The organism is Methylobacterium sp. J-068, from assembly GCF_022829445.1.
In the GTDB taxonomy this organism is placed as follows: Bacteria; Pseudomonadota; Alphaproteobacteria; order Rhizobiales; family Beijerinckiaceae; genus Methylobacterium.
Map to the genome: position 1 here is coordinate 108,090 of NZ_JAKSXY010000109.1, position 56,174 is coordinate 164,263.

Annotated in this window: 52 protein-coding genes and 1 tRNA gene (2 of these 53 cut by a window edge); 28 read left to right on the forward strand and 25 right to left on the reverse strand. The window is 70.0% G+C overall.

What is annotated here, in order from left to right; all coding sequences use genetic code 11:
- The 6 genes in view from MKK54_RS19130 to MKK54_RS19155 are tightly spaced (at most 37 nt apart) and all read left to right on the forward strand, a layout consistent with a single transcriptional unit that may run on beyond the window.
- A protein-coding gene (locus MKK54_RS19130; RefSeq protein WP_244013132.1) for a succinate dehydrogenase crosses the window boundary here: on the forward strand, positions 1-366 show its 3' portion. Its footprint begins 9 nt before the window's first position; 366 of the gene's 375 nt are visible here — the last part of the coding sequence; its start codon lies beyond the left edge, outside the window; it ends in the stop codon at positions 364-366.
- A 26-nt stretch (positions 367-392) separates the two neighbouring features.
- Positions 393-1,265 (forward strand): fumarate hydratase, encoded by an 873-nt coding sequence (locus tag MKK54_RS19135; RefSeq protein WP_244013134.1) that lies wholly within the window; start codon positions 393-395, stop codon positions 1,263-1,265.
- A 20-nt stretch (positions 1,266-1,285) separates the two neighbouring features.
- Positions 1,286-1,891 (forward strand): fumarate hydratase C-terminal domain-containing protein, encoded by a 606-nt coding sequence (locus MKK54_RS19140; RefSeq protein WP_244013136.1) that lies wholly within the window; start codon positions 1,286-1,288, stop codon positions 1,889-1,891.
- On the forward strand, positions 1,891-3,621 hold the full coding sequence (locus MKK54_RS19145) for an L-aspartate oxidase (protein WP_244013139.1): 1,731 nt from the start codon (positions 1,891-1,893) through the stop codon (positions 3,619-3,621). Before MKK54_RS19140 ends, MKK54_RS19145 begins: the two co-directional genes overlap by 1 nt.
- Before the next feature lie 36 nt (positions 3,622-3,657).
- On the forward strand, positions 3,658-5,286 hold the full coding sequence (locus MKK54_RS19150) for a thiamine pyrophosphate-binding protein (protein ID WP_244013141.1): 1,629 nt from the start codon (positions 3,658-3,660) through the stop codon (positions 5,284-5,286).
- A gap of 37 nt (positions 5,287-5,323) precedes the next feature.
- Entirely contained in the window at positions 5,324-6,340 is a 1,017-nt protein-coding gene (locus MKK54_RS19155; RefSeq protein WP_244013144.1) for an ABC transporter substrate-binding protein, read from the forward strand.
- A gap of 19 nt (positions 6,341-6,359) precedes the next feature.
- Here MKK54_RS19155 and MKK54_RS19160 read toward each other — a convergent pair whose 3' ends face one another.
- On the reverse strand, positions 6,360-7,103 hold the full coding sequence (locus tag MKK54_RS19160; protein ID WP_244013146.1) for a sulfite exporter TauE/SafE family protein: 744 nt from the start codon (positions 7,101-7,103) through the stop codon (positions 6,360-6,362).
- Positions 7,104-7,444: 341 nt separating this feature from the next.
- On the opposite strand from MKK54_RS19160, the gene MKK54_RS19165 reads away from it, so the two are divergent.
- From MKK54_RS19165 to MKK54_RS19200, 8 genes are all read left to right on the forward strand, one after another.
- Positions 7,445-7,762: a UxaA family hydrolase gene (locus tag MKK54_RS19165; RefSeq protein ID WP_244013148.1), complete on the forward strand. Its 318-nt coding sequence runs from the start codon at positions 7,445-7,447 to the stop codon at positions 7,760-7,762.
- 25 nt (positions 7,763-7,787) lie between these two features.
- Positions 7,788-9,050, forward strand: a complete 1,263-nt coding sequence (locus MKK54_RS19170; protein WP_409564210.1) for a UxaA family hydrolase — start codon at positions 7,788-7,790, stop codon at positions 9,048-9,050.
- 147 nt (positions 9,051-9,197) lie between these two features.
- Positions 9,198-10,562: a C4-dicarboxylate transporter DctA gene (dctA, locus tag MKK54_RS19175; protein ID WP_244013150.1), complete on the forward strand. Its 1,365-nt coding sequence runs from the start codon at positions 9,198-9,200 to the stop codon at positions 10,560-10,562.
- A gap of 69 nt (positions 10,563-10,631) precedes the next feature.
- Entirely contained in the window at positions 10,632-11,576 is a 945-nt protein-coding gene (locus tag MKK54_RS19180; protein WP_244013152.1) for a hydroxyacid dehydrogenase, read from the forward strand.
- Between the two features lie 5 nt (positions 11,577-11,581).
- Complete coding sequence (locus tag MKK54_RS19185) at positions 11,582-12,577, forward strand: Ldh family oxidoreductase (RefSeq protein WP_244013154.1); 996 nt, start codon at positions 11,582-11,584, stop codon at positions 12,575-12,577.
- Between the two features lie 155 nt (positions 12,578-12,732).
- Entirely contained in the window at positions 12,733-13,479 is a 747-nt protein-coding gene (locus MKK54_RS19190) for a GntR family transcriptional regulator (protein WP_244013156.1), read from the forward strand.
- A gap of 50 nt (positions 13,480-13,529) precedes the next feature.
- Complete coding sequence (locus tag MKK54_RS19195) at positions 13,530-14,762, forward strand: molybdopterin-dependent oxidoreductase (RefSeq protein WP_244013158.1); 1,233 nt, start codon at positions 13,530-13,532, stop codon at positions 14,760-14,762.
- Positions 14,763-14,773: 11 nt separating this feature from the next.
- Positions 14,774-15,103 carry a cytochrome c gene (locus MKK54_RS19200; RefSeq protein WP_244013160.1) on the forward strand — a complete coding sequence of 110 codons (330 nt, stop codon included), beginning with the start codon at positions 14,774-14,776 and terminating at the stop codon, positions 15,101-15,103.
- A 40-nt stretch (positions 15,104-15,143) separates the two neighbouring features.
- Here the strand turns inward: MKK54_RS19200 and MKK54_RS19205 are convergent, their stop codons facing one another.
- Entirely contained in the window at positions 15,144-15,386 is a 243-nt protein-coding gene (locus tag MKK54_RS19205) for a hypothetical protein (protein ID WP_244013163.1), read from the reverse strand.
- A gap of 134 nt (positions 15,387-15,520) precedes the next feature.
- On the opposite strand from MKK54_RS19205, the gene MKK54_RS19210 reads away from it, so the two are divergent.
- Positions 15,521-16,651 (forward strand): YeiH family protein, encoded by a 1,131-nt coding sequence (locus MKK54_RS19210; protein WP_244013165.1) that lies wholly within the window; start codon positions 15,521-15,523, stop codon positions 16,649-16,651.
- Between the two features lie 198 nt (positions 16,652-16,849).
- Here MKK54_RS19210 and MKK54_RS19215 read toward each other — a convergent pair.
- The 5 genes from MKK54_RS19215 to MKK54_RS19235 form a co-directional block, all read right to left on the reverse strand.
- Positions 16,850-16,925: transfer RNA gene (locus MKK54_RS19215), tRNA-Phe, on the reverse strand.
- Positions 16,926-17,042: 117 nt separating this feature from the next.
- On the reverse strand, positions 17,043-17,249 hold the full coding sequence (locus MKK54_RS19220) for a DNA gyrase inhibitor YacG (RefSeq protein WP_244013255.1): 207 nt from the start codon (positions 17,247-17,249) through the stop codon (positions 17,043-17,045).
- A 14-nt stretch (positions 17,250-17,263) separates the two neighbouring features.
- Positions 17,264-17,914 carry a Maf-like protein gene (locus tag MKK54_RS19225; RefSeq protein ID WP_244013167.1) on the reverse strand — a complete coding sequence of 217 codons (651 nt, stop codon included), beginning with the start codon at positions 17,912-17,914 and terminating at the stop codon, positions 17,264-17,266.
- Between the two features lie 265 nt (positions 17,915-18,179).
- Positions 18,180-18,371 (reverse strand): hypothetical protein, encoded by a 192-nt coding sequence (locus MKK54_RS19230; protein ID WP_244013169.1) that lies wholly within the window; start codon positions 18,369-18,371, stop codon positions 18,180-18,182.
- On the reverse strand, positions 18,368-19,261 hold the full coding sequence (locus MKK54_RS19235; RefSeq protein ID WP_244013171.1) for a hypothetical protein: 894 nt from the start codon (positions 19,259-19,261) through the stop codon (positions 18,368-18,370). Before MKK54_RS19235 ends, MKK54_RS19230 begins: the two co-directional genes overlap by 4 nt.
- 189 nt (positions 19,262-19,450) lie before the next feature.
- On the opposite strand from MKK54_RS19235, the gene MKK54_RS19240 reads away from it, so the two are divergent.
- Complete coding sequence (locus MKK54_RS19240) at positions 19,451-21,106, forward strand: acyl-CoA synthetase (protein ID WP_244013173.1); 1,656 nt, start codon at positions 19,451-19,453, stop codon at positions 21,104-21,106.
- An 87-nt stretch (positions 21,107-21,193) separates the two neighbouring features.
- On the opposite strand, the gene MKK54_RS19245 is transcribed toward MKK54_RS19240, so the two are convergent.
- The 6 genes from MKK54_RS19245 to MKK54_RS19270 form a co-directional block, all read right to left on the reverse strand.
- Positions 21,194-21,988, reverse strand: coding sequence for a DUF1828 domain-containing protein (locus tag MKK54_RS19245; RefSeq protein WP_244013175.1), 795 nt, complete (start codon positions 21,986-21,988; stop codon positions 21,194-21,196).
- Entirely contained in the window at positions 21,985-22,473 is a 489-nt protein-coding gene (locus MKK54_RS19250) for a hypothetical protein (protein WP_244013177.1), read from the reverse strand. Before MKK54_RS19250 ends, MKK54_RS19245 begins: the two co-directional genes overlap by 4 nt.
- Positions 22,474-22,600: 127 nt before the next feature.
- Positions 22,601-24,421 (reverse strand): translational GTPase TypA, encoded by a 1,821-nt coding sequence (gene typA / locus MKK54_RS19255; RefSeq protein ID WP_244013179.1) that lies wholly within the window; start codon positions 24,419-24,421, stop codon positions 22,601-22,603.
- Between the two features lie 158 nt (positions 24,422-24,579).
- A complete protein-coding gene (locus tag MKK54_RS19260) occupies positions 24,580-25,782 on the reverse strand; it encodes a tetratricopeptide repeat protein (RefSeq protein WP_244013181.1) in 1,203 nt (400 codons plus the stop codon).
- A 421-nt stretch (positions 25,783-26,203) separates the two neighbouring features.
- Positions 26,204-27,769 (reverse strand): galactarate dehydratase, encoded by a 1,566-nt coding sequence (gene garD / locus MKK54_RS19265; protein ID WP_244013183.1) that lies wholly within the window; start codon positions 27,767-27,769, stop codon positions 26,204-26,206.
- A gap of 12 nt (positions 27,770-27,781) precedes the next feature.
- The gene (locus MKK54_RS19270; RefSeq protein ID WP_244013185.1) at positions 27,782-29,110 is read right to left on the reverse strand and encodes an MFS transporter; all 1,329 of its coding nucleotides are present in this window, start codon (positions 29,108-29,110) and stop codon (positions 27,782-27,784) included.
- A 500-nt stretch (positions 29,111-29,610) separates the two neighbouring features.
- On the opposite strand from MKK54_RS19270, the gene MKK54_RS19275 reads away from it, so the two are divergent.
- The 3 genes from MKK54_RS19275 (at position 29,611) to MKK54_RS19285 (ending at position 33,708) form a co-directional block, all read left to right on the forward strand.
- A complete protein-coding gene (locus MKK54_RS19275; RefSeq protein WP_244013187.1) occupies positions 29,611-30,510 on the forward strand; it encodes a LysR family transcriptional regulator in 900 nt (299 codons plus the stop codon).
- A 279-nt stretch (positions 30,511-30,789) separates the two neighbouring features.
- Positions 30,790-32,220 carry an aspartate ammonia-lyase gene (aspA, locus tag MKK54_RS19280; protein ID WP_244013189.1) on the forward strand — a complete coding sequence of 477 codons (1,431 nt, stop codon included), beginning with the start codon at positions 30,790-30,792 and terminating at the stop codon, positions 32,218-32,220.
- Between the two features lie 147 nt (positions 32,221-32,367).
- A complete protein-coding gene (locus tag MKK54_RS19285) occupies positions 32,368-33,708 on the forward strand; it encodes a dicarboxylate/amino acid:cation symporter (protein ID WP_244013191.1) in 1,341 nt (446 codons plus the stop codon).
- A gap of 10 nt (positions 33,709-33,718) precedes the next feature.
- Here MKK54_RS19285 and MKK54_RS19290 read toward each other — a convergent pair whose 3' ends face one another.
- The 3 genes from MKK54_RS19290 to MKK54_RS24560 all read right to left on the reverse strand — a co-directional run bounded on the left by MKK54_RS19290 (position 33,719) and on the right by MKK54_RS24560 (position 36,572).
- On the reverse strand, positions 33,719-34,861 hold the full coding sequence (locus tag MKK54_RS19290; protein ID WP_244013193.1) for a 2-methylaconitate cis-trans isomerase PrpF family protein: 1,143 nt from the start codon (positions 34,859-34,861) through the stop codon (positions 33,719-33,721).
- 122 nt (positions 34,862-34,983) lie between these two features.
- Complete coding sequence (locus MKK54_RS19295) at positions 34,984-35,439, reverse strand: response regulator (protein WP_244013195.1); 456 nt, start codon at positions 35,437-35,439, stop codon at positions 34,984-34,986.
- Positions 35,436-36,572, reverse strand: coding sequence for a histidine kinase dimerization/phosphoacceptor domain -containing protein (locus tag MKK54_RS24560; RefSeq protein ID WP_279597448.1), 1,137 nt, complete (start codon positions 36,570-36,572; stop codon positions 35,436-35,438). The genes MKK54_RS19295 and MKK54_RS24560 overlap by 4 nt, the downstream gene beginning before the upstream one ends.
- 421 nt (positions 36,573-36,993) lie before the next feature.
- Between MKK54_RS24560 and MKK54_RS19310 the strand changes: the two genes are divergently transcribed.
- Positions 36,994-38,187: a patatin-like phospholipase family protein gene (locus MKK54_RS19310; protein ID WP_244013197.1), complete on the forward strand. Its 1,194-nt coding sequence runs from the start codon at positions 36,994-36,996 to the stop codon at positions 38,185-38,187.
- A 145-nt stretch (positions 38,188-38,332) separates the two neighbouring features.
- Positions 38,333-39,958 (forward strand): ABC-F family ATP-binding cassette domain-containing protein, encoded by a 1,626-nt coding sequence (locus MKK54_RS19315; RefSeq protein WP_244013200.1) that lies wholly within the window; start codon positions 38,333-38,335, stop codon positions 39,956-39,958.
- A gap of 36 nt (positions 39,959-39,994) precedes the next feature.
- Here the strand turns inward: MKK54_RS19315 and MKK54_RS19320 are convergent, their stop codons facing one another.
- Positions 39,995-40,123 carry a TFIIS helical bundle-like domain containing protein gene (locus tag MKK54_RS19320; RefSeq protein ID WP_244013202.1) on the reverse strand — a complete coding sequence of 43 codons (129 nt, stop codon included), beginning with the start codon at positions 40,121-40,123 and terminating at the stop codon, positions 39,995-39,997.
- Positions 40,124-40,283: 160 nt separating this feature from the next.
- On the opposite strand from MKK54_RS19320, the gene ppk2 reads away from it, so the two are divergent.
- A complete protein-coding gene (gene ppk2, locus MKK54_RS19325; protein ID WP_244013204.1) occupies positions 40,284-41,201 on the forward strand; it encodes a polyphosphate kinase 2 in 918 nt (305 codons plus the stop codon).
- A gap of 108 nt (positions 41,202-41,309) precedes the next feature.
- Entirely contained in the window at positions 41,310-42,119 is an 810-nt protein-coding gene (locus MKK54_RS19330; protein WP_244013206.1) for an enoyl-CoA hydratase/isomerase family protein, read from the forward strand.
- Positions 42,120-42,368: 249 nt separating this feature from the next.
- Here MKK54_RS19330 and MKK54_RS19335 read toward each other — a convergent pair whose 3' ends face one another.
- The 3 genes from MKK54_RS19335 to argH all read right to left on the reverse strand — a co-directional run bounded on the left by MKK54_RS19335 (position 42,369) and on the right by argH (position 44,999).
- The gene (locus MKK54_RS19335) at positions 42,369-43,088 is read right to left on the reverse strand and encodes an invasion associated locus b family protein (RefSeq protein ID WP_244013208.1); all 720 of its coding nucleotides are present in this window, start codon (positions 43,086-43,088) and stop codon (positions 42,369-42,371) included.
- 102 nt (positions 43,089-43,190) lie between these two features.
- On the reverse strand, positions 43,191-43,523 hold the full coding sequence (locus MKK54_RS19340; RefSeq protein ID WP_244013210.1) for a hypothetical protein: 333 nt from the start codon (positions 43,521-43,523) through the stop codon (positions 43,191-43,193).
- Positions 43,524-43,613: 90 nt separating this feature from the next.
- Positions 43,614-44,999 (reverse strand): argininosuccinate lyase, encoded by a 1,386-nt coding sequence (gene argH, locus MKK54_RS19345; RefSeq protein WP_244013212.1) that lies wholly within the window; start codon positions 44,997-44,999, stop codon positions 43,614-43,616.
- Between the two features lie 48 nt (positions 45,000-45,047).
- On the opposite strand from argH, the gene tlpA reads away from it, so the two are divergent.
- Both tlpA and MKK54_RS19355 read left to right on the forward strand, forming a co-directional pair.
- Entirely contained in the window at positions 45,048-45,674 is a 627-nt protein-coding gene (tlpA, locus tag MKK54_RS19350) for a thiol:disulfide interchange protein TlpA (RefSeq protein ID WP_244013214.1), read from the forward strand.
- A gap of 292 nt (positions 45,675-45,966) precedes the next feature.
- The gene (locus MKK54_RS19355; RefSeq protein WP_244013216.1) at positions 45,967-47,655 is read left to right on the forward strand and encodes a methyl-accepting chemotaxis protein; all 1,689 of its coding nucleotides are present in this window, start codon (positions 45,967-45,969) and stop codon (positions 47,653-47,655) included.
- A gap of 176 nt (positions 47,656-47,831) precedes the next feature.
- Here MKK54_RS19355 and MKK54_RS19360 read toward each other — a convergent pair whose 3' ends face one another.
- Positions 47,832-49,985: a S9 family peptidase gene (locus MKK54_RS19360; RefSeq protein WP_244013218.1), complete on the reverse strand. Its 2,154-nt coding sequence runs from the start codon at positions 49,983-49,985 to the stop codon at positions 47,832-47,834.
- Positions 49,986-50,558: 573 nt separating this feature from the next.
- On the opposite strand from MKK54_RS19360, the gene MKK54_RS19365 reads away from it, so the two are divergent.
- Together MKK54_RS19365 and MKK54_RS19370 are read left to right on the forward strand one after the other, a co-directional pair.
- Positions 50,559-50,993: a MucR family transcriptional regulator gene (locus tag MKK54_RS19365; RefSeq protein ID WP_244013220.1), complete on the forward strand. Its 435-nt coding sequence runs from the start codon at positions 50,559-50,561 to the stop codon at positions 50,991-50,993.
- 156 nt (positions 50,994-51,149) lie between these two features.
- On the forward strand, positions 51,150-52,055 hold the full coding sequence (locus MKK54_RS19370) for a DUF6456 domain-containing protein (protein WP_244013223.1): 906 nt from the start codon (positions 51,150-51,152) through the stop codon (positions 52,053-52,055).
- Positions 52,056-52,098: 43 nt separating this feature from the next.
- Here MKK54_RS19370 and MKK54_RS19375 read toward each other — a convergent pair whose 3' ends face one another.
- Together MKK54_RS19375 and MKK54_RS19380 are read right to left on the reverse strand one after the other, a co-directional pair.
- Positions 52,099-52,521 carry a SufE family protein gene (locus tag MKK54_RS19375; protein WP_244013225.1) on the reverse strand — a complete coding sequence of 141 codons (423 nt, stop codon included), beginning with the start codon at positions 52,519-52,521 and terminating at the stop codon, positions 52,099-52,101.
- 143 nt (positions 52,522-52,664) lie between these two features.
- Positions 52,665-53,015, reverse strand: a complete 351-nt coding sequence (locus MKK54_RS19380) for an ArsR/SmtB family transcription factor (RefSeq protein WP_244013227.1) — start codon at positions 53,013-53,015, stop codon at positions 52,665-52,667.
- A gap of 82 nt (positions 53,016-53,097) precedes the next feature.
- Here MKK54_RS19380 and MKK54_RS19385 point away from each other — a divergent pair, with 82 nt between their 5' ends.
- The gene (locus MKK54_RS19385; protein ID WP_244013229.1) at positions 53,098-54,078 is read left to right on the forward strand and encodes a quinone oxidoreductase family protein; all 981 of its coding nucleotides are present in this window, start codon (positions 53,098-53,100) and stop codon (positions 54,076-54,078) included.
- Between the two features lie 44 nt (positions 54,079-54,122).
- Here the strand turns inward: MKK54_RS19385 and MKK54_RS19390 are convergent, their stop codons facing one another.
- The gene (locus tag MKK54_RS19390; RefSeq protein WP_244013231.1) at positions 54,123-55,166 is read right to left on the reverse strand and encodes a sensor histidine kinase; all 1,044 of its coding nucleotides are present in this window, start codon (positions 55,164-55,166) and stop codon (positions 54,123-54,125) included.
- Between the two features lie 144 nt (positions 55,167-55,310).
- Positions 55,311-56,174, reverse strand: partial view of a 2-hydroxyacid dehydrogenase gene (locus tag MKK54_RS19395; RefSeq protein WP_244013233.1) — the 3' portion only. It continues 141 nt past the right edge of the window; 864 of the gene's 1,005 nt are visible here — the last part of the coding sequence; the start codon falls outside the window, past its right edge; the stop codon is at positions 55,311-55,313.

The following is a 56,174-nucleotide window of genomic DNA, read 5'->3' on the forward strand; positions in this document are numbered from 1 at the left end:
GGGACGCAGTCCGCCCCCCTGCCCCGGCGCGGCGCGGCGCGTCCCCGCGCGGGCTTCGCGGCGGCCCTCCTGCACCGCCTGTCGGGCATCGCCCTCGCGCTGTTCCTGCCGATGCACTTCATCGCGCTGGGAACCGCGCTCCAGGGGGCCGACCGGCTCGAGAGCTTCCTCGGGCTGACCCATAACGGCTTCGTGCGCGCGGCCGAATGGGGCCTCGTCAGCGCGCTCGCCCTGCACATGGTCCTCGGACTGCGCGTGCTGGCCATCGAATGGTTCGCCACCCGTGAGCGGACGGCGCTGATCGTCTCGGCCTGCGTGGCGGCCGGCCTGGCGGTCGGGCTGCTGTTCCTCCTCGGCGGCGCCTGAACGCCAACCCCTCAAAGGAGACCGGCATGGACCTCGACCTCACCGAAGTCGAAGCGTTGTGCAGGGACCTCTACGTCCGTGCCCTGAAGCTGCTGCCCCCCGACATCAAGGCGGGCTTCGCCGACCTCGCGCGCGACGAGACGAGCGCCACCGGCCGGGCGATCCTCGGCACCATGGTGGAGAACATCGCGGTGGCCGAGCGCACCCGCAACATCCTGTGCCAGGATACCGGCATCCCGATCTACAACGTGGTGATCGGGCGCGACGTGCGCTTCGACGGCGCCGACCTCAAGGCCGCCATCCGGCGCGGCTGCGCGCGCGCCACCACCGAGCATTCCCTGCGCTCCTCCGTGGTCCACCCGATCACCCGCGTGAACGAGCAGACCTCCTGCGGCATCCGCGTGCCGATCATCCATGTCGATTTCGACGAGCGGCCCGAGACGGTCTCCATCGAGATGATCCCGAAGGGGTCGGGCTCCGAGAACGGCTCGTTCCTGCAGATGCTGCTGCCCTCCGACGGCATCAACGCGGTCAAGCGCTTCGTGATCGACCGGGTGATCGAGCTCGGCGGCCGGGTCTGCCCGCCGACCATCGTGGGCGTCGGCATCGGCGGCACCTCGGACCTCTGCATGCACCTCGCCAAGGTGGCGGCGACCCGCAAGCTGCGCACCGCCTGCTCCGACCCGGAGGGTGCGCGGATCGAGGTGGAACTGTCGCGCGCAGTCAACGAACTCGGCATCGGGCCGCAGGGGCTCGGCGGCCGCTCCACCAGCTTTGCCGTCCACGTCGAGGTCGCCGCGACCCACATCACCCAGAACCCGGTGGCGGTGAACATCCAGTGCCATTCGGCCCGCCGCGCCAAGGCGACCTTCACGCCGGGCGGCATCGCCTTCGACTGAGTCACGAGGAGGGCCGCGTCATGCACCACGTACTCGACATGCCGATCGACGCCGCCCAGGCCCGCGCCCTGCGGATCGGCGACACCGTCACCCTGCGCAAAACCCTGTTCGGCATCCGGGACGCGACCCTGATCCACATGTTCGACCGGGAGCGCCGGACGCATCTCGATCTCACCGGCCACGCCGTGATCCATACGGCGCCCAACGTCCACCGCGTGCCGGTCTCGCCCGAGGCGCCCGTCGGCTACGCGCCGTTCTGCATCGGCACCACCACCTCCATGCGGATGGAGCGCTTCACCGACGCCCTGATGCGGCGCGAGGGCGTGCGCCTCATCGTGGGCAAGGGCGGCATGGGCCCGAAGACCCTCGAGGCCTTCGCCGAGCAGGGCGGCGCCTACCTCGCCATCGTCGGCGGGGCGGCCGCCCTGGAGACCACCTGGATCGAGCGGATCGAGGACATCGACCTCGACGACCTGCATCCCGAGAGCCTGTGGAAGTTCGCGATCCGCGATTTCGGTCCTCTCCTCGTCGGGATGGATTCCCATGGCGGCTCGCTCTTCGCCGACGTCCAGCGCGACGTCGCCGGCCGGCGCGACGCCGTCATCGCGAGCCTGGGAGCCGCCTGATGCGCGCCGTACCGACGACGATCGAGACCGACATCCTGATCCTCGGCTCCGGGGGCGCCGGCCTGTTCGCGGCGCTGCACGCCAAGAAGGCGGCGCCCGACCTCGACGTCACGGTCGCGGTGAAGGGTCTGCTGGGCAAGTGCGGCTGCACCCGCATGGTCCAGGGCGGCTACAACGTCGCCCTGGCGCCCGGCGATTCCGTCGAGCGCCACTTCATGGACACGATCGAGGGCGGCAAGTGGCTCAACAACCAGGAGCTGGCCTGGACCCTGGTGACCGAGGCGCAGGTCCGCATCCGCGAACTCGAGAGCGAGCTCGGCTGCTTCTTCGACCGCAATCCCGACGGCAGCGTCCACCAGAAGGCCTTCGCGGGCCAGACCTTCGACCGGACCGTGCACAAGGGCGACCTCACCGGCATCGAAATCATCAACCGCCTCTCCGAGCAGGTCTGGCGCCGCGACGTCCGGCGCCTGGAGGACCACCGCGCCCTCGAACTGATCCCGGCCGCCGACGGCTCCGGCCTCGCCGGGGTGTTGATGCTCGACATGCGCACCGGCGTGCCCGTTCTGGTGCGGGCCAAGGCGACCCTGCTCGCCACGGGCGGCGGCCCGACCATGTACAAGTTCCACACGCCGTCGGGCGACAAGACCTGCGACGGCCTCGCCATGGCCCTGCGCGCCGGGCTCCCGTTACGCGACATGGAGATGGTGCAGTTCCATCCCACCGGCCTGCTCGCGGGCGCGGGCACGCGGATGACCGGCACGGTGCTGGAGGAGGGCCTGCGGGGCGCGGGCGGCTACCTGCTCGATGCCTCGCTCGAGCGCTTCATGCACCATTACGATCCGCGCGCCGAGCGGGCGACCCGCGACGTCGTCAGCCGCTCGATCATGCGGCGCATCCGCGAGGGTCACGCCAGCCCCAACGGGGGCGTCTACATCCAGATGAGCCATCTCGGCCCCGAGGACGTGCGGCGCAAGTTCAAGGGCATGGTGGAGCGCTGCGCCGATTGCGGCTTCGACCTCGCCGGCGGCCATGTCGAGGTCATCCCCACCGCCCATTACATGATGGGCGGGGTCGAGTTCCGCCCCGGCTGCGGCACCGAGCTGCCGCGCCTCTACGCGGCGGGTGAGGATACCGGCGGGGTCCACGGCGCCAACCGCCTCGGCGGCAACGGTGTCGCCAACTCGACGGTGTTCGGCGGCCTCGCCGGGGCCGCCATGGCGCGCGACATCCGGGACGTGCGGCATCCGGCCGAGCCCGATCCCCACGCGATCGAGGCCGGGCTGGCGCGTGTCTACGGCCCCCTCGGGCGTCCGTCCGGGGATCTCGAGGCGATCCGCGAAGCCCTCTACGCGACGATGTGGGACGATGTCGGCATCCTGCGCGACGCGGCCGGGCTGGCGCGCGCCGGCACCCGCCTCGCCGACCTCGCCGAGGCCGTCGCCCGGGCCGGAATCGCCGACGGCGACCGCCGCTACAACCTGACCTGGATGGACCGGCTGAATCTCGAGAATCTCGTCCTCGTCAGCCAGTCGATCTGCGCCGCCGCCCTCGCGCGCACCGACAGCCGGGGCGCGCATTTCCGCGAGGACTTCCCCGAGGCCTCCGACCTCGCGACCTCGCGCTACACCGTGGTCCGCCAGGACGAGGCCGGGCTCGGCGTCACCATGGAACCCGTCGCCTTCACGCATGTGCGCCCGGGCGATTCCCTGCTCGACGCGGCGGCCTGAGCCGCCGCGGCACGACCGATCCCGGAAAGGAATGCCATGGCCCACCCGCGCGGAGCCGACATCGTCGTCGAGACGCTGGAGCGCCTCGGCGTCACCCGCGTCTTCACGCTGTCGGGCAACCACATCATGCCGATCTTCGACGCGCTGCTGTCGACGGGCATCGGGGTGGTTCACGTCCGCCAGGAAGCGGCCTGCGTCCACATGGCCGATGCCTGGGGGCGCCTGACCGGCGAGGTCGGCATCGCCCTCGTCACGGGCGGCCAGGGGCACACCAACGCCGCCGCCGCCCTGTTCACCGCCCTGGCGGCGGAGAGCCCCGTCCTCCTGCTCTCGGGCCATGCCGGGGTGTCGGAGGCTGGGCGCGGCGCGTTCCAGGAACTCGCCCAGGCCGACATCGCCCGCCCGATGACGAAGGCTTCCTGGACGGCGACCTCCGTCGAGACGCTCGCCGACGACATCGCCCGTGCCATGCGCATCGCCCGCGAGGGCCGGCCCGGCCCCGTCCATCTCAGCCTGCCGGTCGATCTCCTCGAGGCCACCTTCGCCCCGGCCGAGGCAGGGTCGTCGGGCGACTCGGAGGCGGAGATCCGGGTCACGGAGCCGGGGGACGACCTCGTCGAAGCCGTGGCGGCGGAACTCGCTCGCGCCGAACGGCCCCTGATCCTGTGCGGCCCGGCGGCCTGCGGCGCGCGGGGACGGGCGCTGATGTCGGCCCTCGAGGAGGCGTCGGGCATCCCCGTGATCGGCATGGAGAGCCCGCGCGGCCTCAACGATCCGAGCCTCGGCGCCTTCGCGGAGATCCTGCCGCGGGCCGATTGCCTCGTGCTCGTCGGCAAGCCCCTCGACTTCACCCTGAAGTTCGGCGACGCCCCGGCGGTGGCGCCCGGCTGCGGCTTCGTCGTCGTCGATCCCGACCCCGCGCTCGTGGCCCGCGTCGACCCCGCCAGACTGGCGGTCTCCGGCACGGCGGATTCCCTCCCGATGCTGGCCGCGCTGACGCGCCGCCTGGCCGACCGGCCGCGATCGGCGTGGCGCGCGGAGGCGCGGGCGGCCGTCGATTACCGGCCGGCCGGCTGGGCGGATCTGCGCGGGGCGGAGGGACGGCTTCACCCGGTGGAACTGTGCCGGGGCGTGGCGGCCTTCCTCGACCGGCATCCCGACGGCACCCTGATCTGCGACGGCGGCGAGATCGGGCAATGGCCCCAGGCCCTGGTGCGGGCGCGCCACCGCCTCGTCAACGGCGTCTCGGGCACCATCGGCGCCTCGCTGCCTTTCGCCATCGCGAGCCGGATCCTGAACCCGGCCGGGCCCGTGGTCGCCGTCCTGGGGGACGGCACCTTCGGCTTCCACATGGCCGAGTTCGACACGGCCGTGCGCTACGGCCTGCCCTTCATCGCGGTCGTGGGCAACGATGCCCGCTGGAACGCCGAGTACCAGATCCAGTTGCGCCAGTACGGACCGGAGCGGGCGCGGCACTGCGACCTCCTGGGTTCGCGCTACGATCGCGTCGCGACGGCGCTCGGCGGCCACGGCGCCCTCGTCACCAGCGCCGACGCCCTGCCGCAGGCCCTGGAGGCCGCGCATGCGAGCGGCCTGCCGGCCTGCCTCAACGTCATGATCGAGAGCGTTCCCGCGCCCATGATCCGCCGGCCGCAGGCCGGCTAGTTCTCGTCGCGGCCGGCATCGGCCAAGGGAGGTTCACATGCGCAGGCGCGACGTTCTCGCCCGGGGGCTGCTGACCGGGGGCCTCGGCCTCCTCGCGGGGCTCCGGCCCGCACGGGCGGAGGTGTCGGAGGTCAGCATCGCGCGCCAGCCCAGCCTCGGGCACCTGCCGCTGATGATCATGGAGGAGCGGGGCCTGCTCCAGAAGCACGCCGCCGCGCGGGGCCTGCCGGGCCTCGGCGCCCGCTACGTCACCCTGGCGGGCGGGGCGGCGATGAACGACGCTCTCCTGTCCGGCTCCGTCCAGTTCGTGGCCGGCGGCGTGCCGCCCCTCGTCCTGCTCTGGTCGAAGACCGAAGGGACCGGCATGGCGGTGAAGGGGGTTGCGGCGATGAACGCCATGCCGCTCCTCATGAACACCAACGCGGCGCGCATCCGGTCGCTCGGCGACTTCACCGACCGGGACAAGATCGCGCTGCCCGCCGTCAAGGTCTCGGTCCAGGCCATGTTCCTGCAGATGGCCGCCGAGAAGGAACTCGGCGAGGCGCGCCGCAACGACCTCGACCGCCTCACCGTGACCCTCTCGCACCCGGACGGCATGGCCGCGCTCCTCGCGGGCCAGGAGGTGAGCGCGCATTTCACGGCCGCCCCGATCCAGGAGCTGGAACTGCGCCGGCCCGGCATCCGCACGATCCTGAACACCTTCGACGTGCTCGGCGGCCCCTCGACCTTCAACGTGGTCTGGGCCTCGTCGGCCTTCGTCGCGGCCAACCCGACCGTCCACGCGGCCTTCATGGCCGCCCTCGAGGAGGCCGTCGCGGCCATTGCGGGCGATCCCAGGGCCGCCGCGCAGGCCTATGCACGCCTGGCCCGCGACGGCTCCGATGTCGGGCTCATCGAAGCGATCCTCGCCTCGCCGCAGGTCGCCTTCACCACGACGCCGCAGGCGATCCTGCGCTACGTCGACTTCATGGCACGGACGAAGGCGATCCGCCGCGGCGCCAGGGATTGGCGGGAGCTGTTCTTCGCCAACGTCCACGCCAAGCCCGGCAGTTGAGGCGAAGGCCCACGGGGCCTCAATGCAGCAGGCCCGGGAGCGCCAGGGCGGTCGTGGTGAGGCCGATGGCGGCGAGCAGCGCCAGCACGATGGCCCGGAACCGGCGCTGGTCGATATGCGCGAACAGGGAAAGGCCGGCCAGCACGCTGACGAGGACGATGGGCAGCCCGAGGGCGAGGTCCCCCATCAGTTCGGGCGGGAAGGGATTGAACGCGGCCAGGATCGCCAGCGACCAAACCTGCAGGACGAGGGTGAAGCTCTGGTAGACGGCCCGCTGCATGCGCGGCTCCCAGCCGCGCACGAGGCTCCAGGCCGTGGGAAGGGCGCCCGACAGGCCGGCGATGCCCCCGAGGATGCCGCCGAGGAAGCCCACGGCCCCGTCGCTCCAGGCATTGCCGAACGAGACCCGGTAATCGCTGCGCAGCAGCGCCACCACGGCGCTGTAGAGGATCAGGAAGATCCCGATCAGCACCTTGACCAAGTCCGGGTTGAGATCCTTCAGGAGATAGATCCCGATCGGCGCCCCGAGGAGGCCGGGCCCGATCATCGCGAGCGCCGTCGCGCGCGGCGGCCAAGTCCGCAGGCGCAGGACCGACAGGGTCTGCGAGAGGATGCTGCAGGTCAGGACCAGCGCCGTCGCCTCGATCGGCGCGCGGATCGACAGCAGGGTGCCCGAGGCCACCAGCGCGAAGGCGAACCCCGTCAGGCCGGAGATGAGGCCCGCGCAGCTCAGGCACAGGACGATCTGGAGGGTCTCGCTCACCGTGCGTCTCCGGGCTCGATCGATGGACGGCGTGCCCGGCCGGGACGCACGATGCGGCCGGAGAGGAGGACGGCGGATGCGGGAGAGCGCCTCGCGCAGGTCGCCGCCTTCGATGGGCACGCAGAATTGTCTTATATAAGATTAATGACCGTTCAAGCCGATCCTCGATGCCGACTTCTTCCGGATCGCCCACTGGCTTCGTTCGCGATGGAATTTCGCCGGTCTTTCCGTGGCGGCGGGCATTCGGCGACCTACCCTCGATTGACGCGTCGAATTAAGATGTCTTATACAAGACATAGTCGCCGCCAAGAGCCGACGGCTTCACCAAGGAGGACCCCGGAATGAGCAGCCACGCCGGATCGGGTGGGGGGCGGACGAAGCCGCACCTCCTCGCCCACAGCCCGCAGGACAACGTCGCCGTCGCGGTGATCGAAGGATTGAGCGCCGACACCGACGCGTTCGGCGTCATCACCGAGGACGATTCGACCTTCGCGTTGAATGTCCGCCACGACATTCCGATCGGCCACAAGGTGGCGCTCATCGACCTGAAGGCGGGCGATACGGCCATCAAGTACGGCCAGGACATCGGGAAGATCGTCAAGGACGTCGCCAAGGGCGAGCATGTCCACGTGCAGAACCTCAAGACGAAGCGCTGGTGAGGTCGCGATGCCCGGAGAGAACATCATGAACGCCCCCGAGACCACCTCCCCCTTCGTCGGCGGAGCCCCCGACCAGTTCGCGACCGCCGCCCTCGGCTCCGGCCGCCCCTCGGCGGACATCCAGGGCGCCACCTTCATGGGCTGGCGCCGCGAGAACGGCCGCGTCGGCGTGCGCAACCACGTCGTCCTCCTGCCGCTCGACGACCTCTCGAACGCCTCCTGCGAGGCGGTCGCCAACACCGTCAAGGGCACGATGGCCCTGCCCCACGCCTATGGCCGGCTGCAGTTCGGCGAGGACCTCGAACTCCACTTCCGCACCCTGATCGGCATCGGCTCGAACCCGAACGTCGCGGCCGTCGTGGTCATCGGCATCGAGGACCAGTGGACCAACCGGATCGTCGAGGGCATCGCCAAGACCGGCAAGCCCGTGGTCGGCTTCGGCATCGAGGGGCACGGCGACATCGCCACCATCGCCAAGGCCAGCTACCAGGCCAAGCGCTTCGTGCAATGGGCGACCGAGTTGCCCCGCGAGGAATGCCCGATCGCGGACCTCTGGATCTCGACGAAGTGCGGCGAGTCCGACACCACCACGGGCCTCTCCTCCTGCCCCACCGTGGGCAACCTCTACGACAAGCTGATCCCAGCCGGCATCTACGGCGTGTTCGGCGAGACCTCGGAGATCACGGGCGCCGAGCACCTCTGCCGCGAGCGCGCCGCGACGCCCGAGATCGGCGACAAGTGGTTTTCCATGTGGAAGTCCTACCAGGACGACGTCATCGAGGCCCACAAGACCGACGATCTCTCGGATTCCCAGCCGACCAAGGGCAACATCCTGGGCGGCCTGAGCACGATCGAGGAGAAGGCGCTCGGCAACCTCGAGAAGATCGGCCACGACAGCCGCTACATCGACGCGCTCCAGCCGGCCGAGGCCCCCGCCAAGGGGCCGGGCCTGTACTACATGGACACCTCGTCGGCGGCGGCCGAATGCGTGACCCTGATGGCGGCGGCGGGCTACGTCGTCCACACCTTCCCCACCGGCCAGGGCAACGTCATCGGCAACCCGATCGTCCCGGTGATCAAGATCACCGGCAATCCGCGCACGGTGCGCACCATGGGCGAGCACATCGACGTCGACGTCTCGGGCGTGCTGACCCGCGAGATGACCATCCCGCAGGCCGGCGACGCCCTGATCGACATGGTGATCCGCACCGCGAACGGACGCCTCACGGCCGCCGAATCCCTCGGCCACCGCGAGTTCGTGATGACGAAGCTGTACCGGAGCGCCTGACGGGCGGTCTCTCCCGCCGCGTTCCGGTCCGGGACGCGGCGTCCCACCCCGACGCCATCGGGGTTTTCGCGGACGGAGGAAGACCGCGCAAGCGGCGCCTCCCGTTCGAAGAGCGCGTGGGAGGAACGCCAAGTGAGATCAGCGCCAATGCGATTCTTGCGATCGATCTACGGTCAGGTCCTGGTCGGCATCGCCCTCGGCATCGTCGTGGGCGTGCTCGCTCCCGAATTCGCCGTGGGCCTGAAGATCCTCGGCGACATGTTCATCAACCTGATCAAGATGGTCGTCGGTCCGGTGATCTTCTGCACGGTGGTGGTCGGCATCGCCCATGTGGGGGACATGAAGAGCGTCGGCCGCATGGGGCTGAAGACGCTCGTGTATTTCGAGGTCTCGACGACGGTGGCGCTGGCCGCCGGCCTCCTCTTCGTCAACCTCCTGCGGCCCGGCGACGGCATCAACGCCACGGTCGAGAGCCTCGACGCCAAGAGCGTCGCGGCGATCACGGGCAAGGCCCACGCCCAGAGCGTGATGGAGATCATCGCCAACATCATCCCGCACAGCGCGGTCGACGCCTTCGCCAAGGGCGACCTCCTCCAGGTGATGTTCTTCTCCGTCCTCGTGGGGATGGGGCTGGCCGCCATGGGTCCGAAGGGGCAGTTCCCCCTCAAGGTCATCCATTCCTTCGGCGATATCCTGATGAAGGTCGTGGGCATCATCATGCGTTTTGCCCCCATCGGGGCGTTCGGCGCCATGGCCTTCACCATCGGCAAGTTCGGCCTCGGCATCCTCGCCCAGTACGGGATGCTGATCCTGTCGCTCTACCTGACCTTCTTCGTGTTCATCGTGCTGTTCCTCGGCGGCGTGATGCGGTTCTACGTGGGCTTGAGCCTGTGGAAGCTGGTCCTCTACGTCCGCGAGGAGATGTTCATCCTGCTCGGCACGACCAGCACCGAATCCGTCCTGCCGCGCCTGATGGCCAAGCTCGGCGGCCTCTCCGTCGAGAAGGGCGTCACCGGCCTCGTGATGCCGGCGGGCCTGTCGTTCAACATGGACGGGTCGTGCATCTATCTCACCATGGCGATCGGCTTCATCGCCCAGGCGCTCAACATCCCGCTCACCTGGGAGCAGGAACTCGGACTCCTCGCCATCGCCCTCGTGACCTCGAAGGGGGTCGCCGGCGTCGCCGGCGCCATCCTGTTCGTGCTCGCCGCGACGCTCCAGGCCTCCCAGCTCCTGCCGGTGGCCGGCATCGCGCTGATCATCGGCGTCGACCGCATCCTCAACGAGCTGCGGGCGATCACCAACGCCATCGGAAACATGGTGGCGACCCTGGTGATTGCCCGCTGGGAGGGCAAGATCGACCTCGCCCATGCCCGCGCCGTCCTCGACGGGCGCATCCAGCCCGACCTCGACAGCCTCGACGAGCCGGACGAGGCGGTGGACGACGCGCCCGAGCGGGCGCCCGTCCCCGTGCGCCACGGGCCGATGCCCACCATGGTCGCGGCCACCTGAGATGCGATGCGTTCTCTCCGTGAACGGAAACCCGGTGCCATGCCGACATCAGAAAGCCCCAGGACGCGCATGCCGAAGGTCGTGATCAGCGAATTCATGGACGAGGCGGCCATCGCGGCCGAATTCGGCGGGTTCGAGACCCTCTACGATCCGGGTCTCGTCGACCGGCCGGACGACCTGACGGCGGCGCTGGCAGGCGCGGACGCCCTCGTGGTCCGCAACCGCACCCAGGTGCGGGGCGCGCTCCTGGCCGCGGCCCCCGACCTCAAGGTGGTCGGGCGCCTCGGCGTCGGGCTCGACAACATCGACCTCGCGGCCTGCGGCGAGCGCGGCATCGCGGTCTACCCCGCGACCGGCGCCAACGACGTCGCGGTGGCCGAATACGTGATCGGCACGGCGATGCTGCTCCTGCGCGGCGCCTACGGCGCGACCGCCGCCGTGGCGGCGGGGACGTGGCCGCGCGACGCGCTGATGGGCCGGGAGATCTCGGGCAAGCGCCTCGGCCTCGTCGGATTCGGCGCCATCGCCCGCGAGACCGCTCACCGCGCCCTTGCCCTCGGGATGGAGGTCTCGGCCCACGACCCCCTCCTCCCGGCCGACGACCCGGCCTGGCGGACGGGAAGCGGCACGGTCGCGCGCGCGGAAAACCTCGCCGCGCTCGTCGCCCGGAGCGACGTCCTCTCCCTCCACGTGCCGCTGACGCCCGAGACCCGGGGGATGATCGACGCCGGAATCCTTGCGCGGATGCCGGCCGGGGCCGTGCTGATCAACGCCGCGCGCGGCGAGGTGGTCGATGTCGCGGCCGTGGCGGAGGCCTTGCGCGGCCGCCATCTCGGCGGCGCCGCCCTCGACGTATTCCCACAGGAACCCCTCGACGCGGCCTCGGGCGCCCCGCTCCGCGATCTGCCCAACCTCATCCTGACGCCGCACATCGCCGGGGTGACCCAGGAATCGAACGTGCGCGTCTCCCGCGTCACGGCGCAGGCCGTGCGCCGCCACCTCTCCGAGGGCTGAAAGCCATGACCACCCTGAGCCTCGCCGCCGCCCACGCCCTCGTCACCGAGGCCCTGGTCCGCTGCGGAACGCTGGCGCCCGCGGCCCGCAGCGTCGCCCGCGCCCTCGTCGGGGCCGAGGCGGACGGGCTGAAGGGCCACGGCCTCTCGCGGGTGGCGTCCTACGCCGCGCAGGTCCGGGCCGGAAAGGTGGTGGGCGACGCCGCCGTCGCGGTGACGCGGCCCCGGCCCGGCCTCCTCGCGGTGGATGCGGCCCACGGCTTCGCCTATCCGGCCCTCGACGCGGTGCTGGAACAGCTTCCAGCGATCACGCGGGACCAGGGCGTCGCGGCGGCCGGCATCCGCCGCTCGCATCATTGCGGCGCGGCCGGACGGCCCGTCGAGGCCCTGGCGGAGGCGGGGCTCCTCGCGATCCTGTTCGCCAACACTCCGGCGGCGATGGCCCCCTGGGGCGGCTCACGGGCGGTGTTCGGAACCAATCCCCTCGCCTTCGCCTGCCCCCTGCCGGGGGGCGCGCCGATCGTGGTCGACCTGTCTCTCTCGAAGGTGGCGCGCGGCGCGATCATGACCGCCCGGCAGCGCAATGAGCCCATCCCCGAGGGCTGGGCCCTCGATGCCGCCGGACAGCCGACGACCGACCCGGGCGCCGCCCTCAAGGGCACCATGGTGCCGCTCGGCGACGCGAAGGGCACGGCGCTCGCCCTGATGGTGGAACTCCTCGCCGCCGGCCTGACCGGCGGGCGCTTCGCGGCCGAGGCAAGTTCGTTCCTGGACGCCGAGGGCGATCCGCCGGGGACCGGGCAGCTCGTCATCGCCATCGCGGCGGATGCGTTCGGGCCCGGCGCCCTGGCGCGGTTCGCCGAACTCGCGGGCTCCATCGCGGCGCAGGACGGGGCCCGCCTGCCGGGCGCGCGCCGCCTCGCCCTGCGGGCGCGGGCCGAGGCCGAGGGGCTGACCGTCCCGGACGCGCTCGTGGCCGAGATCGAGGCGCTCCGGGCGTGAAGGCCGCCACACCGGCCGGGAGCCGGCCTCGCCCCCCGGCACTCCGGACCGATCGATTGCCCGAGGCCGGACTCGGCCTTAACGAAGGACGGGACACCGTGCTGGGACATCTCTCCTTTCTTACTCCCACGCCCGGGGAGCAGCGACGCACCGACATGGAACGCACAGGTGGTAACGCGGTCGGCCGCGGCGATGCGGTGGGCTTCCGGCCGCTCTATCGGCAGGTCTACGATACGCTCCTGCGCCGCCTCGCCGACGCGGTCTGGCAGCCGGGCCAGATCCTTCCGAGCGAAGGGGTGCTCGCGGCCGAACTCGGCGTCAGCCAGGGGACGGTGCGCAAGGCCCTCGACGCGCTCACCGCCGACAGCCTGCTGGTGCGCCGGCAGGGGCGCGGCACCTTCGTGGCCGAGCACGACGACAAGCAGAGCGTCTTCCGCTTCTTCAAGCTCCGCCCCGACGGGACGGTGGCCGGCACGCCGACGAGCCGCGTCGTCTCGATCACGGAGGCCGCCGCCACGATCGACGAGCGCGACCGGTTGTCCCTCCTGCGCAACGCGCGCGTGGTGCGGCTGGAGCGGGTGCGCTCCCTCGACGGGCGCGCCTGCCTGTTCGAGACGATCGCGGTCCCGTCGAGCCTGTTTCCCGGCATGGCCGCGATGGAGCTTCCGAACACGCTCTACAGCCTCTACGCGACGCGGTTCGGCATCACGATCGCGACCGCGCACGAGCGCCTGAAGGCGATCGCGCTCGAACCCGAGAAGGCGGCCCTGCTGGGCAAGCCGGCGGGCACGCCGGTCCTCGAGGTCGACCGCGTCGCCGTCGACCTCGAGGACCGGCCGGTGGAATGGCGCCTGTCGACCTGCCTCACCGAGGACATCCACTACGCCTCCGTCCTGCGATGAACGTCGCGGATCGCGAGGGGCGCCTTTCAGCGGGACAGGGAGAAACCGGGATGGCCACGATGGATCGACGCAGCCTCCTCAGACAGGCCGGGGCCGGCCTGATCGCGGCCGGCGGGTCGGCCCTCGCGCCGCTGCGCGGATGGGCTGCGGAGGAGACCGCCGCCGCGCCCGAGGTCGTCCTGCCCTTCGGCAACGGCGAGCGGCCGCTCGTCGCTTATCCGGGCAAGCGCCCGCTCCTGCAGATGACCGCGCGGCCGCCGCAGCTGGAGACGCCCTTCTCCGTCTTCGACGAGGGCGTGCTCACGCCGAACGACGCCTTCTTCGTCCGCTATCACCTCGCCGACATTCCGACGACGATCGATCCCGAAACCTTCCGCCTGACAGTGGCGGGGCACGTGGATGGACCGGTCTCCCTGTCGCTCGCCGAACTGAAAGCGCTGCCGACCGTCGAGATCGTCGCGGTCAACCAGTGCTCGGGCAATTCGCGCGGCTTCGTCGAGCCGCGCGTCGCCGGGGGCCAGCTCGCCAACGGCGCCATGGGCAATGCCCGCTGGACAGGCGTGCCGCTGAAGGTCGTCCTCGACCGGGCGGGGGTGAAGGCCGGGGCCGTGCAGGTCGTGTTCGAGGGTCTCGACGGCCCGGTCATTCCCGAGACGCCCGATTTCGCCAAGGCGCTCGGCATCGACCATGCCCGCGACGGCGAGGTGATGCTGGCCTGGGCCATGAACGGCGCCGACCTGCCCTGGCTCAACGGCTACCCGCTGCGCCTCGTGGTTCCGGGCTTCTTCGGAACCTACTGGGTCAAGCACCTCAACGCGATCACGGTGCTCGACAAGCCCTACGAGGGCTTCTGGATGAAATCGGCCTATCGCATTCCCGACAATCCGTGCGCCTGCGTCGAGCCCGGGCAGGCGCCCAAGGCCACCGTGCCGATCAACCGCTTCACCATCCGGTCCTTCATCACGAACCTCGTCGACGGGGCCGACATCCGGGCGGGACGCACGAATCTGCGCGGCATCGCCTTCGACGGTGGTTCCGGCATCGCGACGGTGGCGGTCTCGGCCGATGACGGGCACAGCTGGACGGAGGCGACGCTCGGACAGGATCCGGGACGCTATTCCTTCCGGCCCTGGACCCTGTCGCTCGACCTCGCGCCCGGACCGCACGCCCTGCGGGTGCGGGCCACGGGCAAGGACGGCGCCACCCAGCCGATGGAGCCGCGCTGGAACCCGCCGGGCTACATGCGCAACGTGGTCGAGAGCGTCCGCGTGCGGGCAGCGTGAGGACAACCCGAATGAAGACGCACGTCCCGACCGCACTTCTATTGATCTCGGTGAGCCTGGGAGTGTGGGCAAGCCTCCCCGCCACCGCCGCGCCGCGAAGCTACGCGCTGCCGGACCCGACAGCGCAGTTGCGTCCCGCGCCGGACCGACAGGCCGGGTTCGAGGCGGCACAGGCCAACTGCCTGACCTGCCACTCCGTCGACTACGTCGCCATGCAGCCGCCCGGGAAGGGACAGGCCTTCTGGGCCAGCGAAGTGACGAAGATGATCAAGGTCTATCATGCCCCGATCAGCGAGGCCGACGGCAAGGCCATCGCCGACTATCTCGCGGCGGCCTACTAGGGGCGGGCGTGGCGTCCGCGTCGGCCCCGGAGGTGGAACTTCAGAGGATGGCGGTGATGAAGGCGGCGACCTGCGCATGAGCGTTCGCGACCATCTGGGCCACGGGCTCGTCGGCGAAGTAGATCCGGCTCGCCGTCAGGGTCACGGCGACCAGCCAGAAGCCGATCACGGCGACGTTGCGCGCGCGGCGATCCCCCGCCGCCGACGTGCCCTGGCACGCGACTTCCACGGGTTCGCCGAACGGATCGTAGCTCATCGTCGGCTGGTCGGAACGCGTGCTCATGACGGTGAATGTCGCGCTTCGACCCTGCCCAATCAATGGATGGGTTTTGCGAAGATTTTCGCCACGGGAGAGTGTTGTTCTCCTTCGCTCACGCGGTACAGAATTTCCTTCCGCCTGCCTCCCGAGAAGGCATCATGAGCGTCAAGGGCATCACGACGGCACCCAGCGAGGCTCCCAGGTCGGGGGTCGCCGGTGGCGAGAATTCGCGTGGCGAGATCGCCCGCGGCAAGACGGCCGGTGGTCGGATCGCCTCGCTCCTGCCCGGAATCCTGGTCTGCCTCGCCGTCACGGCGGCGTCCCTGGCCGTGCAGGCGCTGGAGGAGCGTGCCACGGGGCATCCCTACGTCGAGGCGCTCGTCATCGCGATCCTGCTCGGGATCGCCCTGCGCACGCTCTGGAGCCCCGGCGAGCGCTTCCGGGCCGGCATCGCGTTCTCGGCCAAGCAGGTGCTCGAACTCGCCGTCACGCTGCTCGGCGCCTCCATCAGCCTCGGGGCCATCGTCGCGTCGGGCACGAGCCTGCTCACCGGGATCGTCGCCACGGTGGTCCTCGCGATCGTCGCCAGCTACGTCATCTGCCGCGTGCTCGGCCTGCCGGCCCGCATGGCGATCCTGGTGGCCTGCGGCAACGCCATCTGCGGCAACTCGGCCATCGCCGCCGTGGCGCCGGTGATCGGGGCCGACAGCAAGGACGTGGTCGCCGCCATCGCCTTCACGGCCGTGCTCGGCGTCCTCATGGTGCTCGGCCTGCCGCTCTTCATCCCGCTCGTCGGGCTGTCCGAGCACCAGTACGGGACGCTGGCGGGATTGACGGTCTACGCGGTGCCGCAGGTGCTCGCCGCCACCGTCCCGGTCGGCATCCTGGCCACGCAGGTCGGCACGCTGGTCAAGCTGGTGCGCGTCCTGATGCTCGGCCCCGTCGTGGTCGCGTTCTCGTTCATCGCCCAGCACCTGCCGGCGGAGGGCGCGGTGGCCAAGGCGAAGCCCGGCCGCCTCGGCTTCTTCAAGATCGTGCCCTGGTTCATCCTGGGCTTCCTGGCGCTCGCGAGCCTGCGCTCCCTCGGCCTCGTTCCCGAGACCGCCTCCCAGCCGATCACCCGTCTGGCGGGCTTGCTCACCGTGGTGTCGATGGCGGCCCTCGGCCTCGGCGTCGATGTGCGGGTGCTGGCCCGGGTCGGCGGCCGGGTCACGCTCGCGGTGACGGGCTCGCTCGTCGTCCTGCTCGCCGTCAGCCTATCGCTGATCTGGGCCCTGCGGATCGCCTAAGATCCGCCCCGGCGGAACCCCGGTCAGCGCGCCCGAGGCCGAGACGGCTCTCGACCGCCCGCGCCGGGAAGACCGTGACGGCGGAGCGGGTGCCCAGGCTCGCGCCACCCTGCATCGAGCGAGCAAAGCGAGCCTGGATGCGTTTTGATGGAATCATCCGAGCGAAGCGTAAGACGCTGTCGATGCTCAGGAAAAGAATGGTGCCCAGGGACGGAGTCGAACCGCCGACACTGCGATTTTCAGTCGCATGCTCTACCAACTGAGCTACCTGGGCCGCCGCCGGTTCGCGTGAGCGGCACCGGCTGGAGCGGGGGTATAGGGGGTGGATTGCGGCCTGTCCAGCCTTGTTCGAAAGAGATTTCGCGGGCGGTGCCCGGCCTCGATCCTGGCCTCAATCCCGGTCGCGCGCGAGCCCTCCGGACCCCGCCGCATCCTCGTCCTCGTCCTCGGCCGTCGGGATGGCGTAGCGGTCGGTCAGCCAGCGGCCGAGATCGATATCGGCGCAGCGTGCCGAGCAGAACGGGGTGAAGGCCGCCTCGGCCGGCTTGCGGCAGATGGGGCAGGGCTCGGCCTTCGGGGCCCTCCGGCGCCCCGGCATGGGGTCCGATGCGCTCACAGGGCGCCTCCCCAGGTCTGGCGGACCGGGAATCCCTCCCCTTCGAGGAGGCTCACCGTCTCGTAGAGCGGCAGGCCGACCACCGCGCTGTGCGAGCCGACGAGCTTGACCACGAAGGAGCCGGCGAGTCCCTGGATGGCGTAGCCGCCGGCCTTGCCGCGCCACTCGTCGGAGGCGATGTAGGCCTCGATCTCGCGCGACGAGAGACGCTTGAAGCGGACCCGCGTCTCGACCACCCGTTCGCGACGGGCATCCTTCGGCGAGAGCAGGCAGATCGCGGTGTAGACCCGGTGCTGGCGCCCCGAGAGCAGGCGCAGGCAATCGGCCGCCTCGTCGGGCAACTCGGTCTTGGGCAGGACGCGGCGCCCCACCGCCACGACGGTGTCGGCCGAGATCAGGTAGGCCTCGCGCATGTCGTCGCGCCGGCGCGCGGCCGCACCCGCCACCGCGAGCTTCTCGCGGGCCAGGCGCCGGGCGAGCTCGCGCGGGGTCTCGGACTTGCGCGGCGTCTCGTCGATGTCGGCCGGCAGCAGCGCGTCGGGCTCGATGCCCGCCTGTTGCAGCAGGGCGAGGCGCCGGGGCGAGGCGGAGGCGAGGACGAGGCGGGCGCTCCGGATGGGCTCCGCGGCGTTTCCGGTCGTGATCACGTGGGAGCCGTCATGCGTGGGGGTTGCATCCTGGTGCAGGGTCGAGGACGGCGCGGCGCCGGGGCCGCCCGATCGGAACGGGGCGATGCGGCGAACGCGCGGCCCGCCTCGCGCGGCCGCGCGGCGCGGCGGCGGGAACCTATCGGAAACCCTCCCGCTTGTGAACGCGCCTCGGCGGTCGCCGCCGGCCTCCCATCGCGGCGCCGGTTGGCGGCGGCGCGCGATCCGCGTCCGGGCCGAACCGCTCACCGTCATCCCCAGGCGCTCAGGCGAAGGAGCCGGTCTTGGCCGCGCCCGACAGACCGGTGAGCGAGGCGATCACCGGCCGCTGACCGAGCGGCGCCCGGCGGGTCTCCCGGGGGCGCCCGTTCTGCCAGACCACGTTCCCGGTCATGCCGGCTCCGGCGAGGATGCGCACGCAATCGAGGGGTGGGCCGGTGGCGATGGCCCCGATCACGACCGCGCCATGGCGACAACCATCCTGCGCTGCCGGCACTGGATCTCCCGGAGATGGTCGATCGCCCCGTTCTGGAGGGCGAGCAGCGCCTGCGGTTCCGCCTCGGCGTCGCGCCGCATCGAGACGTAGAACTCGAAGTCGCCCGGCTCCGTCCCGGAGACCTGGTTCAGAACGAAGGGAAACAGGCCGAGGCGCGACGCGAGGGCGGCGATGTCGAGGAAGGACAGGGGCGTGAAGACCCAGCAATGGCAATCCACGTAGCGGTCGGGCTCCGTCGCCTCCATGGCGCGCACCTGCGCGAGGGCGAGCGCCACCTCCCCGCAGAGCCTGGGCGCCGCGTCGACATCCACGCCGTCCCAGATCGCGGCGCTCTCCAGCGCGCGCGCCTCGTAGGTATGTGCGAAGGCCTGGCGCGGGCTCGGCCGGGTCAGGCCGAGCAGGTCGGCCTCGACCAGCTCGGCGATGGTGCTGTCGGCGCGGCCCGCGTCGAACATGAAGCGCCGGTCGGGCAGCGACAGGTTCAGCACGCCGCCCGGTCGCAGCACCGCGTGGATGCCGCGCAGCCAGCCGAGGAGGTTCGGCACGAACTGCGCCACCTGAGCACCGATGGCGAAATCGAGGTCGGAGCATCCGAGCAGCGCATCCAGCGGGCCGTCCCCCGTCCAGGCGTGGTCGATCGGCGTCGCGCCGGGCACACCCGCCTGCGCGTCGAGCGCGTGGTCGACATAGGCCACGCGGACGCCGGACGGGAGCGGGGTCGGGTTGGCGGCCGGCCCGAATTCCAGGCCCCGCGCCTCCGGGAGGGAGAGGTCGTGGGTGAGCCGCGCCAGGCGCCGATCCGAGGCACGGCGCGTCAGGAACGCATCCAACGACAACGATCCGGACTGCATGCCGCGCATCTTCCTTTCACGCCTCGGCCCGAGGGGGCGACCGGGCCCGAGCTTCATCGCTGAAACCACCAAATGTCCAGACCGCACCGCCGCATCGGAATCCAGGTGCTTTTCCGAGAAATCCGGCGCCGGACGCGATTTGTCGGACCGGCGCGAACCGGTATCGTGTTCCGCGAGGGAGAGACGCCGATGACCACGCCCACCACGGCCGAGCGCGCCGCACCGACGATCTACGACCGCGATCTCGACCGGAACCCGGCGAACCACCAGCCGCTGACGCCCTTGAGCTATCTCGACCGGGCGGCGCGGGTCTTCCCCGCGCACACCGCGATCGTCCACGGCCCCCTGCGGCGCAGCTATGCCGAACTCTACGCGCGCTGCCAGCGCCTCGCCGGCGCCCTCGCGGCGCGGGGCATCGGCCGGGGCGACACCGTCGCGGTGATGCTCGCCAACACGCCCGAGATGATCGAGGTGCATTACGGGGTACCGATGACGGGCGCCGTGCTCAACACCCTGAACACCCGCCTCGACGCCGCCGGCCTCGCCTTCTGCCTGGACCACGGGGAGGCCAAGGTGCTGATCACCGACCGCGAATTCGCGGCGGTGGCGGGCCCGGCCCTGGCGCAGGCCGGCGTGACACCCCTGGTGATCGACGTCGACGATCCCGAATATACCGGCCCCGGCGCGACGGTCGGGAGCCTGACCTACGAGGCGCTGCTCGCCGAGGGCGACCCGGACTGGGATTGGGCCATGCCGGGCGACGAGTGGGACGCGATCTCGCTCAACTACACGTCGGGCACCACCGGCGATCCGAAAGGCGTGGTCTACCACCATCGCGGCGCCGCCCTGCTCTGCCTCGGCAACGTCATCACGGGCGGGCTCGGGCAGCACCCGGTCTATCTCTGGACCCTGCCGATGTTCCACTGCAACGGCTGGTGCTTCGCCTGGACGCTCTCGGTGGTGGCCGGCACCCATGTCTGCCTGCGGCAGGTGCGGGCCGGCGCCCTCTACCGGGCGCTGGCCGAGCACGGGGTGACGCATCTGTGCGGGGCTCCGATCGTGATGCAGCTCCTGCTCAACGCCTCGGATGGCGAGCGCCGTCCTCTCCCCCGGCGCGTCGCCTTCCTCACGGCCGCCGCGCCCCCGCCCCAGGCGGTGCTCGCCGCCATGGGCAGCGCCGGCTTCGACGTCACCCACCTCTACGGGCTCACCGAGACCTACGGCCCGGCGGTGGTGAATGCCTGGCACCGCGACTGGGACGCGTTGGATGGGGACGCGCGTGCGGAAAAGATGGCGCGCCAGGGCGTGCGCTACCCCGTGCTCGAAGGCTTCGACATCCGCGACCCCGAGACCTGCGAATCCGTGCCGGCGGACGGCGAGACCATGGGCGAGGCCATGTTTCGCGGCAACGTGGTGATGCGCGGCTATCTCAAGAACCCGAAGGCGACCGAGGCCGCCTTCGCGGGCGGCTGGTTCCGCTCCGGCGATCTCGGGGTGAAGCACCCGGACGGCTACATCCAACTCAAGGACCGCTCGAAGGACATCATCATCTCGGGCGGCGAGAACATCTCCTCGATCGAGGTCGAGGACGCCCTGTTCCGCCACCCCGCCGTCGCCGCCGCCGCCGTGGTGGCCAAGCCCGACGCCAAGTGGGGCGAGACGCCGGTGGCCTTCGTGGAACTGAAGCCCGACGCCAGCGTGGAGGCCGACGTCCTCATCAGTTGGTGCCGTGAGCGGATGGCCGCCTACAAGCTGCCGCGCCAGATCGTGTTCGGGGAGTTGCCGAAGACCTCGACGGGGAAGGTGCAGAAGTATCTTTTAAGGGAGCGGGCGAAAGAGGGGTGAATCCGAGGCGAGCCAGCGTCCCCGGACCTGCCATGTTCAGCCATGGCCCACGCCGCACCGGGTCCTTCCGCTATCGGTGCGGCCGCATCACTCGGCCGCCTCCAAGGCGGAGGTCAGGCCAGCCAGGGCCTTGAGCTTCGCCAAGGCGTCGCGTTCGGTTCCCCTGTAGGAGACCACACCGTCCAAACGGGCATAAGCCAGCGCCAGGGTCTTTTCCTTCACAGGGTTCGTCTTCGCGCGCTCGACCAGCAGAGCGACGCGCCCTTCATGATGGCGATAGGCCTGTGCCTCCATCTTCGAAACGATGGCATGCAGCGCGCGCTCTTCGCTGGTCCCGATATAGATCGCTACAGGCGGCCGAGCGGCAGCGCGGACGACGACATCCGCCTCCGGCCCGACCATGTCCTGCGCGAGCTGCCCCTTCTCTTCGATGACGGCTTCGCCCTCGAAGGCGTGCTGGATAGCCGTGATGGCATCCTCGCGGAAAGCATTGCGGACGAACGGCGTGGACAGCAGGGCGAGATCCTGAAGCCGCAGCAGCAGCCCCATGAAGCGCACCGCAGCGGCGCCGATTTCCGACTCCGACAAGGATGAGGAACACAGGGTTCGCTCCTCCGGATCGAAGCGCGCGCCGAACTCTCGCAGAAGGTACGCGAACGCTTCACGACGCGACTTGCCACCGAGATCGACGCCGCACGCTTCGAGCATCGGCACCTGGTTGCCGTCATCCTCGACGCGCCAGCCCTTCTCGTTGTCACGCACGAGGTACATGAGAAGCGGGTCGCCACCGGCATCGGTATAGGATGTTTGGATCGCCCAGCCGACCGGTACGGGTCGAACCTCCAGAGCGTCGCAGAACGCCTGACAGAGAAGGTGCTTCATAAGTGTAGCTCCCCTTCCGAGAATTGAGATTCACCAGAAACGTTGAACGATCGAAAGGCAAGTTTCAGCGCATCGTGATGACCGACCTCGAAGGGAGCGGCGCCGCAAGTCCGTGAGCGGTCCCGGTCGAGCGGCTCCTTCACCACGCCCCGCACAAGACCATCGCAGGGACCGCGTTTGCAGTGAATGTGCCACCCCTTGTGCGAACGATGATGCTCCAGTCGCGCAAGCAAGGCATAGTCATTCCCATACCGTAGGCTCAGCCAGGCACGGTAATCGAACTTGCCTGCGTTGAACGCGATCAGGATCTTGAATTCCTGTCCCTTTGCCCGGGCATCGGCCACGCACCAATGCCACGAGGCACCGACTTGGTAGGAATGCGAGCGTGACAAAGGAAACGCGCTGGCGGGCATCTTCCTGCCGATGCTCCATGCGCCGAGATTGACGAGGACCTTGGGTTCACGGACCGCCAGCAATGCGCGCATTGCGGGAACATAACGCTCCACGCAACCCGGAGCCACACCAGAATCCCGCGCCTCGTCAGCTGACCCCAGCCAAAACAGAAAGGCCGGGCACTGGGCCCGGCCTTTCGATCATTCAGTAAACGCGGTTTTACGCGACGCTGCCCGAGCGCTCGAAGCGCTTGCGCTCGTTCGGATCGAGATACGTCTTGCGCAGGCGGATGGATTTCGGCGTGACCTCCATGAGCTCGTCGTCCTGAATCCAGGCGAGCGAGCGCTCCAGGGTCATGCGGATCGGCGGCGTCAGGCGCACGGCCTCGTCCTTCGAGGTGGTGCGGATGTTGGTGAGCTTCTTGCCCTTGAGCACGTTCACCTCGAGGTCGTTCTCGCGGTTGTGCTCGCCGATGATCATGCCCTGATAGACCTTGGCGCCGGGCTCGATCATCATCGGGCCGCGATCCTCCAGGTTCCACATGGCGTAGGCCACGGCCTCGCCCTTGTCGTTGGAGATGAGCACGCCGTTGCGGCGGCCGGGCATCTCGCCCTTGTAGGGCTCGTAGGCCTTGAACAGACGGTTCATGATCGCGGTGCCGCGCGTGTCGGTCATGAGCTCGCCCTGGTAGCCGATGAGGCCGCGGGTGGGCGCATGGAACACGAGGCGCAGGCGCGAGCCGCCGGACGGGCGCATCTCGATCATCTCGGCCTTGCGCTCGGACATCTTCTGCACGACGACGCCGGAATACTCCTCGTCGACGTCGACCACGACCTCTTCCACGGGCTCGAGGACGTTGTCGTTCTCGTCCTTCGACAGCACCACGCGGGGACGCGACACGGCGATCTCGAAGCCCTCGCGGCGCATGGTCTCGATGAGGATGGCGAGCTGCAACTCGCCACGGCCCGAGACGAAGAACGAATCCTTGTCGGCCGCCTCCTCGATCTTGAGCGTGACGTTGCCCTCGGCCTCCTTGAACAGGCGGTCGCGGATCATGCGGCTCGTGACCTTGTCGCCTTCGGTGCCGGCCAGCGGCGAATCGTTGACGATGAACGACATGGTGACGGTGGGCGGATCGATGGGCTGGGCCTGGATCGGGGTCTCGACCTGCGGATCGCAGAACGTGTCGGCGACGGTGCCCTTCACGAGACCCGCGATGGAGACGATGTCGCCCGCCTCACCGACCTCGATGGGCGCGCGCTCGAGGCCGCGGAAGGCCAGGATCTTCGAGACGCGGCCGGTCTCCACGAGCTTACCCGTGCGGTCCATGACCTTGATGGCCTGGTTCGGCTTCACCGTGCCCGACGCGATGCGGCCGGTGATGATGCGGCCGAGGAACGGGTTGGCCTCGAGCAGGGTGCCGAGCATCCGGAACGGACCCTCGTCCACCCGCGCCTGCGGCACGTGCTCGAGGACGAGGTCGAACAGGGGCGCGAGGCCCTGGGACTGGTCGCCGTCCGGCGCCGTGGCCATCCAGCCGGAGCGGCCCGAGCCGTAGAGGATCGGGAAGTCGAGCTGCTCGTCGGTGGCGTCGAGCGCCGCGAAGAGGTCGAACACCTCGTTGACGACTTCGGTGATGCGGGCGTCCGGACGGTCGACCTTGTTGATCGCCACGATGGGCTTGAGGCCGATCTTGAGCGCCTTGCCGACCACGAACTTGGTCTGGGGCATCGGCCCTTCCGCGGCGTCGACGAGCACGATCACGCCGTCCACCATCGAGAGGATGCGCTCGACCTCGCCGCCGAAATCGGCGTGGCCGGGGGTGTCGACGACGTTGACGCGGGTGTCCTTCCAGACGACCGAGGTCGCCTTGGCCAGGATGGTGATGCCGCGCTCCTTCTCGAGGTCGTTCGAATCCATGGCGCGCTCTTCAACGCGCTGGTTCTCGCGGAACGATCCGGACTGGGACAGCAGCTTGTCGACGAGCGTCGTCTTGCCGTGGTCGACGTGGGCGATGATGGCGATGTTACGAAGCTTCATGGGGTATCCGAAGCGAGAAGAGCCCGTCACGCGACGGGCCGCAGGAGGCGGCCGGCAGCGCCGGGTCACGGGATCGAGCTATCGCGTCGCAATATAAGGTGTGGGCCTCCGGGGCAAGGGGCGCCGAGCATGCCCCTCCCCCGCCGGGCGCGGGCGCGCTACTTCACCGTGAACGGCTGGGTGACGCGGGCTGTCTGACCGCTCACCCGGTCCTTCACGTCGAAGGTGAAGACGTAGTCCCCGGGCTCGATCGCGGTCAGCGTCAGGTCGAAGGAGAGGTGGATCTCGCGATTTCGGACGTGACTCGTGAAATTGCCCAGCGTCATCGCCTTGCGCTCCATCATGGTCTCACCCGCAGCCGTGGCGAGCGTCAGGTCGGCGAGGAAGCCGAACGAGACCTGATCGTCCTTGAGATCCTGCCAGGCGAAGCCGACGGGCTCCACGTAGAGGTTGAGCTGCTCTCCCGCCGAGAACACGTTCGTCGGCCGGATCGTGTAGCTGCCGAACGACGTGGCTGGGGAACTGACCAGCAGGGCGCGCCGCGTCGTGAAGGGCAGGCGCGACCAGACGTCCGCCGTCGCGTCCTCCTGGGCCTTCAGCTCGGCCAGGGTCGCGGGGCCGGTCGCGCGCGGCGGGACGGCGGCCTGCGCGGGTTGAGCGGCCTGCGGCGCGGGTTGGGCGGCCTGCGGCGCGGGTTGAGCGGCCTGCGGCGGCATGGAAGCCTGCGCCGCCTGGGTCTGGCGCAGGCGCGTGAGCAGGTCCCGGTTCGCTGAATCGTCGGGGTCGCGGCGAACCGCCTCCTCGGCATCCGTCAGGGCCCGGCGCAGGTCGAACCGGCTCTCGTGGGCCAGCCCCCGGAAATAGTAGTTGTTCGCGTAATCCGGCTCGATGCGAATCGCCTCGCCGAGGTCGGCGACGGAGCGGTTGTAGTCTCCGCTCTTCCGGTGGACGTTTCCGCGCAGGCGAAGCGCGCTCGCCCGCTTCGGATCCAGGGTCAGGACGATGTCGAGATCCTTGATCGCGAGTTCGTACATCTCCTTGTCGTCGTAGTTCGAGGCGCGGCGCTCGTAGGCGCGCGGGTCCTTCGCGTCGAGCCGGATCGAGGCGCTGAAATCCGCGATGGCCTGATCGTGGTCGTCCTGATCCTCGTAGGCGACGCCGCGATTGTAGTAGGCCGCCTCCTCGTCTTCCCGGCTGAGCTTCTTCCCCCGGCTCAGGACCTTGGTGCAGGCCGCGACCCGCGCCGCCGGCTCGGTGCCGGTGGCGAAGCAGGCGCCGTCGGCCTTGTCCGCCGCCAGCCCCGCGCCGGCGGACAGGCTCACCCCCAGGACGGCGCCGAACGCCACGGACCATGCTCGCATCATCCCGATCCCCCAGCGCCGCCCCTGCCTGGACGACCGGGAGCAACGGCACCCGGAACGGGTGTGATCGCGCAGTCCAAGGAAACAGGGCGTGACGTCGACAGACCTAGACGGCATCACCGCCTGCAAAGCAATGCGAGAAACTCACGATCCCGATCAGAACAACAGGATCGTTTCACAACTTCGATCCAAGAAAATTTTTGTGCCTGTATTTATCTGAACGATATGAACTACAGAAAATACTGGACACCAATCATAGAAAATCATACGATCAAATATAGATCGTCATAGCCGAAAAATATGGAAAGACGACCCGATCGGCAAGCGAGATGAAGATCGCCGATCGACCGATCGCATCATTCGGCGCCACGTTCGACCGGAGACGGGCCTCACGCGCGAACCCGGACGCCGTGCGCCAGGGTCAGGTGATCGGCGCCGGGTTGAACAGGGTCAGGTCGTTGAACAGGCCCCAGCGGTCCGACCAGGGCTGCTTGCGGCCGCTGGCGACGTCCAGGATCAGGCGGAACAGGTCCCAGCCGGTCTCCTCGATGGTGGAATGGCCGGTGGCGATGCGGCCCGCGTCGAGGTCGATCAGGTCGGACCAGCGCTCGGCGAGTTCCGTGCGCGTCGCCACCTTGATCACCGGCGCGTGGGCGAGGCCGTAGGGCGTGCCCCGGCCGGTGGAGAAGACCTGGAGGGTGATGCCGGAGGCGAGCTGAAGCGTGCCGCAGACGAAGTCGCTGGCCGGCGTCGCCGCGAAGATCAGGCCCTTGTCGCGCACGCGCTCGCCCGGCGCCAGCACGCCCGCGATGGCCGAGGTGCCGGATTTCGCCACCGACCCCAGGGCCTTCTCGACGATGTTGTTGAGCCCGCCCTTCTTGTTGCCGGGGGACGGGTTGGCGCGCCGGTCGGCGCCGCCCTTGGCGAGGTAATCGTCGTACCAGGCCATCTCGCGGATGAGCGCGTCGGCGACCTCGGGCGTGGCGGCGCGGGGCGTGAGCAGGTGGATCGCGTCGCGCACCTCCGTCACCTCGGAGAACAGCACGGTGGCGCCGCAGCGGACCAGCAGGTCGGAGGCGAAGCCGAGCGCCGGGTTGGCGGTGACGCCCGAGAAGGCGTCGCTGCCGCCGCATTGCAGGCCGATCACGAGGTCGGAGGCCGGGCAGGTCTCGCGGGTGCGCCGGTTGAGGATTTCGAGGCGGGCCTCGGCCATGGTCAGGATGCTGTCGAGCATCATCCCGAAGCCCGCGTGGCGCTCGTCCTGCAGCCGCACGACGCCCGTATCGGCGGCCGCGCCGCCGGCCGGGATGAGGCGCTCGGAGACGAGCTTCTCGCAGCCGAGGCCGACCACCATGACCTCGGCGCCGAAATTCGGGTTGCGGGCGAGGCTCTGCAGGGTGCGGATCGGAATCACCGCCTCGGGGGCGTTGATGGCGACCCCGCAGCCATAGGCATGGGTGAGGCCCACGACGTCGTCGACGTTGGGATAGCGCGGCAGCAATTCGCGCTTGATCCGCTGGATCGCCACGTCGAGGGTGCCCGCCACGCATTGCACGCTGATCGAGATCGCCAGGATGTTCTTGGTGCCGACCGAGCCGTCCGGGTTGCGGTAGCCCTCGAAGGTGTAGCCTTCGAGCGGCGGCAGCGGGGCGGGCACGCGGGTGGCGCGCTCCAGGGCGTCGAGGGCGGGGGCGACCGGCGTCTCGACGCTCGATTCCTCCACCCAGGAACCGGCCGGCAGCGGGCGCAGGGCGATGCCCACTACCTCGCCGTAGCGCCGGACCACCCCGCCCTGCGGGATGTCGGCGAGCGCCACCTTGTGCCCCTGGGGCACGAACTCCACCAGGGTCGGCCCGTCGGCGAACACCGTGCCGGCGGGCAGGCCGAAGGCGTTGACCACGATGGCGACGTTGTCGTCCGGGTGCAGGCGCAGGGTGCGGGGCACATCGCCGGCGCTCTCGGGCAGGGTGGCGGGTTCACCGAGCATGGATCGTTCCCCTCAGGCCTTGCGCAGTTCGACGCGCCGGATGTCGCCGACGATGAAGAGATAGGCCACCATCGCGACCAGCGCGTTGCAGCCGACGAAGACGAGCGCGCCGTTGAACGAGCCCGACGCCTGGACGAGGTAGCCGATCACGATCGGCGTGGTGATGCCGGCGGTGTTGCCGAACATGTTGAAGATGGCGCCGCTGAGGCCGGCGGCCTCCTTGGGCGAGGTGTCCGAGATCACCGCCCAGCCGAGCGCCCCGATGCCCTTGCCGAAGAAGGCGAGCGCCATGAAGCCGATTACGAAGGCCGGCGCGTCGACGTAGTTGCAGGCGATGATCGACATCGAGAGCAGCATGCCGGCGACGATCGGGATCTTGCGGGCCCGGGTGAGCGAGCCGGTGCGCTTCAGGATCGCGTCCGAGATCACGCCGCCGAGGATGCCGCCGAGGAAGCCGCAGAGGGCCGGCAGCGAGGCGACGAAGCCCGCCTGGAGCACGGAGAGGCCGCGCTGCTTGACGAGGTAGATCGGAAACCAGGTCAGGAAGAAGTAGGTCATCACGTTGATGCAGTGTTGCGCCACGTAGATGCCGACCAGCATGCGGTTGGAGAGGAGCTGGCGCACGATGGCCCAGTCGAAGCCCTTCTTGTCGGCGGGCTTCTGCGCATCGAGCGCCAGGAGCGCGCCGCCGGAGGCGATGTGGTCGAGCTCGGCCCGGCTCACGCTCGGATGGTCGGCGGGGTCGTGGATGACCCGCACCCAGACCAGGGCGAGCACGATGCCGATCACCCCCATGACGATGAAGGCGTAGCGCCAGCCGTATTCGTGCGTGACCCAGGCGGTGAGCGGCGCGAACAGCACGGGGGCGAAATATTGCGCCGAGTTGAAGATCGCGCTCGCCTTGCCGCGCTCGGCGCTCGGGAACCAGGCCGTCACGATCCGGGCGTTGCCGGGGAAGGACGGCGCCTCGGCGATGCCCACGAGGAAGCGCAGGGCGAACAAGGCGGCGACGGCCCCGCCGCCGAGGAAGCCGACCCAGCCCTGGAGCAGGGTGAACAGCGACCAGAAGAAGATGCCGCCGGCATAGACCCACTTCGAACCGTAGCGGTCGAGCATCCAGCCGCCGGGCATCTGCGCGGCGACGTAGGACCAGCTGAAGGCGGAGAGGATGTAGCCGAGCGTCACCGGGGTCAGGCCCAGCTCCTGGGACATCGGCGTGCCGGCGATCGAGATGATGGCGCGGTCGGCGTAGTTCACGACCGTGGTCGTGAACAGCATCAGCAGGATTCCCCAGCGCACGCGTCCCTGCGCGCGCGCCTCCAGCGGTAGAGCCAGCGCCATCGTTTCCACCCGGACCGATCGTTGTCTCGGCGCTGCGTCGAGCCCAGCGTCCTTTGACGTTCAGGGTTAGCGGGTGATTTATAATGCGTCCAATGCGATCAACGGATCGATCGATGCCGGATGGGTATCGATGATCAGTGCTCGTCGGCCTCCCGGCCGCCCGGCGCGGTTGCGAGCCTTCGCATCCGAACCGGTGGTCACGCCACGAGTACGAGCATCCGTTCCCCGGCGGCCCGGAAGCCCCGCCCCATCCTCTCGGGGCCGCGCGTCATACCGGTCGATCCCTTCGGGATGGCGGATTCGGGCTTCGCTCAGGCGCCGCGCGAACTGAGCGAGAGCGCCTCCGCTTGATCGAAGCGGAGACGGTGTCAGACCTCGCTTTCCCTCCCGGAAGAGGCCTCCTCCCCGGTGGGAAAGCGCGAACCCGCGAGGCGGGGGACCGACACCATCCCGCACGAAGCGTATAAGGTGCCGCGGGAGGCGGTCGGGCGGGAGCGGCGATGGAACTCAAGTGGATCGAGGACTTCATCAGCCTCGCCGAGACGCGCAGCTTCTCCCGCTCGGCCGAGGCGCGGTTCGTCACCCAATCGGCCTTCAGCCGGCGTATCCGTTCCCTGGAGGTCTGGCTCGGCACGGTGCTCCTCGACCGCAGCACCTACCCGATCACCCTCACGGCCGATGGCCGCCAGTTCCTCGAGACCGCCGAGGAGGTCGCCCGCCTCCTCACCCTGAGCCGCGCCGATTTCCGCAGCGGCCGCGAGCGCTCCAGCCTGCCCGTGGTGACGGTCGCGGCGCTCCACTCCCTCTGCCTGTCGGTCCTGCCCCGCTGGCTCTCGGGTATCCGCGAGGCGGTCGGGCCGATGGCGAGCCGCGTCCTGCCCGACAACTTCAACATCTGTGTCCAGGCCCTGGTCGAGGGGGGCTACGACCTGCTCCTGACCTATCATCATCCCGGAATCCCGATGCCGCTGGACCCCGCGCGCTATCCCCACCGGGTGATCGGGCGCGACAGCCTCGTGGCGGTGGCTGCGCCCCACGGGCTGCCGCCGGATTCCGAGGGGCGCCGGCCGCTGCTCCAGTATTCACGCGGCTCCTTCCTCGGCCTTCTCGCCTCCATCGCCCAGGCCAAGGAGGGCGCGCCCGTCACCTATCCGATCCACACCAACGAGAATTCCATGGCGGAAGCCCTGCGCTCGATGGCGCTGGCCGGCCACGGCGTCGCCTGGCTGCCCGTGAGCCTGGTGGCGGCCGAGATCGCGTCGGGCGCCCTCGAGGTGGTGAGTTCCGAGATGCTGATGGAGATCCGGCTCTATCGCAGCGCCGAGCGCGCGCGGCCCTTCCTCGACCTCGTCTGGGCCGCCGCGACACTAGATGAACCAAACTATGCGCTTCAGGAATAAACACGGTCGCAAGTAGCATTGGCGCGTCTCGCGATGCGGGATTAATCCCCTCCCCAGCGGCGAGCAGAGCCGCGATGGGACGCCGCGACGGCCCGGGTCCGGAAGGGCTTCGGCTACGGTCAGAGCCTCCCTCAGGACGTTTCACGAAGACCCTTCACGACGACACGAGGTGTGGCCGCTCGCGCGGCTCACGCCGGCGCGTCCGCGTGGCCGCTTCACCCCAGCCCGACCTCAACCAGCACGGCGTGCCGGACCGCGTCCGCACGCCAGGAGAGCGCCGTGACCTCGATTCCCGTCACCCATGTCCCGACCCGCACCGAGCACGATCTCCTGGGCGACCGGGCGGTGCCGCAGGCCGCCTACTACGGCGTCCACACCCTGCGGGCGGTGGAGAACTTCGCGATCACCGGCCGGACGCTCGCCGATTGCCCGGACCTCATCAACGCGCTGGCGGCGATCAAGCAGGCGGCGGCACTCGCCAACCGCGAACTCGGTCTCCTCGACGCGGCCCGCACCGACGCCATCGTGGCGGCCTGCGAGGAGATCCGTGGCGGCGCCCTGCACGACCAGTTCGTGGTCGACCTGATCCAGGGCGGGGCCGGCACCTCCACCAACATGAACGCCAACGAGGTCATCGCCAACCGGGCGCTGGAACTCCTCGGGCATCCGCGCGGCGCCTACGAGCACCTGCACCCCAACGAGCACGTCAACATGGGCCAGAGCACCAACGACGTGTATCCGACCGCCCTGAAGATCGCCGCCACCGGCGCGATCCGCCGGCTGATCGCCGCGATGGCCGCCCTGCGCGCCAGCTTCTCGGCCAAGGCGGCGGAATTCGCCGACATCCTGAAGATGGGCCGCACCCAGTTGCAGGACGCGGTGCCGATGACGCTGGGGCAGGAATTCGGCACCTACGCGCTGATGCTGCGCGAGGACGAGGCCCGGCTCGGGGAGGCCGCGCTGCTGATCCGCGAGATCAACATGGGCGCCACCGCGATCGGCACCGGCATCACCGCGCACCCGCTTTATGCCGCCCTCGTCTGCGCCCGCCTCTCGGAGATCACCGGCATCCCGCTGGAGACGGCCGAGGACCTCGTGGAGGCGACCCAGGATTGCGGTGCCTTCGTGCAGCTCTCGGGCGTGCTCAAGCGCGTCGCCGTCAAGCTCTCGAAGACCTGCAACGACCTGCGCCTCCTCTCGAGCGGCCCCCGCGCCGGCTTCAACGAGATCAACCTGCCGGCGCGCCAGGCCGGCTCCTCGATCATGCCCGGCAAGGTCAACCCGGTGATCCCCGAGGTGGTCAACCAGGTCGCCTTCGAGGTCATCGGCAACGACGTGACCATCACCTTCGCGGCCGAGGCCGGCCAGCTCCAGCTCAACGCCTTCGAGCCGGTGATCGCCTACAGCCTGTTCAACAGCCTGACCCACCTGCGCGCGGCCTGCGTCACCCTCGACGTCCACTGCGTCCAGGGCATCACCGCCAACCGCGAGCGGCTACGCGCCAGCGTCGAGCAGTCGATCGGCATCGTCACCGCGCTCAACCCCTATATCGGCTACCGCAACGCCACCGCCGTGGCGCTCGAGGCCCATGCCACCGGGCGCGGCGTCTACGAACTCGTGCTCGAGAAGGGGCTGATGGCGCGCGAGCAACTCGACGCCGTGCTCCAGCCGGACCGCCTAACGCGCCCGCAGGCCTTCGCGGCCGCCTGAGCGGGGCCGGGTCTCCCCTCCCCCCCAACGGGGAGGAGGGCCGCGGACCGCCAAGCCCAACCCGGGTCACGCCATGCCCCGGACGGAAACCCCAAACCCCGAGCGACCCGTCACGGGCGCCGAGAGCACGACACCGGGAGGAACATCATGACCCACAGCGACGCGACACCGGACGGCAGGAAATCCGGCCGCCTCACCCTCTACACCGGCATCGGGCTCGTGCTCGGCATCGCCGTCGGCGCCGTCCTGCACGGGATGGCGGCCGGGCCGGCGGAGGCCAAGGAGATCGCCGGATACTTCACCCTCTGCACCGACATCTTCCTGCGGCTCATCAAGATGATCATCGCGCCGCTGGTGTTCGCCACCATCGTGTCGGGCATCGCGAGCTTCGGCGACACCCGCACGGTGGGCCGCGTCGCCGCGATGGCCATGGGCTGGTTCCTCACCGCCTCCATCGTGTCGCTGACGCTCGGCTTCCTCGTCGCCAACCTGTTCCAGCCGGGCGCCGGCCTCGCCCTGCCGCTGCCGGATGCGGGGGCGCAGACCGGGCTCAAGGCCGCCTCGCTGAACCTGCGCGACTTCCTCACCCACGTGTTCCCGACCAGCATCGTCTCCGCGATGGCGACGAACGAGGTGCTGCAGATCCTGGTCTTCTCGATCTTCTTCGGCTCCGGCCTCAGCGTGATCGACCGCCGCTACGCCGATCCGATGGTCCACATGATCGACGGGCTGGCCCGCGTCATGTTCGCCGTCACGGACGCGGTGATGCGCCTGGCGCCGCTCGCGGTCTTCGCCGCCATCGCGGCCGTGATCACCGTCCAGGGCCTCGGGGTGCTGATCGATTACGGCAAGTTCATCGGCGCGTTCTATCTCGGCCTCGCCATGCTCTGGGTGATCCTGATCGGCGCCGGCTGGCTGGCGCTCGGCAACCGCGTCGTGCGCCTGCTGGACCTGCTGCGCGCGCCGATGATCCTGGCCTTCTCCACCGCTTCGAGCGAGGCCGCCTTCCCCCGCACCGTCGAGGTGCTGGAAAAGTTCGGCGTGCGCCCCCGCGTCACCGGTTTCGTGCTGCCGCTGGGCTACTCGTTCAACCTCGACGGCTCGATGATGTACCAGGCCATGGCCTCGCTCTTCATCGCCCAGGCCTTCGGCATCCATCTCGGCGTCGCCGAGCAGTTCACCATGCTCCTCGTCATGATGGTGACGAGCAAGGGCATCGCCGGCGTGCCCCGCGCCTCCCTGGTTGTGGTGGCCGCCACGGTGCCGATGTTCGGCCTGCCGGCGGCCGGCATCCTCCTGATCATGGGCGTGGACCAAATCCTCGACATGGGCCGCACCGTCACGAACGTGCTGGGCAACGGCCTCGCCACGGCGGCCGTCGCCCAGTGGCAGGGCGAGATGGACGGGGAGACCGAGGCGGCCCCGGCGGTGAGCGCGGCTTCGTCCGACGGGATCGGCGCCCTCGCGGCCGGCACCGCGCGGGCCTGAGCACCGGGCCTCAGGAAGCGACGAACACTGCCCCCTTCATCAGGGGGCGGGCGGTGCGGTAGAACGAACCGCGCCGGACGACGAAGGTCCCGTCCGGGCCGGCCTCCACGCCGGCATCGGCCGTGAGGATGCCCGAGGGCATCCCGACCCGCAGGCCGTTCCGGGAATCCGGACCCGCCATCGCGTGGACGAGGCTTCCCGGCAGGCGGGCCGCGACCGCGAGGCAGAGGGTGGCGGTCAGCGGCAGCGCCTGATGCGGCAGGCCGTTCGAGATCACCCGCGCGGTGAGGTCCATGTCCTTCGCGGCGAGCGCCTCGCCCGAGAGGGTCGTGGCGTCCCGTGGCGGCGCCACGAGGCCGATGAAGGGCACGTGGGTGATGCGCGCGGCCGCGTCGGGGTCGGGGGCGATCCCCATCGCCACGGAGGCCGCCACCCGGATGCGGGCCAGCCGGTCGAGCAGGCCGGGGATCGCCGCGAGGGCGTCCGGCCGCTCCGTTGCGGTCACATCGAGATCGGCGGCCGCCACGAACACGCAGGCATTGGCGGCATCGACCATCGAGACCGCGACGCTCCCGAGGCCGGGAACCGCGAGCCGGTCCCGCACGGCCCCGGTGGGGAGGAGGCGCCCCGTCGTGGCCCCGCCGGGATCGATGAAATCGAGGCGGACCGGCGCGGCCGTGCCGGCGACGCCCGGGATGGCGAGGTCCCCGGCATAGACCGCCCGGCCCTCCCGCACGGCGAAGGCGGCGTGCACGACCTTGCGCGTGTTGGTGTTGTGGATGCGGATCGTGACCGGGCCGTCTGCGGCCGCGACGATGCCCTCGTCGATCGCGAAGGGGCCGACCGCCGCGAGCATGTTCCCACAATTGCCGGAGAGGTCGATCCGGTCTTGCGTCACCGAGACCTGCACGAAGGTGTAGTCGAGGTCGGCATCCGAGCGCTCCGAGCGCGCGACGACACAGACCTTGGAGAGCGACGAGACCCCGCCGCCCATGCCGTCGAGCTGGCGCCCGAACGGGTCGGGGCTGCCCATGGCCGAGAGGAGGAGCGGCGTCCAGGCGGCGATGTCGTCCGGCAGGTCGCGCCGATGCAGCATCAGGGCCTTGCTGGTGCCACCGCGCATGAAGGTGGCGGGAAGCGTCGCGCGGGTCATGGGTGAAACGTCATGGTTCGAGAAGCCCGGGCCGGCCGGCGGGCTCGATGGGGCGCTGGGCCTCGGGCCAGGGCGATCCGAGCGAAGCCTCTTCGAGATCGGAGCCTCTTCGAAATCAGAGCCTATTCAAGATTTCTGCCCCCTGACAGCGCGGCCTGATAGGCGGGCGCCAGCCGGAGGCCGAGGGGCACGCTCAGGCGCGGGGGCGGCCGGCGCACGCATTCCTCGAGATAGGACATCGTGTCGAAGATCACCGCCTCGGTGAAGGGCTTGGCGATCACCCCGGCGGCGCCCTCGAAATCCTGGGCGATGTGCTGGGCGTTGGCGGTGACGAAGACCAGGACCGTCGCGGGCTCGTCGCGCAGCGTCCGGACGATGTCGATGCCCGAGGAGCCACCGCGCAGCTGGAGGTCCACGAAGACGAGGTCGGGCCGCGTCTCGCGGGCCACGCGGATCGCCTCGTCGGAGGTCGCCGCCGTCCCGACCACCTGGTGCCCCGCATCCTCCACGAGGAATTCGAGCTGCATGAGGATGAGCGCTTCGTCTTCCGCGATCAGGACCCGGAGAGGCTGGCTCACGTGCTGTCCTTCGCACCCGCCGCTTCGCGCGGCGATGATTCGCGCGGAAGACGGATATCGATCGAGGTTCCCGGATGTCCCGGCTGCCAAGCGATACTGGCATTCAGCTGTCGCGCCAAGCTCTCGATCAGGCGCTTGCCGAAGGACCGGGAGCCGACGACCTCCTGGGGCATGCCGACGCCGTCATCGACGATCCGGATGCCGAAATAGCGCCCGTCCGGCTGCACGGTGATCGAGAGGCGACCGGAGCGGTTGTCGGGAAAGGCGTGCTTGAGCGAATTGGTGATGAGCTCGTTCATCATCAGCGCCACGGGCGGCGCCTTCTCGACCGGCACCTCCACGGGCTCCAGGTCGAAATGCAGCGCGATGCCGGTGCGGCCGGAGCCGCGCACGAGGTCGGTGGCGAGTTCGCGGGCGAACTCGGCGACGTCGAAGCGCTCCACGTCGTGCGACTGGTAGAGCCGCTTGTGGACCGTGCCCAGGGCCTCGACCCGCGTCAGCATCGACTTCATCGCGTCGCGCGCGCTCGGGTCGGAGATGCTCCGGGTCTGCATAGTGAGCAGCGAGGCCACCATCTGGAGGTTGTTCTTCACACGGTGGTCGACCTCGTGGACGAGCATCGTCTTGGCCGCCAGGGCCTCGGACAATTCGCGCGTCCGCTTGGCGACCTCGCGCTCGAAATGTTCCTTCTCGTTCTGCGTCCGCAGCTGGGCGTCGACCCGGTCGCTCACGTCGAGCTGCGAGGCGAAGAAGTAATGCAGGTCACCCGCCCGGGTGATGACGGGGCTCATGTAGAGCGCGTTCCAGAACGGGCTGCCGTCCCTGCGGTAATTGAGGATGTCGACGGCGATGTCGCGCCGGGCCCGCACCGCTTCGCGGATCTGCTGGATCGCGTTCGGGTCGGTGTCCGGCCCCTGCAGGAAGCGGCAGTTCCGGCCCATGATCTCGTCGCGCGCGTAGCCCGTGAGACGCAGGAAGGCGTCGTTCACGAAGACGATCGGATTGTCGTCCCGGCGCGGGTCCGTGACGATCATGGGCATGCGCGTGGCGCGGATCGCGGCGGCGAAGGGGTCGCCCTTGCCGTCCTCGACCATCAGGTCGCCCGTCAGGTGCCACGCATCGTCCTGTTCCATCGTCTCCGCCTCTCCTCACGCCGCGCCAGAACGCGGCCTCTCACGCCCGCGCCGACATCCTCACGGTCCACCCGCGGATCCTGCCGATGGGCCGGGCCCGGCACGAAAGTGGGGGCTTGGGCGCCGCGCGCGGGCCGCGCGACGGGGATACCGGGATGTCGGATGATGTCCGCGACGGCCAACCGTCGCCGCACGGTCTCCAACCGCCTTCCACCAGCTAAGTTCATTCTACGTCGAAATCGGTCTCATCGACCGCACCCGCCCTCACGGTTTCGCGAGGCGGGATCGGCGGCCCGCCTTTGCGGCCCGAATGCCACAGACGGGCGCCATCGCGACGCGGCGCCGGAACGCACGAACGGCCAAGCTCGTTTCCGTGCTAGGATCCCGTCGGGGTCGGGCCTCATAGATCGTGGCATTGGACATGTCGAACATGCGTCGTCTCGGATGGTCGCGGGGCCTCGTCGCCCTGCTCCTCGCCGGCCAGCTCGCCGCCTGTGGCTCGACGCCACGTATTCCCTACAGCGCGAGCGAGGCCGCCGCCGCCGTGCCGGTGGGGCTGGACCCGACCGTCCGTGCCTACGCGGACGCCTCGGAGCAGACCTTCACCGAGATGTCGGCGCGGCCCGAGAACAAGCGGGTGCCCTTCGCCTACCTCGCCCTCTCGGGCGGCGGCGGCGACGGAGCCTACGGCGCCGGCATCCTCAACGGCTGGACGGAATCCGGCAAGCGCCCGGAATTCTCCCTGGTCTCCGGCGTGTCGACGGGGGCGCTCATCGCGCCCTTCGCCTTCGTCGGGCCGGAATACGACGCCTACCTGAAGGACATCTACACCAGCGGCGTCGCCTCGACCCTGGTGCAGTCCCCGAGCTTCGCCAACGTGCTGTTCGGCTCGGGGCTGTTCGGAGACGGGCGCCTGCGCAACCTCGTGCGCCGCTACGTCACGCCCGATCTGCTGGCGGCGATCGCGGCCCAGCACGCCAAGGGCCGCCGCCTCCTCGTGGTGACCACCAACCTCGACACCCAGCGCGCCGTGATCTGGAACATGGGCGCCATCGCCACCAGCGGCGGCCCGGCCGCCCTCGACCTGTTCACCGACGTGCTCACGGCGTCCGCCAGCATCCCGGCGGTGTTCCCGCCCCAGCTGATCGACGTGCAGGCGGCGCAGCGGACCTTCCAGGAGATGCACGTGGACGGCTCGGTGGTGACGCCGGTCTTCACCCTGCCCCAGTCGTTCCTGCTGCGCGACGGCCGCTTCAAGGCGGGCGCCAAATCCGACATCTACGTCATCATCAACGGGCGCCTGGAGCCGGAATTCGACCTCGCCCAGAACAACACGCTCTCCATCGTCGAGCGCGCGTTCACCACGGCGAGCCGCGCCCGCAGCCGCGCCACCCTGGCCTCGACCTACGCCTTCACCCGCAACAACGGCATCGGCTTCAACCTCGCCTACATCGACGAATCCGCGCCCAACACGACGGCCGCGCGGGGCTTCGACACCGGCTACATGCGCAGCCTCTACGAGGCGGGCTACGCCGCCGGCCGCACCGGCACGTTCTGGCGCAAGAGCGTTCCGGTGGCGCCGCTGGTCCGAGCCTCCGTCGCCGTCGCGCAGTGATGGGACAGCCCCTCGCCGACTGAGTGAGGCGCGTGGCGCGAGGGGGCCGGTTGCGTGCCGCCCCCTCGCGCGGCATGGTGCGGTGCGGTAAGGCTGCCCCGCGTGTCCGGGTCCGTTCCGGTGCCTCATCCCGGCGAGCCCTCCCATGATCCAGATCGAAGACCTCACCTTCAGCGCCTGGGGCCGGCGATTCTTCGACCGCGCCAGCGTCGCGGTGCCGCCCGGCTCCAAGGTCGGACTGGTGGGCCGCAACGGCGTCGGCAAGTCGACCCTGTTCAAGATCATCCTCGGCGAATTGCAGCCCGACGGCGGCGCCATCCTGCTGCCGAAGACCGCCCGCGTCGCCTCCGTCGACCAGGAGCACCCGGCGACGCCGGTGAGCCTCATCGACACGATCCTGGCCGCCGACGTCGAGCGCGAGGCCCTGAACGCGGAACTCGAGACCGCCGAACCCGAGCGGATGGGCGAGATCTACGGCCGCCTCATCGAGATCGACGCCGACCGCGCGCCCGCGCGGGCCGGCGAGATCCTGGCGGGTCTCGGCTTCTCGGTGGAGGATCTGACACGGCCGATGGCGGAATTCTCGGGCGGCTGGCGCATGCGCGTGGCGCTCGCCGCCGCGCTCTTCGCCGAGCCGGACCTGCTGCTCCTCGACGAGCCGACCAACTACCTCGACCTCGAGGGCGCCCTCTGGCTGGAGGCGCGGCTGAAGCGCTACCCGCACTCGGCCCTGATCATCAGCCACGACCGCGAACTCCTGAACAACTCCGTGGACGCGATCCTGCACGTGGCCGGGGGCAAGCTCGAACTCTACACGGGCGGCTACGACGACTTCGAGAAGCGCCGGGCCGAGAAGGCGCGGCTGCAAGCCTCGACCAAGCAGAAGCAGGAGGCCGAGCGCGCCCATCTCCAGAGCTTCATCGACCGGTTCAAGGCCAAGGCCTCGAAGGCCGCGCAGGCGCAGTCGCGCGTCAAGCGCCTCGCCAAGCTGGAGCCGATCGCCACCACGATCGAGGAGCACGTGGCCCCGTTCCACCTGCCCTCGCCCAAGCGCCCCCTGGCGCCGCCCCTGATGCACCTCACCGACGCCACCATCGCCTACGGCGACGACGCGCCGGTGCTGCGCGACCTCAACCTCACTCTCGACGTCGACGACCGCATCGGGCTGCTCGGCGTCAACGGCGCCGGCAAGTCGACCTTCGCCAAGATGGCGGCGGGCGCGCTCGCGGTGCGGGACGGGCGCATGGTGCGCGAGGGGCGGGTGCAGGTCGGCTGGTTCCACCAGCACCAGATCGAGGCGCTCGATCCGACGGACACGCCGCTGGCCATCATCCGGCGGGAGCGCCCCGACGACAGCGAATCCGCGCGGCGGGCCAAGCTCGCGAGCTTCGGGCTGGCCTTCGACAAGCAGGAAACCACGGTGGACGCGCTCTCGGGCGGCGAGCGGGCGCGCCTGCTCCTCAACCTCGTGGCGATGCAGGCGCCGCACCTGCTCATCCTGGACGAGCCGACCAACCACCTCGACATCGACAGCCGGCGGGCGCTCCTCGACGCGCTCAACGATTACGGCGGCGCGGTCATCCTCATCACCCACGACCGTTCGCTGATGGAACTCGTGGCGGACCGGCTCTGGCTGGCGGCCGACAACACCGTGAAGCCCTTCCCCGGCGACATGGACGATTACGCGAAATTCGTGCTCGACCGGACTCGTGCCGGCCAGCGCGCCCCCGGGCAGGGACGCGAGAAGAAACCCAAGCGCCGGGCGGCCTGAACCGCCCGGATCGCCGAGCCTTATCCGCGAAGGCTCTTACTTGCGAAGAATCTTGGTCACGAGGCGTCCGAGCGGGGTGCCCGACTCGTAGTTGCGGTCGTCGCGAACCACGGGACGGTCCTCGTTGCCGAGGAGCTTGGTGACGATGCGTCCGATCAGGCTCATGGTGTGACCCTCATGTTCAGTGGGGCGCCGGATGAGAAATGGCGCAGCTTGCCCTTCAACCCGCAGGGGGCCGCGCGCGTTCCCTGGGCGCGGCCGTATCAGGCCTGTCATGAAACCGTGATTTAAGCCCGCCGGTCTCTTCGACAGGATGGGTCTCAGGATGGACAGCGCACAGCGGGCGGCGGAGGTCGAGGCGATCCGCCGGGAAGTCGCCGACGATTTCGACGAGGAACTCGAACTCGAGATGGAGGACGAGCGCCTGGAGCGCCTGGCCGACGAACTCGGCCAGCCCGCCCGCCCGCCGGGCCTCGACCGCAAGGTCTATTTCCGTGAGCTGTTCCGCCTGCAGCACGAGCTTGTCCGGCTTCAGGACTGGGTGCAGGCCCAGAAGCTGCGTGTCGTCGTGATCTTCGAGGGCCGCGATTCCGCCGGCAAGGGCGGCGTGATCAAGCGCATCACCCAGCGGCTCAACCCGCGCGTCTGCCGCGTCGCGGCGCTGCCGGCCCCGAGCGAGCGCGAGCGCACGCAATGGTACTTCCAGCGCTACGTCACGCACCTGCCGGCGGCCGGCGAAATCGTGCTGTTCGACCGCTCCTGGTACAACCGCGCCGGCGTCGAGCGCGTGATGGGCTTCTGCTCGGCCGACGAGGTCGAGGAGTTCTTCCGCTCGGTGCCCGAATTCGAGCGCATGCTGATCCGATCCGGGATCATCGTGCTGAAATACTGGTTCTCGATCACCGACGAGGAGCAGGAATTCCGCTTCAACATGCGCATCCACGATCCGCTGAAGCAGTGGAAGCTCTCGCCGATGGACGTGCAGTCCCGCCGCCGCTGGGAGGATTACACCAAGGCCAAGGAGGACATGCTGGCCCGCACCCACATCCCGGAGGCGCCGTGGTGGGTGGTCGAGGCGGTGGACAAGAAGCGCGCCCGCCTCAACTGCATCAGCCACCTGCTGGCGCAGATCCCCTACGGCGACGTCGAGCATCCGCCCGTCCACCTGCCGGAGCGCGAGCGCCACGACGACTACACCCGCCATCCGGTGCCGGCCGAGATGTTCGTGCCGCAGGTGTTCTGAGCGGCAAGTGTTCTGAGCCGGGGGTGTTCCGGGCGGTCCCCGCTTGCCCGGAGCGGCTCCGATGGGCGAGAGGGGCGGACACGTCGCGCCCCACGCCCGGACCCCGCCATGACGCTCTCCGACGAAACCCGCACCGACCCGATTCTCTACGCGGCGGAGGGCGGCATCGCCCGCCTTACCCTCAACCGGCCGCAGGCGCGCAACGCGCTCACCTTCGCGATGTACCAGGGCCTGATCGACCATTGCGCGCGGATCGCGGCCGACCCGGGCATCAAGGCGCTGATCATCACCGGCGCGGGAACCCGGGCCTTCGCGGCGGGCACCGACATCGCGGAGTTCCGGCGCCTCGAAACCGCGCAAGACGCGATCGACTACGAACGCTTCATGGACCGGGTGATGGGCGCGCTGGAACGCCTGCCCGTGCCGACCATCGCGGCGATCGCGGGCGCCTGCACGGGCGGGGGCGCGGCCATCGCCACCGCCTGCGACCTGCGCCTCGCCACCCGCGACGCGAGGCTCGGCTTCCCCATCGCCCGGACGCTCGGCAACTGCCTTTCCCTGGCCAACCTGCGCCGGCTCTCGGCCCTGATCGGCCCGGGGCGCGTCAAGGACATGATCTTCACCGCCCGCCTCGTCGGCGCCGAGGAGGCCCTGGCCATCGGCCTCGTCGGCGAGGTGGTGCCCGACGCCGAGGCGCTGGCGGCCCGCGCCACGGCCCTCGCGACCCTGATGGCCGGCCACGCGCCGCTCACCCTGCGGGCCACCAAGGAGGGACTGCGCCGCCTCCAAGACGCGGACGACGCGGGCGACGCGCGTCCCGGCGACGACCTCATCCGCCTCTGCTACACCAGCGCGGATTTCCGCGAGGGCATGGAGGCGTTTCTCGCCAAGCGCCCGCCGAACTGGACCGGGCGGTAGGAACCGTCGGCCCGATGCCCGAGACCGTCCCCGCTTTGATCAAGCGGCGACGGTCTCGGACGATGGCCCAGGCCCACCGAAACGCTCGCACGGATTGGGACCTCCGCGGGGGTCTCGATCGAAGCGGCGACAGACCTCGAAGGGTCGGCTGGATGTCTGGTCCCGGCATCTGGTGGAGCGGGTTCGACCGGAAGCGATCGGGCGCAACACGCATAGACCTCGATGCGTTAGGCTCATCGAGGTCCGGTCTCACTTGCACTCTTCGCGGGCGCGCTTCATCGCCTCGCCGAAGCCGGCGAGGGCGTAATCGTCCTGGGTCGGGTTGCCGCGCATCGAGGTGGTCTTGACCAGGAGCTTGGGCGTGCGGGCCATCTCGGCGACCACGCGGGCCTCCTCGGCCGGGTTCTGGAGCCAGGCGTTGTTGTCCTTGGTGACGAGGCCATAGCGGGTGGCGCCGAGGTTGAGCGTCGGGTCGGTGGGGGCCGGGCCCGCATTGGCCTTGGGAGAATTGCCGGCCGATTGGCTGCTCGCGGGCTTGGCCGGGAAGCCCAGCATCACCGCCACCTCGTTGGCGACGTTCTCGGCCTTGCGCACGGTCACGAAGAGGTAGGCCGTGTCGCGCTTCAACGTCTTGGGGGAACGGACCTGCGGCTGCGCGATGGCGTAGCACACCCGTGTCTTGCCCTGGCCGTTGGCGAAGACGTTCCAGTCGCCGAAGATCGCCACGGGGGTCGCCTGCTGCATGCCCGGCGCGGTCACGGCCGCCTTCTTCTCACGGCCGCGCCGACGCTTCTTGCCGGGCGCCTCGGCCTCCGCGGGCGCGGCCTCCTGCGCCAGGGCGGGCGCGACGCCGAGGAGATGGGCGAGGGGGTGGGGCAGCGGGAGGACGGGAAGCGCACCGGCCAGGACACCCGCCAGGACGATCGTGGCGGCTCCGAGCCGGAATCCGCGCGGCAGAACAGGAAGCATGGAAGACCCTTACACGACGTCGCCGGGCCGGAAGACCCGGTCGAGCGTCCGGAATTGCGGCGCCCGCCCGCGCCGGTTTCGAGGCGGGTGGCGAGGCCGGTCCTAGACGGCGTGGGCCTCGGACGGGAACGCGCCCGGAACTGGTATGGCGGCCAGGGCCGCCGAGAGCGCCGCCCCGAGCCCCGTGGACGCCTCCGCCTGGGCCGCCTGCGGTTCCGGCGCCACGGGCGCCAAGTCAGGTGCAAGATCCCGAACCCGCGGCAGCGCGCGCGGCTTCGGGTCGTTGTAGGGGGTGTTGTAGCATTTGCGCACGGAGGCCCAGAACGCGTCCCGATCGGTGTCGGTCAGGCGGCTCAGGGTCCCGTCGATCCGCGCGATGGCTTCGGCCGCGAGGGCGGGGACGTCGTCCGGCGCAATCCAGCTGTCGGCAGGCATGGGAAGATCTCCGAAGGGCTCGGGTCGGGTCCTACACAGCATCACATAGCTGAGCCGTGAACGCACCTGCCCCGGGCCGCGTTCTTCAGTTCAGGCGTTTGCGAGGGCGGCGAGCCAGCGCGCGGCCTGCTGCCGCACGTTGTCGGGAGCGGTGCCGCCGTAGCTGGTGCGGCTCGACACCGAGTTCTCGACGCCGAGCACGGCGTAGACCGCATCCGTGATCCGGGGCTCCGCCGCCTGCATCTCGGCGAGCGAGAGCTCCTCGAGACCGACGTTGCGGCCGGAGGCCGCGCCGACGAGGCGGCCGGTGACGTGATGGGCCTCGCGGAACGGCAGGCCGAGTTCGCGCACCAGCCAATCGGCCAGATCCGTGGCGGTGGCGTAGCCGGAGCCGGCCGCGCGGGCGAGCACTTCGGCGTTGGGCTCCAGGTCGCGCACCATGCCGGTCATCGCGGCGAGGCAGAGGGAGAGGGCCTGGAGCGCGTCGAAGGTGCCCTCCTTGTCCTCCTGCATGTCCTTCGAATAGGCGAGCGGCAGGCCCTTCATCACGATGAGCAGGCCCGTGAGCGCGCCGATGACGCGGCCAGACTTGGCCCGCACCAGCTCGGCCGCATCCGGGTTGCGCTTCTGCGGCATGATCGACGAGCCGGTGGTGTAGCCGTCCGACAGCCTGACGAAGTTGAACTGGGCCGAGGTCCAGACCACCAGTTCCTCGGCGAAGCGCGAGAGGTGGACGGCGCAGATCGAGGCGGCGGCGAGGGATTCCAGGGCGAAGTCGCGGTCGGCCACCGAATCGAGGGAGTTCGCGGTCGGCCGATCGAAGTCCAGCGCCGCGGCGGTGGCGTGCCGGTCGATCGGGAACGAGGTGCCGGCGAGCGCCGCGGCCCCCAGGGGGCACTCGTTGAGGCGGGCGCGGGCATCGCGGAACCGGCCGCGGTCGCGCCCCAGCATCTCCACGTAGGCGAGGCAATGGTGCCCGAAGGTCACGGGCTGGGCCGATTGCAGGTGGGTGAAGCCCGGCATCACCGTCGCGGCGTGGGCGAGCGCCTTCTCGGCCAGGGCCCGCTGGAGGTCGGCGGCCTGGGCGTCGAGGCTGTCGAGGGTATCGCGCACCCAGAGCTTCATGTCGGTGGCGACCTGGTCGTTGCGCGAGCGCGCGGTGTGCAGCCGCCCGGCCGCCGGGCCGACGATCTCGGTCAGCCGGCTCTCGACGGACATGTGGATGTCCTCGAGTTCGCGCTTGAAGACGAAGCCGCCGGCCTCGATTTCGTCGCGCACGGCCTTGAGACCGTCTTGAATCGCGGCCACATCGGCGGAGGGCAGGATTCCCGCCTGCCCCAGCATCGCCACATGCGCCAGCGAGCCGCGGATGTCCTGGGGCGCGAGGCGCTTGTCGAACCCGATGGAGGCGTTGATTTCCTCCATGATCTCGGCGGGGCCGCTCGCGAAGCGCCCGCCCCACATCCGGTTGCTCATGTTCTCAAACGTCCTTCCAGCCGCCCTGCCCGCCCGGACGCAACGATGATGCCCGGCCGCAGATCGGCGCTGATCGCCGGGGCCGCCCTCGTCGCCGCGCTCGCGGGGCTTGCCGTATACGGGACGGGCTCGACCGGCGGCAACTCCACCGGCCCCTGCGCCGGGTCGGCCGGGACCGCGGCACGGATCGCGCCCCTGGCGCGCGGGCAGGTCGCGGCCCTCGAGGTCGCGCCGGTGCCGGTGCCCGCCCCCGCCCTCGCCTTTCGGGGACCGGACGGGGCCGAGGCGCGCCTCGACGGCGTGAAGGGCCTGCGCCTCGTGAACCTGTGGGCGACCTGGTGCGCGCCCTGCAAGGCGGAGATGCCGGCCCTCGACCGCCTCCAGGGGAAACTCGGCGGAGCGGATTTCTCCGTGATGGCGATCAACGTCGACACTCGCAACCTCGACGCGCCCGCCGCCTGGCTGAAGCAGAACGGCATCGCCCGGCTCGCCTATTACGCCGATCCGGGCGGGCGCGTGCTGCCGGCGGTCCAAAAGGCCACCGGCTCCCTCGGCCTGCCCACCACCCTCCTCGTCGACGGGCAGGGCTGCACGCTGGGCGTGATGAAGGGCCCGGCCGAATGGGACAGCGCCGACGGGGTCCGGCTGATCGCGGCGGCCCTCGGACGGGATTGAACGGGACGACTTCCTTCGAGGCACCGATCCGGACGCATCGCTCGCAGGGGTTGCTCGATGCGCAGCGCCAGGCTGCATCACGAAACATCCACGCCGAGATGTCAGTGGCCGGATCGTGAATTTTCCTGCCTCTTCCGCAATAGATCGGATACCTCTCTACGTTGATGCGAAGGCATCGATGCTTGGCCGGCAAGTGATCCGCATGGCAAGCGGTTGGTAGACGAGTTTGGATAAATCTTAATCTTCGCGGGACATCGTCGGTTTCTGTTCCCAGAAACCGGTTCCCCGCATCATGTCCCTCGGCACGTTGTCCATTCGGACGAAGCTGTTCCTGAGCTTCGGGCTCGTCTTCCTGCTCGTGGCGGGGATCGGCGGATCGGCGCTGATGCAGCTTCGCGCGGTGAACGCGGTGGCCCGCGAGATGCGCGACGAGCGGCTGCCGAACGTGCAGCTCCTGGGCAAGCTCCAGGTCCTCGTCCTGCGTCAGCGCGTGAATGGCGGCCGCCTCATCACGGCCGACACGCCGGCGGCGCGCGGCGACGTCTCCGCCACCCTCGCCAAGCGCGAGGCCGAGATGCAGGCGGTCCAGGCGGCCTACGCGAAACTTCCCGCCGATCCGGATTCCCGAGCCCTCTACGCGACCTTCGAGGCCGAATGGACGGCCTACCGGACGTTGCAGGCGGGCATTGTCGCGCAGGCGCAGGCGGGGGACCTCGCCAGCGCGCAGCGCACCTACAACACCGAGATGTCGACCCGCATCAACGCCGTTCTCGGCGCGCTGCAGAAGCTCGTCGAGCGCGAGGAGCTTAGCGCCAGCGCCAGCGGCGCGCAGGCTCAGGCCACCTACGACACCGCCCTTCTCACCACAATGATCCTGGTCGGCATCGCGCTGCTGATCGCGGCCGGGGCCGCCGTGGGCCTCAGCCTCGGCGTCAGCCGCCCCCTGCGCCGCATGACCGACGCGATGGGCTGGCTGGCGGACGGCGATACGGGGATCACCGTACCGGGCGTGGGACGCGGCGACGAGATCGGCGCGATGGCGGGCGCCGTCCAGGTGTTCAAGGACAACATCGTCCGCACCCGTGCCCTGGAGGCCGAGACCGAGGCGGCGCGTGCCGGCGCCGAGGCTCTCCGCCGGGAGACGATGCAGGGCCTCGCCGACCGGTTCGAGGTCGCGGTGGGCGGCATCGTCGCGCAGGTCGGGACGGCGGCGGCGCAGTTGCAGGATACCGCCCGCAGCATGTCGGCCAATGCCAGCGAGACGGCGCAACGATCCGTGTCCGTGGCCGCCGCCGCCGATCAGGCCTCGGCGAACGTCACCACCGTGGCCGCCGCCGCCGAGGAACTCGGTTCCTCCGTCGACGAGATCGGCCGCCAGGTCCAGGGTTCGGCCAGCCTCTCGCGCGAGGCCGTGACCGAGGCCGGGCAGACAGCGGCCTTCGTGCGCGACCTCAGCGAGGCCGCCCAGAGGATCGGCGACGTGGTGGCGATGATTTCGACCATCGCGGGCCAGACCAACCTGCTGGCGCTCAACGCCACCATCGAGGCGGCGCGGGCCGGCGAGGCGGGACGCGGCTTCGCGGTGGTCGCGGCGGAGGTCAAGGAACTCGCGAACCAGACGGCGCGGGCCACCGAGGAGATCACCGGTCAGATCGGCCGCATCCAGGCCTCCACGGGCCAAGCGGTGGATGCCATCGGCGGCATCACCGGCCGCATCCGCGAGATCAGCGACGTCGCCGCGTCGATCGCGGCGGCCGTCGAGGAGCAGGGCGCGGCGACCCAGGAGATCGTGCGCAACGTGGCCCAGGCCTCGATCGGCACCGGCGAGGTCACTCGGAACGTCTCGGGCGTCGCCGGGGCCGCCGAGCAGACGGGTGCCGCCGCCGCCCAGGTGCTGGCCTCGGCCTCCGCGCTCTCGCACCAGTCCGAGCACCTCGGCGGCCAGGTCGCGCACTTCCTCGCCACCATCCGGGCCGCCTGAACCTCACGCGGTCGAATGCGGGAACCATCCCGTGCGGACGGAGGCGGACCGGGGCTCCTGGACGCTGATCCGCGGCGCGGGCGAGGCGGCGTCGGATACCGCTCTCGGTCCTTGTCGCCCCCCTCTCGCGCCGAACCGGTGCTCGCTTCGGCGCGAGAGGATTCAGGCCGGTCGCGTCACGCCTTGCCCACGGCGAGCAGCGCGAAGGCCTGGATCAGACCGACCTCCTCCAGGCGGTCGAAGCGGCCGGCCGCGCCCCCGTGTCCGGCCTCCATGTTGATCCGCAGGAGAATCGGGCCGCCGCCCGTCATGGTGGCGCGCAGGCGGGCCACCCATTTGGCCGGCTCCCAGTAGGTCACGCGCGGGTCGGTGAGGCCGCCGAGCGCCAGGATCGCCGGATAGGCCTGGGGCCGCACGTTGTCGTAGGGCGAGTAGGCCAGGATGGTCTCGAAGGCCGCCAGGCTCTCGCGCGGGTTGCCCCATTCGGGCCATTCCGGCGGGGTCAGGGGCAGGTCGCCGTCGAGCATGGTGTTCATCACGTCGACGAAGGGCACGTCGGCGACGATGGCGGCGAACAGCTCCGGCGCGAGGTTGGCCACCGCCCCCATCAGCATGCCGCCGGCCGAGCCGCCATGCGCCACGATGCGCCCCTGCGCGGTGTAGCGCGCCTCGATCAGCGCGCGCGCGCAGGCGACGAAATCCGTGAAGGTGTTGGGCTTTTTCTCGCGCTTGCCGTCGAGGTACCAGCGCCAGCCCTTCTCGGTGCCACCCCGCACGTGGGCGATGGCGTAGACGAAGCCGCGATCGACCAGCGAGAGCAGGTTGGTGCGGAAGGCCGCCGGCATCAGCGTGCCGTAGGAGCCGTAGCCGTAGAGCAGCAGCGGAGCCGTCCCGTCGAGGGGGCAGTCGCGCCGGTGCAGCAGGGAGATCGGCACGGTCTCGCCGTCCGGCGCCGTGGCGAACAGGCGCCGGGTGACGTAGTCCTCGGGCTTGTGCCCGCTCGGCACGGTCTGGCGCTTGCGCAGCTGCCGCGCCCGGGTGACGCAATCGTAGTCGTAGGTCTCGGCCGGCGTGGTCATGGACGAGTAGGTGAAGCGGATCACCGTCGTCTCGAATTCGTGGCCGGGCTGGAGGCTGAGCGAATAGGCCTCCTCGGCGAAGGCCACCACGTGCTCGCTGCCCTGGGTGTCGCGCACGACGATGCGGGGGCGGGCATTCTCGATCTCCAGCCGGACGAGGTGGTCCGCGATGACGTGCTGGTGGCGGATCATCACGCCGGGGCGATGGGCGATGACGTCGGTCCAGTTCTCGCGGCCGGGCGCCTCCACCCGCGCGGTGACGATCTTGAAATCCTCGGCGCCGTCGGCGTTGGTGAGGATGAACAGGTGGTTCGCCCAGTTCTCCACGGAATAGATCAGCAGGGGCTGGCGCGGCTGCACCACCGTGAGGTCGGCCTCGGGCAGACGCCGGTCGAGGAGATGCACCTCGGAGGTCTCGTGGTCGGAGGCCGTGATCGCGAGGTAGTCGCCCGACTGGGTCTCCTCGATATGCACGAAGAATCCGGAATCCGCCTCCTCGTACACGAGGGTGTCGGCCTCCTGCCCGGTGCCGAGGCGATGGCGCATGACGCGGGCGGGGCGGTGGTTGTCGTCGACGGCGACGTAGAAGAAGGCGCCCCCGTCGGCGGTCCAGACCACCTCGCCGGTGGTGGCCTCGATGCGGTCCTCGCCGTCGCGGCCGCTCTCGAGATCGCGCACCCGGATGGTGTGGAGTTCGGAGCCCTTGGCGTCGGCGCTCCAGGCGAGGAGCCGGTGGTCGTCGGAATGCACCGCCGCCGCGATCTCGAAGAAGGCGAGGCCCTTCCCCTCGTGGTCGCCGTCCACGAGGACGACCTCACCCTCTTCGGGACCGCCATCGGCGGCGGTCTCGGCGCCCTGGCCGGGAATCACCACGACCGTGCGCGGGCGCCGGCAGACCAGGGGGTGCTGCCCGCCCTCGCGGTGGCGGGTGTAGTAGGCGAAGGGGCCGTCCGGCTCCGGAACGCTGCTGTCGTCCTCGCGGATGCGCGCGCGCATCTCGGCGACCAGGGCTTTCCGCAAGGTCGCGGTCTCGGCCAGCGCCGCCTCTGAATAGGCGTTCTCCGCCTCCAGGCAGGCCCGGATATCCGCCGGCAGCGCGGCCGGGTCCTTCAACACAGCGCGCCAGTTCTCGGCCTTCAACCAAGAATAGTCGTCCGCCAGCACGTGCCCGTGAACGGTTTCGGTGTGCGGCCGCACGTCGGCCACGGGTGCCGCCGAGGAAACTGTGATGGCAGTCTGGAGACGTGTCATTGGGTATAATCCTGGAACTGTCGTGAAAGAATCATCGGATCTTCGGGCGTATCCTGCCGAAATTCCATTGTGTGCAAGATTTTCCGGCTCGGACGTCGACCCGATCGGCGTTTTTTAAGACCCGTCTTCTTACGCGCTCGAATTTCAGCCTGGGCCAGTCCAATCGAACCCTGATCTGTTCCCGTCATGTGCCGCTTGCCTCGCCCGCAGGCAAGCGTTCCGGAAGCGGAGAGCGCGGGCGCCGAGGATGCCGGATGCGGCAATCCGCCCTCTGGTCCTATCCAACTGGACTGCAATGCGGGCCGCGAATGCCATCGAGAACCCGACCGCTGGAAATATTGTTCTTTCCTGTTGTTCAAGTTTACCGGAGATGCTGGATACCGTCTTGCGACATCATCAGGAATATCCTATCCAGATATGGTGGCGGGCGAAGTCGCTGCGTACCGTACTGCGCATGTGAGTGATGGGGTAAGGCGGCCGTTTCCATTCCGGCACCGGGCACCGACCGATATGGAAACGCTCGGGTGCTTGGATGCCCAGGCTTGCGTCGCGTTAAGGAGAGCTCTTCCGATTATGAACGACATCGAACATTCCGCGGACTATGTCGAGCTGACCGTCGACATCGTGTCCGCTTACGTGAGCAACAACCCGGTTCCCCCCGGCGAGCTGGCCCAGCTGATCACCCGCATCCACAGCGCGCTGACCCAGGTCGCGAGCGGTCAGGTCGAGACGAAGGTCAGCACCGCCCCGCTGCAGCCCGCGATCGCGGTGAAGAAGTCCATCACGGCCGACCACATCGTCTGCCTCGAGGACGGCCGCACCTTCAAGTCGCTCAAGCGCCACCTGCGGGCGAAGTATGACATGAGCCCGGAGCAGTACCGCGCCAAGTGGGGCCTGCCGCCCGATTACCCGATGGTCGCCCCGAACTACGCCAAGGCCCGCTCCGATCTCGCGAAGGCCATCGGCCTGGGCCAGACCCGCAACGGGAACTACGACGAAGCCGCCTGATCGGACACGCCGCGCGCGGCTTCGGGTGCCCCCTTCGCGGGCTCACTCGAAGCCGGCGCCCCGTGGAAAAACCCGTCAAGCCTTGATCTAGGATATTTTTCCCTTACCATCGGTGTGCGGCACCCGGTGCCGCTGTCGTGTGTAATGGAACATATCATGAACATCGTTCGGCATCCCGCATCGACGATCGTGGACCTGGGACGGCGCGACACCGCGTCCCGCCGAAAGCCGCCGGCCCGGCCGACATCTCCATCCGAGCTTCCCCGACCCAAATCCCTCGGGCGTGACGCGGCCCGTCTGCTCCGCGCCCTCTCCGGCGAGGGGGCCTACGCGCTCGCCGATCCGACCGGCCCCGAGGGCTGGATCCTGCGCGAGGGCGGTGTGGGCGTCTCGCTCGGCGGTGGTCGGTTCAGCCAGGATGCGGGCGCGGAGCTTCTGGCCACCGACCTCGCCGAACAGGCCGATGGACGCCGGGCGCGCCTGACGATCAGCCCGGCGGGGCGGGCACGCCTGCGCCGCGAGCAGGCCGGCACGCAGAGCCCCTACCTCGCCCAGCACCTCGACCTCGTCGGAGACGCGCCCGAGCCGGATCGCCCGTTGCGCGATGCCTCCGAAAGCCCCTTGGCCTGGATGGCCCGGCGCCGCGGCCGCGACGGCGTTCCGCTCATCGATGCCGCCTGCTTCGAGGCGGGCGAGCGCCTGCGCCGCGATCTCACGGTCGCCTCGCTGATGCCCCGGATGGGCCAGGACTGGAGCGGCGTCTCGGTGGACGGATCGGGCCCGCGCGACCCGAGCGCGGGCTCCGACGCGATGCTGGCGGCGCGCCAACGGGTGCGCGCGGCGCTGGGCGCCGTCGGCAACGACCTCTCGGGCCTGCTGATCGACCTGTGCGGCTTCCTCAAGGGCCTGGAGCGGATCGAGGCGGAGCGGCGCTGGCCGGCGCGCTCGGCCAAGGTCGTGGCCCGGATCGCGCTGGCGCGCCTCGCCGAGCATTACGGCCTGGAGCGCGAGGCGGTCGGGCCGGAGCGCGGCCGCCTGCGGCTGTGGCGCGAGGGAGCCTGAACCGGACCGGAATCCCCGAGCCCGAAGCGGGGCTGGCCGCCCGTCAGGCCGCGAGGCGGATCGCATCCCGGTGGATGCGCTCCGCCATCGCCCGCACGCCGTTGGAACGCTTCGACGTGAGATGCGCGCCGAGGCCGATCTGCTTGAACACCTGGAAGACATCGACCTTCGCGATGTCCTGCGGCGTCTTCCCGTCGTGGAGAGCCATCACCAGGGCGATCAACCCTTTCGTGATCACCGAGTCGCTGGTCCCGCGCAGGTGCAACCGGGGCGGCGCCTCGGAGCGGTCGACATGCGAGTCCACCCAGACCTGGCTCTCGCAGCCATGGACGCGGTTCTCCTCGGTGAGCAGCTCCGCCGGGAATTCCGGCAGGGCGCGGCCGAGTTCGATCAGGTACTCGTAGCGATCCGGCCCCTCGTCGAGGATGCCGAAATTGTCGATGATCGTCTCGATGGGAGGCAGCATGATGGACGGGCGGGGCTCGTTCGCGTCGGGATCTCTCCCCCGCATATAGGCCATCGACAGGACAATACGATCCTGGGTGATCCCGCCTCGCCGATATCCGGCCCGCCTCTCGATCCGCGAAGGTATCCGGTTCGGCGCGAGGCTCAGGTCGAATCGGCGACGTCGCGCTCCCGGGGCGCCTGGGACCGGGCCTCCGCGAGAAGAAGGTCGACGAGGGCGGGAAAGCGCCGGCGCAGGTCCGCGACCCGAAGCCGGTTGGTGCGGCTGTTGCCCTGATCGACCTGATGGATGAGCCCGGCCTCGCGCAGGACACGAAAATGATGCGTGCGCGTGGCCTTGCCGACGGGCAGTTCGAAGGAACTGCAGTGACGCACCCCATCGGGGTCCGCCGCCAGCGTCAGGACGACCCGGCGGCGCAGCGGATCGGCCAGGGCCGCGAAGATCGCGCCCAGGTCCATCGCCTCGGGGGTCGGGTGATCGAGTTCGTCCGCCATCGCGAGATCCGTCAGGTATGCCTTGCATCGTACCTCGTCTCGTGCACGCAATGCGACACCATCTCAACGGAGGCAAACCCCGATGCTGACGAGACGCGTCGTCACCCTCACCGAATTCGGATCGCCGGACGTGTTGTCGCTGGTGACCGAGGCACTTCCGGAACCGCGGCCGGACGAGGTCCGGCTGCGCCAGACGGCCATCGGCTTCAACTTCATCGACACCTACCAGCGCAAGGGCATCTATCCGCTGCCCCTGCCGACCGGCCTCGGTTTCGAGGCGGCGGGCGTGGTCGACGCGCTCGGTTCGGGTGTCACCGGCCTTCGGGTCGGGGACCGGGCCGCCTACATGAACGCGGGCGTCGGCGCCTATGCGGATCTTCGGAACGTTCCCGCCGACAAGCTCGTCGCGCTGCCGGACACGGTCAGCGACGCGGCGGCGGCGACCCTGCTCTTCAAGGGCATGACGGCCCAGTACCTGCTCCGCAAGACGCACGCGGTGCGGCCCGGCGACCTGCTGCTCGTGCATTCGGCCGCCGGCGGAGTCGGGCAGATCCTGACCCGTTGGGCGACCGCGCTCGGCGCGGTCGTGATCGGCACCACGGGCACGCCGCAGAAGCGCGAAGCGGCGCTCGCGGCCGGCTGCGCGGCGGTCGTCGACCTCAACGACCCCGACTGGCCCGAGGCCTTCCTGGCGGCGACCGGCGGCCGCAAGGCGCGTGTCGTCTACGATGCGGTGGGCAAGGACACCCTGGTCCGGTCGCTCGATTGCGCGGCGCCCTTCGGTCTGGTGGTCTGCTACGGCGCGGCCTCCGGCAAGGCGCCCGCGATCGACCCCGAACTCCTCAACAAGAAGGGGTGCCTCTTCCTGACCCGCCCCTCCGTCTTTCCCCACAACGCCGACCCGGCGACCTTCCGCGCCAATGCGGCCGACCTGTTCGAGGCCATCGCTCTCGGCCATGTGAGGGTCGATATCGGCGGGCGATTCCCACTCGACGCGATCGTAGAGGCGCACATGGCCGCCGAGGCGCGCCGATTCGGCGGTGCGTTGCTCATCACGCCGTAGGCGGCTCGCATCCCGAACCGGGATGCGACCGGTCGCGAAACCAATCAGGCCGAGGGCCGGACCAGGACCTCGGGGAGCTGCAGTTCCAAGGGCTCGGCCAGCGTGCCGACGCCCCGGACCGCGATCTCGGCCTGGGAGGCGTAGGCCGCGATCAGGCGGGGCCCGAGATTGGGCACCTCGAGCCGGCCCGGCGCGGTGCCGTCCCCGGCGCCCGAGACGATGCTGAGGCGCACCGGCCCGCCGGCCTCGGCGTCGATCCGGATGTCGATGGCGCAGGCCACGGTCTCGGCGGTGGTGTCGAGGCATTCGGACACCACCTCGGCCACGATCATGCCGAGGGCGTTGGCGGTGCGCGGTTCGACGAGGCTGGTGCCGGTGCCGCCGACGGCGACGCCGATGCGCCCGGCCCGGCGCAACTGACCGAGGCCGGAGGCGAGCCGGTGCAGATAATCCCGCAGGTCGATGGAGGCGATGTGCGGCGCCTCGTGCAGGTGCTGCTGCACCAGCGCGATGGCGCGTACCCGCTGGCCCAGGGCCTCGAAGCTGCCCCGGCAGGGCGCCGGCGCGGCGCGGCCGTAGAGGCCGATCAGGCTGACCATGACCTGAAGGTTGTTGCGGACCCGGTGATAGACCTCGGCGAGCAGAGCCTCCTTCTCCACCAGGGCACGCTCGGAATGCTCCTCGGCGTGCTTGCGGTCGGTGATATCGAAGCAGGTGCCGATGAAGCCGGCGAAGCCGCCGTTTTCGCGGAGAGGCTTGGCCGTGTCGAGGAGCCAGCGGTAGGCGCCGTCGTGCCGGCGCAGGCGGAACTCCGCCGTGAACGGTTCCTGCGCGGCGAAGGCCTTGGCCACGATGGCGGCGTGCCGCTCGAGATCGTCCGGATGGAGGCCGCGGCGCCAGCCGTGCCCGATCTCCTCGTCGGGGGAACGGCCCGTGAAGGCGAGCCAGGATTCGTTGTGATGGACGGCCGCCCCCTGCCGGTCGGCGCGCCACATCATCAGGGGCACGAAATCCGCGAAACGCCGGAACTCGCCGTACCCCATTCCACTCACCGATGCCGCCTCGGTCGACGGTGTGTCCGCGGCCATGTTACTCCGATCCACCGGTTCCAAGCATCGGCCCACCCATGGCCAGCGCCGGTCAACGTGCCGGGGATGGCCCCGTTCCGATCCCGCGCCGTGAAGGCGGTGCATAGCTCCGCCCGGCTCCGGGACCGGGGCGGAGCGTCGCGCTCAGAGCATGCTGGGCAGGATGCGGTCCGGCGGGCGGTGCCCGTCCATGAAGGTCTTGATGTTGATGATGACCTTCTCGCCCATGTCGACGCGGCTCTCGTGGGTGGCCGAGCCCATATGCGGCAGGAGCACGACCTTGCCGGCGCGGGCCAGCTTGACGAGGCGCGGGCTCACGGCGGGCTCCTGCTCGAACACGTCGAGCCCCGCGCCCGAGATCTCGCCGGCCTCGATCAGGCGGGCGAGCGCGGTCTCGTCGATCACCTCGCCGCGCGCGGTGTTCACCACCACGGCCTCGGGCTTCAGGAGCTTGAGGCGGCGGGCGGAGAGCAGGTGGTAGGTCGCGGGCGTGTGCGGGCAGTTCACCGAGACGATGTCGACGCGCGCCAGCATCTGGTCGAGGGATTCCCAGTAGGTCGCGTCGAGATCGCGCTCGATCTGGCCAGGCACCCGGCGGCGGTTGTGGTAGTGGATCTGCAGGCCGAAGGCCTTGGCGCGGCGTGCCAGGGCCTGTCCGATCCGGCCCATGCCGACGATGCCGAGGCGCTTGCCGGTGATGCGGCGGCCGAGCATCCAGGTCGGCGACCAGCCTGTGGTCCAGGCATCCTCCGGGATGATGCGGGCGCCCTCGGTCACGCGCCGGGCCACCGCCAGGATCAGCGCCATGGTCATGTCGGCCGTGTCCTCGGTGAGGACGCCGGGGGTGTTGGTGACGGTGATGCCGCGCTCCAGGGCGGCGGCCACGTCGATGTGATCGACGCCGTTGCCGAAATTCGCGATCAGCCGGAGATTCGGTCCGGCCTGAGCGAGGAGGCCCGCATCGATCTCGTCGGTCACGGTCGGCACGAGGACGTCCGCCTCGCGCAT

Coding starts and splice junctions, on each gene's coding strand:
- MKK54_RS19135 (WP_244013134.1), top strand. CDS start 393: ATGGACCTCGACCTCACCGAAGTCGAAGCGTTGTGCAGGGACCTCTAC.
- MKK54_RS19140 (WP_244013136.1), top strand. CDS start 1,286: ATGCACCACGTACTCGACATGCCGATCGACGCCGCCCAGGCCCGCGCC.
- MKK54_RS19145 (WP_244013139.1), top strand. CDS start 1,891: ATGCGCGCCGTACCGACGACGATCGAGACCGACATCCTGATCCTCGGC.
- MKK54_RS19150 (WP_244013141.1), top strand. CDS start 3,658: ATGGCCCACCCGCGCGGAGCCGACATCGTCGTCGAGACGCTGGAGCGC.
- MKK54_RS19155 (WP_244013144.1), top strand. CDS start 5,324: ATGCGCAGGCGCGACGTTCTCGCCCGGGGGCTGCTGACCGGGGGCCTC.
- MKK54_RS19165 (WP_244013148.1), top strand. CDS start 7,445: ATGAGCAGCCACGCCGGATCGGGTGGGGGGCGGACGAAGCCGCACCTC.
- MKK54_RS19170 (WP_409564210.1), top strand. CDS start 7,788: ATGAACGCCCCCGAGACCACCTCCCCCTTCGTCGGCGGAGCCCCCGAC.
- dctA (WP_244013150.1), top strand. CDS start 9,198: ATGCGATTCTTGCGATCGATCTACGGTCAGGTCCTGGTCGGCATCGCC.
- MKK54_RS19180 (WP_244013152.1), top strand. CDS start 10,632: ATGCCGAAGGTCGTGATCAGCGAATTCATGGACGAGGCGGCCATCGCG.
- MKK54_RS19185 (WP_244013154.1), top strand. CDS start 11,582: ATGACCACCCTGAGCCTCGCCGCCGCCCACGCCCTCGTCACCGAGGCC.
- MKK54_RS19190 (WP_244013156.1), top strand. CDS start 12,733: ATGGAACGCACAGGTGGTAACGCGGTCGGCCGCGGCGATGCGGTGGGC.
- MKK54_RS19195 (WP_244013158.1), top strand. CDS start 13,530: ATGGCCACGATGGATCGACGCAGCCTCCTCAGACAGGCCGGGGCCGGC.
- MKK54_RS19200 (WP_244013160.1), top strand. CDS start 14,774: ATGAAGACGCACGTCCCGACCGCACTTCTATTGATCTCGGTGAGCCTG.
- MKK54_RS19205 (WP_244013163.1), bottom strand. CDS start 15,386: ATGAGCACGCGTTCCGACCAGCCGACGATGAGCTACGATCCGTTCGGC.
- MKK54_RS19210 (WP_244013165.1), top strand. CDS start 15,521: ATGAGCGTCAAGGGCATCACGACGGCACCCAGCGAGGCTCCCAGGTCG.
- MKK54_RS19220 (WP_244013255.1), bottom strand. CDS start 17,249: ATGCCGGGGCGCCGGAGGGCCCCGAAGGCCGAGCCCTGCCCCATCTGC.
- MKK54_RS19235 (WP_244013171.1), bottom strand. CDS start 19,261: ATGCAGTCCGGATCGTTGTCGTTGGATGCGTTCCTGACGCGCCGTGCC.
- MKK54_RS19240 (WP_244013173.1), top strand. CDS start 19,451: ATGACCACGCCCACCACGGCCGAGCGCGCCGCACCGACGATCTACGAC.
- MKK54_RS19245 (WP_244013175.1), bottom strand. CDS start 21,988: ATGAAGCACCTTCTCTGTCAGGCGTTCTGCGACGCTCTGGAGGTTCGA.
- MKK54_RS19250 (WP_244013177.1), bottom strand. CDS start 22,473: ATGCGCGCATTGCTGGCGGTCCGTGAACCCAAGGTCCTCGTCAATCTC.
- typA (WP_244013179.1), bottom strand. CDS start 24,421: ATGAAGCTTCGTAACATCGCCATCATCGCCCACGTCGACCACGGCAAG.
- MKK54_RS19260 (WP_244013181.1), bottom strand. CDS start 25,782: ATGCGAGCATGGTCCGTGGCGTTCGGCGCCGTCCTGGGGGTGAGCCTG.
- garD (WP_244013183.1), bottom strand. CDS start 27,769: ATGCTCGGTGAACCCGCCACCCTGCCCGAGAGCGCCGGCGATGTGCCC.
- MKK54_RS19270 (WP_244013185.1), bottom strand. CDS start 29,110: ATGGCGCTGGCTCTACCGCTGGAGGCGCGCGCGCAGGGACGCGTGCGC.
- MKK54_RS19275 (WP_244013187.1), top strand. CDS start 29,611: ATGGAACTCAAGTGGATCGAGGACTTCATCAGCCTCGCCGAGACGCGC.
- MKK54_RS19285 (WP_244013191.1), top strand. CDS start 32,368: ATGACCCACAGCGACGCGACACCGGACGGCAGGAAATCCGGCCGCCTC.
- MKK54_RS19290 (WP_244013193.1), bottom strand. CDS start 34,861: ATGACCCGCGCGACGCTTCCCGCCACCTTCATGCGCGGTGGCACCAGC.
- MKK54_RS24560 (WP_279597448.1), bottom strand. CDS start 36,572: ATGGAACAGGACGATGCGTGGCACCTGACGGGCGACCTGATGGTCGAG.
- MKK54_RS19310 (WP_244013197.1), top strand. CDS start 36,994: ATGTCGAACATGCGTCGTCTCGGATGGTCGCGGGGCCTCGTCGCCCTG.
- MKK54_RS19315 (WP_244013200.1), top strand. CDS start 38,333: ATGATCCAGATCGAAGACCTCACCTTCAGCGCCTGGGGCCGGCGATTC.
- MKK54_RS19320 (WP_244013202.1), bottom strand. CDS start 40,123: ATGAGCCTGATCGGACGCATCGTCACCAAGCTCCTCGGCAACGAGGAC.
- ppk2 (WP_244013204.1), top strand. CDS start 40,284: ATGGACAGCGCACAGCGGGCGGCGGAGGTCGAGGCGATCCGCCGGGAA.
- MKK54_RS19330 (WP_244013206.1), top strand. CDS start 41,310: ATGACGCTCTCCGACGAAACCCGCACCGACCCGATTCTCTACGCGGCG.
- MKK54_RS19335 (WP_244013208.1), bottom strand. CDS start 43,088: ATGCTTCCTGTTCTGCCGCGCGGATTCCGGCTCGGAGCCGCCACGATC.
- MKK54_RS19340 (WP_244013210.1), bottom strand. CDS start 43,523: ATGCCTGCCGACAGCTGGATTGCGCCGGACGACGTCCCCGCCCTCGCG.
- argH (WP_244013212.1), bottom strand. CDS start 44,999: ATGAGCAACCGGATGTGGGGCGGGCGCTTCGCGAGCGGCCCCGCCGAG.
- tlpA (WP_244013214.1), top strand. CDS start 45,048: ATGCCCGGCCGCAGATCGGCGCTGATCGCCGGGGCCGCCCTCGTCGCC.
- MKK54_RS19355 (WP_244013216.1), top strand. CDS start 45,967: ATGTCCCTCGGCACGTTGTCCATTCGGACGAAGCTGTTCCTGAGCTTC.
- MKK54_RS19360 (WP_244013218.1), bottom strand. CDS start 49,985: ATGACACGTCTCCAGACTGCCATCACAGTTTCCTCGGCGGCACCCGTG.
- MKK54_RS19365 (WP_244013220.1), top strand. CDS start 50,559: ATGAACGACATCGAACATTCCGCGGACTATGTCGAGCTGACCGTCGAC.
- MKK54_RS19370 (WP_244013223.1), top strand. CDS start 51,150: ATGAACATCGTTCGGCATCCCGCATCGACGATCGTGGACCTGGGACGG.
- MKK54_RS19375 (WP_244013225.1), bottom strand. CDS start 52,521: ATGCTGCCTCCCATCGAGACGATCATCGACAATTTCGGCATCCTCGAC.
- MKK54_RS19380 (WP_244013227.1), bottom strand. CDS start 53,015: ATGGCGGACGAACTCGATCACCCGACCCCCGAGGCGATGGACCTGGGC.
- MKK54_RS19385 (WP_244013229.1), top strand. CDS start 53,098: ATGCTGACGAGACGCGTCGTCACCCTCACCGAATTCGGATCGCCGGAC.
- MKK54_RS19390 (WP_244013231.1), bottom strand. CDS start 55,166: ATGGCCGCGGACACACCGTCGACCGAGGCGGCATCGGTGAGTGGAATG.